Genomic DNA, 51,618 nt, shown 5'->3' with positions numbered 1-51,618 from the left:
CCCCCCCGCGCAACCACCCGCACCGTCGTCGCCGGCTCACTCGCCGTCCTGGGGCTGGACTTCCTGCTTACCGCCCTGATGTTTGGCAATTAATACGGATTTTCATCATGTCACGCGAAAAAACCGATTTCTGGGTAGGACTCTTTGTATTGCTCGGCTTTGCCGCAGTGGTATTTCTGGCCCTGCGCGCCGGTAATCTCAACAGCTTCTCCTTTGCCCCGACCTATACGCTAACGGCGGATTTCGACAACATCGGAGGCCTGAAAGCGCGCGCCCCTGTGAAAAGTGCTGGCGTGGTGGTGGGCCGTGTCAACAAAATCAGCTTTGACGACCAGACCTTCAGGGCGGTGGTGGTTCTCAATATGGAAGAAGACTACCAATTCCCCCAGGACACGTCTGCATCCATCCTGACATCAGGCCTGCTGGGTGAGCAATACATCGGACTGACCGCTGGCGGCGACGAGAAAAATTTTGCCGACGGAGGCAAAATCCGCTATACCCAGAGCGCGGTCGTTCTGGAAAACCTGATTAGCCAGTTCCTGTACAACTCTGCGGAAAATCAGGGCGCAAACTCGGACAAGTCCGGCCAACAGCCCAGTACGCCCCCGCAACACTGACATTTACACTATCGTCATCCATTCGACCTAGTCCCCCATTACTATTTGGCCTGTCCCGACAAGACAGGTGGCTTGCGAACAGACCCCTTGCCCGGCTTTACCCCAATATGAATATGCCTACCTACGCTCGATTTGCTTCTGCCCTGGCCGTCTGCGCACTGACCGCTGGTTGCGCAACGCAAGGCACCCCCGATCCCCGTGATCCCTGGGAAGGATTTAATCGCGGCGTATATAAATTCAACGATACGGTTGACCGGGCAGTATTCAAACCGGTTGCGCAGGCCTACACCTACGTCACTCCCCAACCGGTGCGCAGTTGCGTGCACAACATGTTCAGCAACGTGGGTGACCTTTGGGCAGCCACCAACAGCTTTCTACAGGGTCGCGGTCACGATTTCGTCAATACTCTGGGCCGCTTCCTGTTCAACACCACCATGGGCGTAGGCGGTTGCTTTGACGTGGCCTCGGCCAATGGCGCCCGCAAGATCCCCAATGATTTCGGCACCACGCTCGGGGTATGGGGCTTTGGTCAAGGTCCGTATCTGGTGCTGCCAATCTGGGGCGCCAGCAGCATCCGTGACGGCGTGGGCCTGATCGGCGATTGGCAAGGTACGATGTATACCTACAGCAGCCCCAGCGCCATCGACAACGTCGCCATCCGCAATTCGCTGTGGGGGCTGGACCTTGTTGACACCCGCGCCAGCTTGCTCGACACCACCGACATGGTCGATCGGGTCGCACTGGATCCCTATAGCTTTATCCGCGACGCCTACCTGCAACGCCGGGCCGCCATGGTGCGCGGCAGCGCCGTAGGCGAGGGCAATCTGCCCGATTACAGCATCGAGGATGACGGTGATGACGCCGTTCCGGCTCAGTCGGAGCCGCCCGCGCCGGCGACCGCCAAGTGATCCCTGCGACGCACGGCCCCCATTCATAAGGAGTACGCATGCGAATTTCCGCTTTTCCCCTGCTGCAACGCCTGTGTCTGGCCGCTGTCGTCGGCCTGATGGCCGCGACCGCCGCCCATGCTCAAGCCAAACCCGATGCTCATGGCGCCCCGGACAAGTTCGTGCTGGATACTGCTAACGCGGCACTGGCCGTGCTCAAGTCCGACGACAAGGTCAAGAGCGGCGATCTGGCCCATATCAACCAAGTCGTCGATACCCAGATCCTGCCCTACGTCAACTTTCGCAAGACGACGCAATTGGCAGCCGGCCGCTACTGGCGCCAAGCCACACCCGAGCAACAAACGGCATTGGCTGACGCCTTTCGTGGCACGCTGGTCCGCACCTACAGCGGCGCGTTGACAGGCGTAACACAAGCCACCACGATCAAGCTGTTGCCATTTCGCGGCGATCCTAACGCGGATGATGTGGTGGTACGCAGCCTGATCACGCAATCCAACGGCCAACCCGTCGGCGTTGACTATCGACTCGAAAAAGATCCGCAGCAAGGCTGGCGCATCTATGACATGAATGTCGAAGGCATCTGGCTGATCCAGAATTACCGCAACCAATTCGCGCAGCAAATCCAGCAATCCGGCATTGATGGGCTGATCAAGGCGCTGAACCAGCGCAACCAATAACCCCGGCCGGCGACCAGGACAAGGCCCCCACGAGGGGGCCGCCATTTATAATGGGCGATTCGTTCTTTCCCGGGCCTTCGCCTTTGCCATGTCTGCTGTCTGTCTAGAACACGTATCCAAGATTTACCCGTCGCATCAGCCCGGCTGGAAGAAGCTGCTTGGACGCCCCCCCGCGCCGGGATTTCAGGCACTGAATGACGTTAGCTTGCGCGTCGAGCCCGGCGAGTTTTTCGGGTTGCTCGGCCCCAATGGCGCAGGCAAAACCACCCTGATTTCCGTCCTGGCCGGCCTGGCGCGCGCCTCCAGTGGTCATGCCAGCGTATGCGGCTACGACGTCACCGCTGACTACAAATCGGCCCGTCGCGCCCTGGGCGTGGTGCCCCAAGAGCTGGTTTACGACCCGTTTTTCACCGTACGCGAAACACTGCGCATCCAGTCAGGCTATTTTGGCCTGCGCAACAACGACGACTGGATCGACGAGATTCTGTTCAATCTGGGCTTGGCCGACAAGGCCAACGCCAATATGCGCGCCCTTTCCGGCGGGATGAAGCGCCGGGTCCTGGTCGCCCAGGCCTTGGTGCACCGCCCGCCTGTGATCGTGCTGGACGAGCCCACTGCTGGCGTTGACGTTGATCTGCGACGCACCTTGTGGGAATTTATCTCACGCCTGAACAAGGCCGGCCACACCATCATGCTGACCACGCATTACCTCGAAGAAGCCGAGGCGTTGTGCGGGCGTATCGCCATGCTCAAAGGCGGCCGGATCGTCGCGCTGGACACCACCCAGGCGCTGTTGGCACGCGTGGGCGGCGTAGACCTTGAGGACGCTTTCGTACGCATCATGCATCAGGATTCCCCTGAGGCTCCGGAACTGGAACCCGAAGAGGCCCTCTCGTGACCCCCCCGCTTACCCCGACCACACAACCCCTGGTGCAGCCCCGCCTGGACGCCGGTTCGGGCTTTCCCACCCTGGTGCGCAAAGAATTACTGCGTTTCTGGAAGGTCGCCTTCCAGACCATCGCCGCCCCCGTGATCACCGCCTTGCTTTATCTGCTCGTGTTCGCGCACGTTCTGGAAGGCCGGGTCGTGGTGTACAACACCGTGCCGTACACGTCATTCCTCATCCCAGGGTTGATGATGATGAGCATGCTGCAAAACGCCTTTGCCAACCCTTCGTCATCGCTGATCCAGAGCCGTATCACCGGCAATTTGGTGTTCGTGCTATTGCCGCCGTTGTCACATCGCGAGATTTTTGCGGCCTACCTGCTGGCCGCCGTCGCGCGCGGTTTGGCCGTGGGTCTTTGCGTATGGCTGGTGGCTCTCTGTTTCACGCCACTGTCACTGGCACACCCCGGCTGGATCGTATTGTTCGCTGTACTGGCCTGCGGCATCATGGGCACACTAGGCATCATCGCCGGGCTATGGGCCGAAAAATTCGACCAACTCGCCGTATTTCAAAACTTCCTGATCATGCCGGCCACCTTTTTGTCCGGCGTGTTCTATTCCATTCATACCCTGCCGCCATTCTGGCAAGCGGTATCGCACTGGAACCCCATTTTTTATACGATTGATGGCTTTCGCTACGGATTTTTCTCCGTGTCGGACATGTCCCCGTGGCACAGCCTGGCAGTCGTCGCCGGGGTATTCGCCGTTCTCACGATCTGCGCGTTGCGACTGCTGGCCAGCGGCTACAAACTGAGGAATTGACGCCCATGCTGCCTACTCCCGAGCAGGTTCGCCAATATATCGCTGACGGACTGCCTTGCAATCATCTGGATGTACAAGGAGACGGTTCGCATTTCGACGCCGTCATCGTCAGCCCCTCTTTCGAGGGCAAGCGCCTGATTGCACGCCATCAAATGGTGTACGCGGCACTGGGTGACCGCATGAAAGCCGAGATCCACGCGCTCTCGATGCGCACGCTGACGCCCGAGGAATACGCCAAGGCAGGTCAATAATGGACAAACTACGCATCACCGGCGGCGCCTCCCTGCGCGGCGAAGTCATCATCTCGGGGGCCAAGAACGCAGCCTTGCCTATTTTGTGCGCGAGCCTGCTTACTGCCGATCCCGTGGTCCTGCACAACGTGCCGGATCTGAACGATACCTCCACCATGCGCCGCCTGCTGGCCCGCATGGGTGTCAAGGCCGAGCGCAATAGCGACGGCATCGTCACGCTACAGGCCGATCAGGTAGACGACCTGGAAGCCCCGTACGATCTGGTCAAGACCATGCGCGCCTCGATCCTCGTGCTCGGTCCCTTGCTGGCACGCTTTGGCGAAGCCCGCGTCAGTCTGCCGGGTGGTTGCAGCATCGGACAACGTCCAGTCGACCAGCACATCAAGGGCTTGGCGGCGCTAGGCGCCGATATCAGCATCGAACATGGCTTTGTCGTGGCCAAGGCGCCACGCCTGAAAGGTGCGTCCATTCGCACCGACATGGTCACGGTCACGGGCACCGAAAACCTCCTGATGGCAGCCGTATTGGCCGAAGGCCAGACCGTTCTCGAAAACGCGGCCCGCGAGCCCGAAATCGTTGATCTGGCCGAGTTGTTGATCAAAATGGGGGCCCGCATCCATGGCCATGGTACGGATCGCATCGTGATCGATGGCGTGGCCCGCCTGAACGGCGCCGAACACCGTGTCAGCCCTGATCGCATTGAGGCGGGCACGTTTTTGTGCGCAGTGGGTGCGGCAGGCGGCGACATCGTCGTGCGCAACGTCGCCCCCGACGCCATGGGTGCCACGTTGGACAAGCTCACCGAAGCCGGCCTCACGCTGGAAATCGGCCCCGACTGGATTCGCGGCGCCATGCAGGGACGCCCGCGCGCCGTGGGCGTCCGAACGCACGAATACCCGGGTTTTGCGACTGACATGCAGGCCCAGTTGATGGCGTTGGACACGGTCGCCGACGGCACCTCGGTCATCGTGGAAACCATCTTCGAAAACCGCTACATGCACGTGCAAGAACTTCGCCGCATGGGTGCAGAAATCGACATCGACGGCCACACTGCCGTCGTGCGCGGCGTCCCGCGCTTGTCAGGCGCCATCGTGATGGCAACCGATCTGCGCGCCTCGGCCAGCCTGGTCATCGCGGGTCTGGCCGCTGAGGGCCAAACCACCGTCGACCGTATTTACCACCTGGACCGCGGCTATGACCGCATGGAAGTCAAACTGCGCGCCCTGGGCGCCGACATCCAGCGACTGACAGGCAAGGAATCCACATGATCGCCGTCGCCAACGCGCCCATCACCCTGGCCTTGTCCAAGGGGCGTATTTTCGAAGAAACGCTACCGCTGCTGGCCGAGGCTGGCATCGACGTCCCAGAAAACCCCGAAAGCTCGCGCAAACTGATTCTGCCGACCAGCGATCCCGGCCTGCGCCTGATCATCGTTCGGGCATCCGATGTACCCACCTACGTACAGTACGGCGCGGCCGACCTGGGCATCGCAGGAAAAGACGTGCTCATCGAGCATGCGGCCCAACATCCCGGCGGTCTGTATCAGCCCATAGACCTGAACATCGCCAAATGCCGGCTATGTGTCGCAGTACGCAACGGTTTCGACTACGAAGCCGCAGTACACCAGGGCGCGCGCCTGCGCGTGGCCACCAAGTATGTGCAATCCGCCCGGGAACATTTCGCCTCGAAAGGCGTCTACGTCGATATCATCAAGCTCTATGGCTCGATGGAGTTGGCGCCGCTGGTCGGACTGGCAGACTGCATCGTCGACCTGGTGTCGTCGGGCGGCACCCTGCGTGCGAACGACTTGGCCGCCGTCGAAGACATCATGGCCATTTCGTCGCGCCTGATCGTCAATCAGGCTTCGCTCAAGACCCGTGGCGCGCGATTGCAGCCCCTGCTGGATACGTTTCAACGAGCGGCGAACGCGGGCGCCGCCGCCTAACGCGGCACGAGCGGCACGCGCCCGCTACACTATGTTTTTATGCGCTTCGGCGGCGGAGCTCTACCTTGCCGCCGCCTGCGGCCTTTTTTGTTTCACCATGACGCCATGGCTCTGATCAATCGCCTCGACTCCCGCCAGCCGGATTTTGCCGCCGCGCTGTCCAAACTGCTCGCTTTCGAAGCCACCGAAGACGAATCCATCGACCGTGCAGCCGCTGGCATCCTGGCCGACGTGCGCCACCGTGGCGACGCTGCCCTGGTGGAATACACCCAGCGGTTCGATCGCATCGCCGCCACCTCTGCGGACGCGCTGGAGATCCCCAAAGCCGACTGGCATGCCGCGTTGGCGACGCTACCGACCGCACAACGTAACGCCCTGGAAACCGCCGCTGACCGCGTCCGTGCCTATCACGAACACCAACGCAGCGAGACATGGACATACACGGACGCCGAGGGCACCCTGCTTGGCCAGCAGGTCACCCCCCTGGATCGCGTGGGCTTATATGTGCCGGGCGGCAAAGCCGCCTACCCATCGTCAGTGCTGATGAACGCCATCCCCGCCAAGGTCGCTGGTGTGCCCGAGTTGATCATGGTCACGCCCACCCCCGACGGCGTGCGTAACCCCATCGTGCTGGCCGCGGCCGCCATCGCTGGCGTCGATCGCGCGTTTGCCATCGGCGGGGCACAAGCTATCGGCGCACTGGCCTACGGCACGGCGACGGTTCCCGCCGTCGACAAAATTGTCGGCCCCGGCAACGCCTATGTGGCCGCGGCCAAGCGCCGTGTCTTTGGCACGGTGGGCATCGATATGATTGCGGGACCCAGCGAAATCCTGATCATCTGCGACGGCAAGACCCCGGCCGATTGGATCGCCATGGATCTGTTCTCCCAGTCCGAACACGACGAACTCGCCCAATCCATCTTGTTGTGTCCTGACGCCGCATTCATCGACGAGGTCGAGACGGCCATCGAACGCCTGCTGCCGACCATGCCACGCGCCGATATCCTGCGCGTCAGTCTGGCGAATCGCGGCGCGCTCGTGCTGGTGCGCGACCTGGACGAAGCCTGTGCGATTGCTAACGAGATCGCCCCCGAACACCTGGAAATTTCAACCGAACAGCCCGAACACTGGACGGCCCGTATTCGCCACGCCGGCGCCATTTTCATGGGGCGTTTCAGCTCCGAATCGCTGGGTGACTATTGTGCTGGCCCCAACCACGTACTGCCGACCTCGCGTACGGCCCGCTTTTCGTCACCGTTGGGGGTATACGACTTCCAGAAACGCTCCAGCCTGATCCAGGTATCACGGCAGGGGGCTCAGACGCTGGGTCGCATTGCCGCTGAACTCGCGCTCGGCGAAGGCCTGCACGCCCATGCGGCGAGCGCCCAATACCGGTTGGAGCCCCAACAGGACAAGCCATGACACGTCTCGCCGCGGCCGATCGCGTCGCCGCCACGGTTCGGGCTGATATCCGTGCGCTAAACGCTTATCCCGTGCCGCCCGCCTTGGCAGGCGGCATCAAGCTCGACGCCATGGAATGCCCATACGAATTACCTGAGTCGGTACGCGACGAGATCGCCCGTGCTGTGCGCGACACCGCGCTCAATCGCTATCCCGCGGGCGACACTCAGGCGCTGGCGCATGATGTCCGCCATGCCTTCGACATCCCGGCAGAGTCCAGCCTGCTGTTCGGCAATGGGTCTGACGAACTCATTCACCTGATTGTGCAGGCTTGTTGTGAGCCCGGCGACATCGTTTTGTCGCCCTGGCCGTCATTTGTCTATTTCGACATGGCGGCACGCTTTGATCACGCGCGTTTCGTCGGTGTGCCGCTGACAGCCGATCTGCAATGTGATCTACCCGCCATGTTGCAGGCTATTGACCAACATCGCCCCAAGGTCATCTTTCTGGCCTTACCCAACAACCCCACGGGCGGATTGTGGCCGGATGAAGCCGTTCGCGCCATTATCGACGCGGCCCCTGGCCTGGTGGTATTGGACGAGGCCTACCAGCCCTTTGCCGACCACACCTGGATGTCACGCCTACCCGCATTACCCCAAGCCGTGATCTTGCGCACCGTCTCCAAGATCGGCCTGGCGGGCCTGCGTTTTGGCTATTTAGCCGGCCACGCCGACTGGATTGCGCAGTTCGACAAGGTGCGTCCGCCCTACAATCTGAACGTGCTGACTCAGGCCGCGTTACGCGCTGTGCTACGCCACAAAGCGGTGCTCGATGGACAGGCCGCTCAATTATGCGTCGATCGCGCTCTGCTTGCCGCTGCACTGGCCGACTTACCCGGTGTGACCGTCTATCCGAGTGCAGGAAACTTCGTTCTTGCACGATTTTCGGGTGAACTCGACGGCAACGCTGTGCATCTTGCCCTGAAAACGCGCAAAATACTGGTAAAGAACTTCTCCAGCGCGCATCCGCTGCTGGCAAACTGCCTACGCATATCGATAGGCACGCCTGCCGAAAACACCGCGCTGTTATCCACCCTGCAAGATATTCTTTGTTCCTACTAGGCTCGCCCCTCTTGTTATGCGTACCGCCGATATCACCCGCAATACCAACGAAACGCGCATCCGCGTAGCCGTCAATCTGGACGGCACCGGCAAACAAAACCTGGATACAGGTGTGCCGTTTCTAGATCACATGCTGGATCAAATTGCCCGACATGGTCTGATTGACCTGGACATCAAGGCCGAGGGCGACCTGCACATCGACGCGCACCATACCGTCGAAGACGTCGGTATCACGCTGGGCATGGCCGTCGCGAAGGCGGTCGGCAGCAAGGCCGGCCTGCGCCGCTATGGACACGCCTACGTCCCGCTGGACGAAGCCCTCTCGCGCGTCGTAATCGACTTTTCCGGCCGCCCAGGTCTGGAATATCACATCCCATTTACCCGTGCACGCATTGGCGATTTTGACGTCGATCTGACCCGTGAATTTTTCCAGGGCTTCGTCAATCACGCCCTGGCCACACTGCATATCGACAACCTACGCGGCGTTAACGCCCACCATCAGTGCGAAACCGTCTTCAAGGCCTTTGGCCGTGCGTTGCGCATGGCGCTTGAGATCGATCCCCGCATGGGCGACGTCGTGCCCTCCACCAAGGGCGTGCTGTAGCCCCACCCATTCGCCAGGCAGATTTCAGTGACTACCATTGCCATCGTCGATTACGGAATGGGCAATTTCCATTCCGTGGCGCGTGCGCTGCGCTACGCTGCGCCCGACGCCGACATTCGTATTTGTAACCGTGCCGCCGACATCGACGCGGCCGACCGCGTCGTTTTCCCTGGCCAGGGCGCCATGGCCGACTGCATGCACACCCTGAACGAATCCGGCCTGCGCGAGGCCGTCCTGCGTGCCGCCCGCAACAAGCCCTTGTTGGGCGTTTGCGTGGGCGAACAAATGCTGTTCGACGCCAGCGAAGAGGGTGACACCCTTTGCCTGGGCTTGTTTCCAGGCACCGTACGCCGCTTTGCGGGCAGCCCCTTTGCCGATGGCATGCTGGCCAACACGGGTGACGAGCGCCTGAAAGTGCCCCACATGGGCTGGAACCAAGTCCGCCAAACGCGCTCTCACGCGTTATGGGACGGCATTCCGGATTACACACATTTCTATTTCGTACACAGCTACTATGCTGCACCGGCCGATCCCGCATTGACTATCGGCGAGACCGACTATGGTGTTACGTTTACGTGTGCCGTAGCTGCCGCCAACATTTTTGCGGTGCAGTTTCACCCCGAAAAAAGTGCGTCCCACGGTTTGCGCCTGTACCGCAATTTTGTAGACTGGCAGCCGTAACCTCCCGCACGCTCTCGGATCTGACCCTTTTTCAACCCATTTCTTACGCTCGCTATTCACCATGCTGCTGATCCCCGCCATCGATCTCAAAGACGGACGCTGCGTGCGCCTACGCCAGGGAGACCTCGACGAGGCAACGGTATTCTCTGAAGAACCCGCCACCATGGCGTCACACTGGCTCGACCTGGGCGCACGACGCCTGCATCTGGTTGATCTGAATGGCGCCGTCGCGGGTGTACCCAAAAACAACGCCTCCATCAAGGCCATCCTGCAAGCCATCGGCGACGAAATTCCGGTGCAGATCGGCGGAGGTATCCGCGACCTCGACACCATTGAGGCCTATCTGGATGCCGGTATTTCGTACGTCATCATCGGCACCGCCGCCGTGAAAAACCCGGGCTTCTTGCAAGATGCCTGCGGAGCGTTCCCAGGCCAGATCATCGTGGGGCTTGACGCGCGCGACGGCAAAATCGCCACGGACGGCTGGAGCAAGCTCACCCGTCACGACGTCCTGGACTTGGCCAAGAAGTTCGAAGACTACGGCTGCGACTCCATCATCTACACCGACATCAGCCGCGATGGCATGTTGTCAGGCGTCAACATTGATGCGACCGTCAAGCTTGCCCAACACGTGCGCGTCCCCGTCTTCGCCTCGGGCGGTATTGCCGGCATGCAGGACATCGAAGCCCTATGCGCCGTCGCCGACGAAGGCGTCGAAGGCGCGATCCTCGGCCGCAGCATCTACGAGGGTACGCTCGACTTCCAGGCTGCCCAGGACCGCGCCGACGAACTGAACCCATGAACACCCAGACGACCACGACGGCAATACCGCCCGGCGTATCAACCGGGCTGACTCGCCGCATCATCCCTTGCCTGGATGTCACGGCAGGGCGCGTCGTCAAAGGGGTCAATTTCGTCAATCTGACGGATGCGGGCGATCCTGTCGAAATCGCTCGACGTTACGACGAGCAGGGCGCGGACGAACTCACATTCCTGGACATCACCGCCACCAGTGACGGCCGCGATCTAATCCTGCCGATCATTGAGCAGGTCGCCTCGCAGGTCTTTATCCCCCTGACCGTGGGCGGCGGGGTCCGCCAAGTCTCGGACGTACAACGCCTGCTTAACGCCGGCGCCGACAAGATCAGCATCAACAGCGCCGCCGTCGCCAATCCTGAGCTGGTCCGCGCCGCAGCGAGCTACCACGGCTCGCAATGCATTGTGGTGGCCATCGACGCCCGACGCGTTTCTGCCCCAGGGGAGCCGGCACGCTGGGAGGTCTTTACCCACGGTGGCCGCAAACCCACGGGCCTGGACGCCATACAATGGGCGAGCCAGATGGCCGGATATGGAGCGGGTGAGATCCTGCTGACCAGCATGGACCGAGACGGTACCAAATCCGGCTTCGATATCGAACTCACCCGTGCGGTATCGGACGCCGTACCGGTGCCCGTGATCGCCTCGGGTGGCGTAGGCAGCCTGCAACATCTGGCCGACGGCGTCACCGCCGGACGCGCCAACGCTGTACTGGCGGCCAGCATATTCCACTTTGGCCAACACACGGTGCGCGAGTGCAAAGCCTTTATGGCAGAACAAGGCATCGCTGTCAGACTGGATTAGACTGCATTTATGAATACCGATCCCGCCTGGATGGCCGACGTCGTTTTTGACGACAACGGCCTGATTCCCGCCATCGCACAAGACGCCGAAAACGGCCAGATCTTGATGGTGGCCTGGATGAACCGCGACGCGCTGGCCGAAACCGCTGCCACCGGACGCGCGGTCTACTGGTCTCGTTCGCGCCAGCGCCTGTGGCGCAAAGGCGAAGAATCCGGGCATACCCAGACCGTGCACGACCTGCGCCTGGACTGTGATGGCGACGTCATCCTGCTCAAAGTGCACCAAGAGGGCGGCATCGCCTGCCACACCGGCCGCGCCAGTTGCTTCTTTCGCCACCTCGAAGGGCCGGCGGACAGCGCATCCTGGGTCACCGTCGACCCCGTCCTGAAAGATCCGGAACACATTTACAAATGAGCAATCCCTTGTCCGGCAATGACATGCTGGCGCGCATCGCCGACACGCTGGCCACGCGTCGCCCCGAAAACGGCGGCGATCCACAGACGTCGTACGTCGCCAAGCTGCTGGCCAAAGGCCCCGACGCTTTTCTCAAGAAAATCGGCGAGGAAGCTACTGAATTGGTCATGGCCGCCAAAGACGGCGACCCTGAACGCATCGTCAGCGAAACGGCTGATTTATGGTTTCATTGCCTCGTCACGTTGACTCACTACAATCTGCGGCCCGAAGACGTGCTGGCCGAGCTGGCACGCCGGGAAGGCCTGTCTGGCCTCGAAGAAAAAGCACGGCGCCCTGCGTCCTGAGTACGGAATCAACATGAGCCATAACTGTATTTTCTGCAAGATCGCCCGCGGCGAAATCCCCTCGAAAAAGATCTTCGAGGATGAGGAGTTCGTCGCGTTCCACGACATTAATCCGGCCGCCCCGGTACATCTACTGCTGATTCCGCGACAGCACATTGTTTCGCTGCAAGACGTCGGCCCCGACGATGCGGGCTGGTTAGGTAGAATGACAATATTGGCGTCCCGCCTGGCGGCGGAAAACGGCTGCCGACCAGGCCCCGATGGGGGTTTCCGCCTGGTTGCCAACGCCGGCGTCGACGGCGGCCAAGAAGTCTCGCATTTGCATTTCCACATTATCGGCGGTCCGCGTCCCTGGAAAGGGCGCGTGGCTCCCAACGCATAACCCCGGAGAACCGTCATCATGGGTAGCTTTAGCATTTGGCATTGGTTGATCGTTCTGGTCATCGTAGCCCTCGTATTTGGTACCAAGAAACTGCGCAACATCGGTGGGGATCTTGGCGGCGCTGTCAAAGGCTTCAAAGAAGGCATGAAAGAAGCCAAAAGCGATGAACCTGAGCAGGTCTCGCAACAAAAAGTCGCCGACGACACTATCGACGTCCAGGCCAAAGAAAAAACCAACTCCTAATCTACGTGGCGCGGGTGTGATCCCCCAGGCAACGTCTCACGACGTTGCTTGGCCGCGTTTCCCGTTATCTCTTTGTTTTTAAGCGAGCAGATGTCGCATGTTTGATGTCAGTTTCACTGAACTGATGGTGATTGGCGTCATTGCGCTGATTGTCATCGGGCCCGAACGGCTGCCTAAAGTGGCACGTACCGTTGGACACCTGCTCGGCCGCGCTCAACGCTATGTCAATGATGTAAAAAGCGACATCAAGCGCGAGGTTGAGCTCGACGAACTACGCAGTTTCAAGAAAGAAATGGATGACGCTGCCAGTAGCGTCACGAGCTCGCTGCGCGACACCGAAAACTCGATACGCACCGGATTGAATGACACCGCGCAGACCGCGACCAAAGAAATCTCCGATCTGAAAAAAGAAGTGGAATCGCCCGCCGGCGTAGCGAATCCGTCCACATCAGAATCGACGTCCGCCGGTGCAACGACCGCAGCGACGGCGTCTGTCGATGTGTCGCCTGCAGGCGCTACCGCTCCTGCCGATACGGCACCTGACGCCCCGGCCGCCCCCCCTCAACCGAAAACACCCATCACACCGTGACCCAGAACGCCAAACCCGACGAGCTGGACCAGGAACAGCCGCAAGAAACCTTCATGTCCCACCTGGTCGAGCTGCGCAGCCGACTCATGAAGGCTGTCGCGGCCGTCATCGTGGTATTCGTGGTGCTGTTTATCTACCCCGGCGCCTCGGCCATCTATGACTTGTTGGCGCAGCCCATGCTGGCCTCGTTACCCGAAGGTACGCGCATGATTGCCACCGGCGTCATCACGCCGTTCATGGTGCCCGTCAAGGTCACCCTGATGGCCGCGTTTGTCGTCGCATTACCGATCGTGCTGTACCAGGCCTGGGCCTTTGTCGCGCCTGGCCTCTATCGGCACGAAAAACGCCTGGCCATGCCCCTCATCCTATCGAGCACACTGCTCTTTATCCTGGGCATGGCATTTTGCTACTTCTTTGTCTTTCGCACGGTCTTTCACTTCATTTCGACCTTTGCGCCGCAATCCATCACGCCCGCTCCCGATATCGAAGCCTATCTCAGCTTTGTCATGACGATGTTCATGGCATTCGGCATTACCTTTGAGGTCCCGGTAGCAGTCGTCTTGCTCGTCAAGACAGGCATTGTCGAACTCGACAAACTGCGCAGTGCGCGCGGCTACGTCGTCGTTGGCGCATTCGTCATCGCCGCCGTCGTCACCCCGCCCGATGTCGTCAGCCAGTTCATGCTGGCCGTACCGCTGTGCATCCTGTACGAGGTCGGCCTGCTCTGCGCGCGGGTGGTCTCGTCAGGCAGCAAAGAGACCGATACCGAAGACACGACGGGCAATCTGACTGAACGTCCCTGACAAACGGGGTCTGGGACGCGCTTGCGCGGCCCAGAAAAGGCTCTCGCCCCGTTTACCGGGGTGGCGTCGGCCGCGTCCCAACCGTGACGGTGACAGTGCGCGATTTGCCACCGCGCACAATATCCAGCGTCGCCTTTTCTCCGGGCGGCAGTGCGGCAATCAACCGCAGCATCGTCATCGTGTCCAGTACCTGAGCATCATCGACCGTCTGCACGATATCGCCGACACGCAGCCCCGCCTTGCCCGCCGGACCATTGCGCATCACGCCGGCAATCACCACACCATGCGTATCCGCCGGCAGCCCGAAAGCGCGCGCCAAATCAGGCGTAATGTCCTGGGGCTCAATCCCCAGCCAACCACGCTGCACGGCACCAGTCTTGATGATTTCTTCCATGATCTTGCGCGCGGTATCGACCGGAATCGCAAACCCGATTCCTAAAGACCCTCCTGTTTCGGAGTAAATCGCCGCATTGATGCCCACCAGGTTGCCTTGCGTATCAATCAACGCCCCGCCTGAATTGCCCGGATTGATCGCCGCATCGGTCTGGATGAAATTTTCATAGGTATTGATGCCCAGGCCATTGCGGCCCAATGCGGACACAATCCCCTGCGTGGTGGTCTGCCCCACGCCAAACGGATTGCCGATCGCCAACACCACATCACCCACGTGCAAACTGCGATCGGTGGCAAACTTTGCGACCGGCAGCGGTCGCAGACTATCGGACAGTTTCAACACGGCCAGATCCGTCTCGGGATCGGCCCCTACAACCTTTGCCGTCCCGGCACGGCCATCGGCCAGTGCCACTTCGATCGCGTCAGCGGCCTCGACCACATGGTAGTTTGTCAGGACATAACCGTCGCCGTTGACGATGACACCCGAACCCAGGCTGGTCGATGCCTGACGCCGGCTCAGGCCCGGCACCTGCCCAAACAACTGGCGCAGCGCCGGATCGTCAGGCAACGGTACGATCGGCACATTCACGTGCTTGCTGGTAAATACGTTCACTACTGACGGCGCCGCCTGTGACACGGCATAGGCATACGAGGACAAGCCACGCTCTCTGGCAGCCGATCTGTCCATATCGCGGGGCGGCTGGGTTGCCACGCCTGGTACCGGCGCGGGCGCAGGATCGGGCGACGACAGACGCAACCAATCGGGCCGCAACGTAGTCACGACGAATAAAATGGCCAGACACACCGTGACGGCCTGAGCAAATATCAGCCAATAGCGACGCATGATCCTGACAAGGTAAGACAATGAAAACGATCGACACCCGCGAACTGGCCGCTTGGTTAGACACCACGCTGCAAGCGTCGCGATTCAAAGACTACTGTCCCAACGGCCTGCAAGTCGAAGGCAAACCGCGCGTAGGCCACATTATCACCGGAGTTACCGCATCCGAAGCATTACTGCGTATCGCGATCGAGCGCGGTGCGGACGCGGTGCTCGTGCACCACGGGTGGTTCTGGAAAAACGAGGACCCTCGCGTACGGGGCCCACGCCGCACACGCCTGGCCCTCACGCTTGCGCACGACCTCAATCTGTTTGCGTACCACTTGCCGCTGGATGCACACCCTGAGTGGGGCAACAACGCCCAGCTCGCGCGCGTCCTCGGCCTGACCCCCGAACGTGATGCCGATGGCGTACCCCTCACATGCGGTTCCGGCGATCTGATCTGGCTAGGCAACGCCCCAGCGCTCGCCACATTGGGCGACCTGGCCACGCGAGTGCACGAACGCCTCGGGCGCCAACCCCTGGTCATCGGCGATGCGGATCGGCCGCTACATCGCATCGCCTGGTGCACGGGTGGTGCACAAGGCATGCTGGCCGATGCCATTGACGCGGGCGCAGATGCCTACATCACGGGCGAAGCCTCTGAACCCACCTTTCATCTCGCGCGTGAAACCGGAACCGGTTTCATCGGCGCCGGTCATCACGCCACGGAACGCTACGGCGCGCAGGCCCTGGGAGAAGCCGTGGCAAAACAATTCGGCATCCAGGTCGAATTCGTCGACATCGACAATCCGGTATAACGCCGAATTCACGCAGTACACCGCGCATCCTTGCGCGGTGTACTGCGTGAATCCCGGCCCGCCTCGCAGGGCAGGCCACCCACGGCTTACTTTCTCAGCAAGTCGCGGATTTCGCGCAACACCACCACGTCTTCAGCGGGCGCCGCCGGCGCGGCGGGAGCAACCTCTTCGTCCTTGCGACGAGCAGAGTTGATCATCTTGACGATGATGAACACCACCAATGCCAGCAAAATAAAGTTGATAAGAATCGTGACGAAGTTGCCCCAAGCCAACACATTAGCTCCCGCGGCGCTCAAATCAGCATACGTCATGGGACCGGTATAGCCCTCGGGCATGGACAATACGAGGAATTTGTTGGAAAAATCCACCTGGCCGCCGAGGATGAAATTCACCAACGGCATGATCAAGTCTTTCACCACCGAGTCCACGATCTTGCCAAATGCCGCTCCGATAATGACGCCTACCGCCAGGTCAACTGCGTTGCCTTTCACCGCGAAATCGCGGAACTCTTGAATAAAACCAGATGCCTTGCTCATAGAATTTCTCCTTACGTTCGCCCGACACCGGGCTGGCGCTATAATAAGCGGTTGCGACACTGTTACATGTTTCACAAACAGATGCTACGTACCTGATGCTATACAGGTAACGCAAGTGCATCAACGAGGATGGGAAGATGAGTCAGGATACGCTGTTGCAGGACGAAGATGGTGCGGTTGACCCCAACCTGCCACCGGATCCATCCCGCCGCTTTTGGGTCGGTACGGCCTGTGCGGTGGGCGGTGTGGCTGGTGTAGCAACCGCCATTCCATTAGTTAGTACTTTTGCCCCATCCGAGAAAGCCCGTGCTGCGGGCGCTCCTGTCGAAGTCGACATTGGCGACTTGGCTCCGGGCCAAATGCGTACGGTCGAATGGCGTGGCAAGCCCGTGTGGCTGCTGCGTCGTGATGATGCCCAGCTCACCGGCATCAAAGAACAAGACCCCTATCTCGCGGATCCCAATTCCGAACGCCCTGGTTACACGCCCGAGTACGCCAAGAACGAATACCGTTCGCGCAAGCCCGAACTGTTCGTCTGCGTCGGCATCTGTACCCATTTGGGATGCTCGCCCACTGCCCATTTCGCACCGGGCGGCGGTGGCGGCCTACCGGCGACATGGGAGGGCGGTTTCCTGTGCCCTTGCCACGGCTCCACCTTCGATCTCGCCGGTCGCGTGTACAAAAACAAACCCGCGCCCGACAACCTCGAAGTTCCGCCGTACCAATACCTGAGCGACACCCGCATCATCGTCGGGGTTGACGAAGAAAACAAAGCCTGACGCGCGCCTCGCGCCGCGTTACCCCGACTTTAGCAAGATACGCCTCGTATAGAAGGAGCCATTCATGGCTGGCGAAAAAACCGTCGAGACAACAGGACTGCTGGGCTGGCTGGACCGGCGCTTCCCGGTGACCTCCACCTGGAAAGCGCATCTGTCCGAGTACTATGCGCCCAAGAATTTTAATTTTTGGTATTTTTTTGGGTCCCTGGCCCTGCTGGTACTGGTCCTTCAGATCGTCACCGGCATCTTCCTCGTGATGCACTACAAGCCCGATGCCGAACGCGCGTTCCAGTCGGTCGAATACATCATGCGCGAAGTCCCATGGGGCTGGCTGGTGCGCTACATGCACTCCACCGGCGCTTCGATGTTCTTTGTCGTGGTCTACCTGCACATGCTGCGTGGGCTGTTCTACGGCTCCTATCGCAAGCCGCGCGAACTGGTCTGGATCTTTGGCGTCGCCATCTTCCTGTGCCTGATGGGTGAAGCATTCTTTGGCTACCTGTTGCCCTGGGGCCAGATGTCCTACTGGGGCGCACAAGTGATTGTGAACCTGTTCTCGGCCATTCCGTTCATCGGCCCTGAGCTGTCCATCTGGATTCGCGGCGACTATGTTGTCTCCGACGCCACCCTGAACCGCTTCTTCTCGTTCCACGTCATTGCCATCCCGTTGGTACTGATAGGCCTGGTCGCGGCTCACCTGGTCGCTCTGCACGAAGTCGGCTCCAACAACCCCGATGGCATCGAAGTCAAACAGGGCCCGAAAGACCGGCACGGTCGACCGAAGGACGCCATCCCGTTCCATCCGTTCTACACCGTGCACGACATCATGGGTGTGGCGGGCTTTCTGATCATCTTCGCGGCGATTGTGTTCTTTGCCCCGGAAATGGGCGGCTACTTCCTGGAATACAACAACTTCATTCCCGCCGACCCGCTCAAGACGCCTCCGCATATTGCCCCGGTCTGGTACTTCACGCCGTTCTACTCCATGCTGCGCGCCACCACGGCCGAGTTCACCTGGGTGTTGGCCGGCGCCGCCGTACTGGGCGCGATCGCACTACTGGTCAAGAGCAACCTGAAAGGTATTCTGCGTATTGCGGTACCCGCCCTGCTGATCATCGTCGCCGTCCTCCTGCGCACCATCGACGCCAAATTCTGGGGTGTCGTTGCCATGGGTGGCGCCGTCGTCATCCTGTTCTTCCTGCCTTGGCTGGATCACTCCCCGGTCAAATCGATCCGTTACCGTCCGTCGTGGCACAAGTGGTTCTATGGCATTTTCATCGTCAACTTCCTGATACTGGGCTTTCTGGGCACGCAGCCGCCCAACGACGTGTACAACCTCATGTCGCAAATCGGGACGCTGATCTATCTGGGCTTTTTCTTCCTGATGCCCATCTGGAGCCGTCTGGGGACTTTCAAACCGGTCCCGGACCGCGTGACGTTCCATGCCCACTGACCCACGAGCCAATAACGGAATGACCATGATCAAGAAGCTGATTGGTGTAGCCGCGTTAATGTTCGCGTGTACCGGCGCGTACGCCGCCGAGGGCGGCTACCCCCTGGAAACCGCGCCCGATCGCGTGAACGACGTCGCCGCTCTGCAAAACGGTGCAAAACTGTTCGTCAACTACTGTCTTAACTGCCATAGCGCCTCGTCCATGCGCTACAACAAGCTGCAAGACATCGGCCTGACCGACGAACAAATCAAGGAAAACCTGTTGTTTACGGGCGAAAAGGTCGGCGACCTGATGCACGTTGCCATGCAGCCGGAAGACGCAAAAAAATGGTTTGGCACCGTCCCGCCAGACCTGTCCGTCATCGCCCGGGCAAAATCCGTCAACGCCGGCCCCTCGGGCGCTGACTACATTTACACCTATTTGCGCACGTTCTATCGTGACACGGCACGCGCCACGGGCTGGAACAACCTGGTGTTCCCCAACGTCGGCATGCCGCACGTCCTCTGGGAGCTCCAGGGCCCTCGCGAGCTCACTACGGTCGCCATGCACGAGGTCCAAAGCAAGGACGGCGCCCATAGCTGGGAACGCATCACGACCACCTACGACGACCAGGGTTATGCCCAGGTCAAGACCGAGCCTGTCGCCGATTTTCACGGACACGCTACACTTGAGGCTAAGTTCAAGGCCCTGGATCCCGCCAAAGCAGCCGCCTACAACAATGATGTGGCCGATTTGACCGCGTTTTTGTCGTGGATGGCCGAACCGCAGCAATTGTTCCGCAAGCAGTTGGGCGTCTGGGTACTGATGTTCCTGGGTCTGTTCCTGCTGGTAGCTTGGCGCCTGAATGCCTCCTATTGGAAGCACGTACGCTAATGATCGCCCCGCCATGTGGCGGGGCAATGCAATACACTTCGGGGCCGGCAACACAATCCCGATCGGGCTGTACGCCTGTCCCACCCTGGTAATCGGGGCCAGCGTTTGCTAGATTAGCGGCGCTGGCCTTTCGCTTTTCATACAAGGACTTACCGCCATGATGGTGCTCTATTCCGGAACCACCTGCCCCTTTTCGCAACGCTGCCGCTTTGTGCTCTTTGAAAAAGGAATGGATTTCGAAATCCGCGACATCGACCTGTACAACAAACCCGAAGACATCTCGGTCATGAACCCGTATGGCCAAGTCCCCATCTTGGTCGAACGCGATCTGGTGCTGTACGAGTCCAACATCATCAACGAGTACATCGACGAGCGCTTTCCGCACCCGCAATTGATGCCGGCCGATCCGGTCATGCGCGCACGCACGCGCCTGTTCCTGTACAACTTCGAAAAAGAGCTGTTCGTGCACGTCTCCACGCTGGAAGACCGTAGCTCGAAGCCCGACGAGAAGAAGCTGGCCACCGCGCGTCAGAGCATTCGCGACCGCCTGGCGCAACTGGCCCCGCTGCTGTTGAAAAACAAGTACATGCTCGGCGACGAATTCTCGATGCTGGACGTTGCCGTGGCGCCGTTGCTGTGGCGCCTGGATCACTACGGTATCGAACTGCCCAAGAACGCCGCGCCGCTGCAAAAGTACGCCGAACGCATCTTCTCGCGCCCGGCTTACATCGAAGCACTGACGCCGTCTGAAAAAGTGATGCGTCGCTAAGGCGGGAGGATTCTGTACGATGGGTGAAACTTCCACCAAACCGTATCTGTTGCGCGCTTTGCACGAATGGTGCACCGATAACGGCTATACGCCGTATATCACCGTACAAGTCGACGAGCATACCCGGGTGCCTATGGGACATGTACACGACGGTCAGATCACGCTGAACGTCGGTACATTGGCCACCAACCAACTGGTGCTGGGCAACGAATTCATCGAATTCCAAGCCCGTTTCAACGGCATCACGGAAAACGTCTGGGTACCCGTGGCCACCGTCAGCGCCATCTATGCGCGTGAAACCGGTGCTGGCATGGGTTTTGAAGTACAACCCTACGAGGCGCCCAGTCCCACGGGCACCCCCGTGCCGGCCGAAACCGCGCATGTCGAAGCCGGCGAACCCGCGGCCGCCTCAATCGAGACGGACAACAACGGCGACGACGACGAGCCCAAGCGCCCTCATCTGACAATCGTCAAATAAGGCGCCGGATCATCACGGCAAAGCCTCTGGGATTTGCCACGGAAACCACAGGGCGGGCAACATGCTTGCCCTGAGTTTCCTATACAATGCAAACCCTTCACCCGTCATGCCCTCGCATGGCGCCGCGTCTGCCGGTGTAGCTCAGTTGGTAGAGCAGCTCACTTGTAATGAGAAGGTCGAGGGTTCGATTCCTTTCACCGGCACCAATAAAATCAAGTTCCGCATAATTACCGCCGATGGCAAAGCTGATCTGCCAGATCACGCGCAGGCTGAACAAGTCATCACGATTTTGAAGCCTAGCCGGAAGATCGCCCCGGGCAGATTGTCCAACGTGTCGAAAGATCGACAAATATTCGACACGTTTTGAGCATATGTCGATGCCGTGTACATCAAAGATCTAACTGCTCAAACAAAGCAACGACCGCCTGACGCTCAAAATGTCTGCCAGATCATGTGCAGGCTGACCAAGGTCATCACGATCTTGAAACCCAGGCGGAAGGTCGCTTCGGGCAAGTTGTCCAACATGCGGGTGCCTATCCAGGTACCTACGACGCCGCTGGCGATCATCGCCGCGATGAGCGGGGCCCATTGTGCGTATGCAAAGCCCAACGTGCCGAAGACCACGATCTTCATGCCGTGCTGAATCACCATGCATGCGGCGTGCGTGGCCACCAGCGGTTGTTTTATTAAACCGGTACGGGCCAGCAGCGCAGCCACCAGTGGGCCGGTAGCACCCACCAGCATGGTGCAGAAACTCGAGATCGCCCCGCCCACCACGAAATAGGTCTTGCCGTGTCGCTGAGCTGTGGCGCTGGGCTTTTTACGATAGATCGACCACAGAATAAACAGTGCCAACGCCCACTTGGCCAGCGCGTCCGGAATGCTGACGACCACCGACGCTCCCAACGCGACACCAACCAGGCTACCTAACGCGAACCACAACAGCAACGGGAGCACCACATGACGGCGCTGGATGATGACGCGCCCACTGTTCGATCCCATCTGAACCACGCCATGCACGGGCAGCACACTGGTGACCGGCAAACCCACGCTTAACACTGCCAACATGGCTACGCCCCCACCTAGACCCATCGCGGCTGTCAGGGCCGATGTGAGAAAGCTGGCAATGACCAAAATAGTGGCGAAAACAGAGGTGATCTCGGACGGAACGAAGGACATTGTGTTCTCGATTGAACGAAGGGCAGCAGTGTAGCGCCAAGCTGCCGCGCGATGCGTACCACACGGTCTTGAGCAACACCGAACCGCACTGAACGACGCAACTGATGTCGTGACTAATGTTGCAACCAGCGACGCTGGACGACGCGCATATAGGCGATGCCTCCCCTACGCATCGACAGCCAGCCTAAGCATCAAAGCCATACAGGCGGGCAGGATTGTCCACCAGCACTCGCTGCCTGACTTCGGCCGATGCCCAGCGTGACAACAAATTGCACAATTCTCCGTCGTCCGGCATACGTCCTTGCTCGTAATAGTTGATGTGGGGCCAATCGGTACCCCATACCACCTGCTGGTTATTAGCATTCAGTATGGCCTGCGCAAACGGGTCGACATCGTGATAGGGCGGTCCATTGCTTGTGTTGCGGTCGGCCCCCGATATTTTTGCCCACAGCGCGCCCTCGGCCAGCTGCCGACACAGGAACTGAAAGCCTGGATCGTCGACGCCTCGACTCGTATTCATGCGCCCCATATGGTCGATGACCAGCGGTAAATTCAGTGCCTTGAGCGCCGGCATCAGTGTCGGCAGATCGGGGGCGTGTACCCAGATTTGCGCATGCCAACCGCGTTCTGCCAAGCGGGGCGCCAGTGCCTGCAACACGTCGAGCCCCACGCCATTGCGATACACCGCTGCGCCATTCAGTTGATACAGATTGGCCCGCACACCGCGCACACCCGCCTCGGTGTAACGATCCAGCTCGGCGTCGCTCATGTCCGTGCGAGGCACAATCACGCCACGCAAACGCTGCGGGTATCGGGTCAGTGCGTCAAGCACGATATCGTTGACGGTGCCAGAGGCACTGCCCGTGACAAGCACGCCGCGCTCCAGCCTCAGTTCGTCCAGGTGCGCGATGAAGGCCTCAGCCGGATATGACGGCGGGGTATAACTGCGCTCCGCATCCAGCGGAAAACGATCGAAAGGTCCGAATACGTGCGCATGCGCATCGCAGCTGCCCGGAGGCGGCCTGAAATCGAGCTTCTGGTGTTCAATTCGTGCGGGTAAACAAAGCTTAGTCAAAGCGTTTCTCAGTTAGCGGCGAGTTTGCCTTGCGCATCGAGCTGACGCGCAGTTTCCAGTTCAGCTTGCAGTATTTTTTGCCATTCGGCGGGGGTCGTTTCCAGAGCAACGCTGCCCGTGTTGTGCAAGCGTTCACGCACAGCATCGGCCTGCAAAGCCTTGTTTAGTGCTGCGTTCAACTGCTGCACAATGGCGTCAGGTGTACCCGCCGGCGCCATCAGGCCGCACTGCGTCATGGAGGTCAAGCCAGCGAGCCCGGCTTCGGCGAGCGTCGGAACGTCTGGCAGGAAGCGATCGCGCTCGGCGGACAACACCGCAAGGCCGCGCAACTTACCCGCCTTGATATTGGCATAAGAGCTCGTCACCTGATCGATGATGGCGTCGATCTGCGCGCCCAGCAATGCCGCAATCGCCGGCGCCGAGCCTTTGAATGGCACCGCCGTAAAGCGACAACCCGCCGCCTCTTCCAGCTTGAGCAGGGCGATGTGGTTGGTCGTGCCCAGACCTGAATGCCCGAGCGTGACGGCGCCCTCGCTGCGCCGCGCTTCGTCGAGCAATTGCGCCATTGTCTGGAAGCGGCCCCTGGGATTGACGGCTACCACCTGAGAGGCCGAACCCAGTCCGCCCACGGCAGCAAAGCTCTTCAACGTGTAATGGGTATCGACCATGAACGGCGCCACGGTAATCGCGTTCGGCGTCGTCACCAGCAGGGTGTAGCCATCGGGCGCCGCCCGGGCCACCTGGCTAGCGCCGATCACCCCGCCCGCACCCGGCTTGTTCTCGATCACGACGGACATACCCAGCGCGGTGCCCAGCTCGGGCGCCACCGCGCGGGCCACCGTATCCAGGTTGCCACCGGGCGAAAACGGCACCACCAGCACAATGGGTTTGCCCTTCTGCAACGTCTGCGCGTGCACGCGCGTCGTGACGGCCCCCAGAATTGGCGCCATGCCGGCGATCGCGCAGAATTTTCTTCTGTCCATGCTACGTCTCCTTATTCGGTATTTTCTTTATCAGGTTGGAGCACGCTCCGCTGGCCCTCGAGCCGGCTGGCTCTTTTTTAGGATAAATAGTCGGACCGCCCAGCGGTAGTTGCCGATGGCGCAAGAGGTATTCATCATTCGTGAAGCATGCGGCGACGTCACGACATATCAGGACCACCCCAGGCGACATGTCAGTGCAGCGGCCGATTCGCGCAGCAACGCGATCCAGGCCGGCAGCTTGGCCGCATCGAAGCGGAAATCGGGCACCGTAAGCGTCAAATTCCCCCGGACCTGTCCCTGGTTGTCAAAAAAGGGTACGGAGACACCATGCGCCTCGGGTGCGCGTTCGGCATAACTGACCGCATAGCCCTGCTGCCGTATCTGTGCCAGCGCGGCGCTCAACTCGTCGGCGCTCAATGGCCGGCCATTGAGCGGTGAAGGCTCGGCGCGACGAATAACTTCGTCGATTTCCTGCGGAGAAAGAAACGCCAGCAGGGAACGCGCGGTAGCTCCCCAACTGAGCGGCTGCAAACGGTTGAGCTGAATGGTGTAGCGCAAAGGGTGCGCAGGTGAGGCTGACAGCGAGAAGTACATCTGTAGCTCGCCGCGATCAAGCAGCGTCAGCAAGACCGTTTCGTCGGTACGGTCACGTACGTCGCGCAAGATGGGTTCGGCCAACTGGTTCAGCGGCATTTCCGACGCCAATTTCCCCGCCAGCCGGTACAGCGCCAGACCGGGCTGATACAGGCCGTCGGTGTCTTGCATCACGAAATTCAGCGGCTTGCACAGACCCAACAAGCGATGCATGGTGGCCTTGGGTAAATTCAGCGCCTTGGCCAGGTCATTGAGACCCCAACGCTCTTGTTCGGCAAAACAACTCAACAGACGCAGCGTGCGATTGACGGTACCGCTGTCGCCACTGCGCGCGAACGCCGCGGGCGAGTCCGATGATGGAATGACCCTCTTGTCGGTCTTGGGCGAATGGGATACCATGGTTTCACTCATCGATATATAGTTCCGATTAACGGAACTATAACACTCAATTCCCCACCATGCAATCCCGCTTATTGGTGCCTATGACAGCCTCAATTTCCCGCGCGCTTGGCCAGTTCATCCATGACGGCAGATTCGACGACCTACCTCGAGACGTCGTCGATTTGGCCAAGGCCTGCCTGCTCGATTCGCTGGCCACCGCGTATGCGGCACGCAGCCTGCCGGTCCCTGGCATTGCCCGTCGCTTCGCCGGACAAAACGCAGGCGGGGCGGTCATCATCGCCGGAGGCCAGCGCGTACCCGCCGTCGATGCTGCGTTCATCAACGCCACGTTGGTCAACGGCTGCACGCACGATGATTTCTTGTACAAATCGCACCCCGGCGCAGTGGTGATTCCAGCGGCTCTGGCGATTGCCGATGAACGCGCGTCCTCGGGCAAAGAGGTCCTGACGGCGATCGTGCTGGGCTACGACTTGGTCGCGCGCGCCTATCTGGGCGGCCCTGATATGCTGCCGGCATTTCGGGCGACGGGCGTGGCCGGGGCCATCGGCGCGGCCGGCGCGGCCGCCAGACTGCTGGGCCTGACCGCCACGCAAGCCGCGCATGCACTGGGTTGCGCCGCGATGTTCGCATCGGGATTTGGCGAAGGCTTTCGGTCGGGTACGACGGAAGTAAAACTGAACGTGGGTTGGGCCTCCCGCAGCGGTGTCTCAGCAGCCCAATTGGCACAGGCCGGCGCCACCGCGTCGCCCAGCATATTCGAAGGCGAATCAGGCTATTACCAGGCCTATGCGCGAACGGCGCAGCAGGCGGGTGCGTCCATTGAACAATTGGGCAAACGGTTTCTGATCGAAGACACCGTCTACAAAGAACGCCCAGTCTGCATATTTGTGCAAACGCCGGTACATCTGGCCCATCAGTTGGCGGTTCAACATCAACTTGATGCTCATCGCATTACGCGCGTTACCGTGCGTGCCCCGATGCTGACATTGACCAATCCCGGTTACCAGAACGTAGCGCCTTATGCATCGCCCCTGAAGGCGCGCATCAGCGCCCGCTTCACCGTGGCCGCGGCCCTGCTAGGTCGACCCATCGACACTTACGCCTACTACGACCAGACAGACGACAGTCAGGTCCTTGGTCTGGCCGACAAAATCCATTTGCTTGATCCCTCGCCTGACCAGCAAGGCCGGGTCGATGTCGAAGTGACCTGCAATGACCTCACCTATCGCGCGTCGGGCCTGGAAATGGATACCTTGCGTCCGACAACAGACAAGGTTATTGCCAAATTCCGGCGGCTGACGACTGACCTGGCATCCGAAAAATCCGAACGCCTGCTGCAAACCGTGTTGAGCCTGCAGGATCTGCCACATATCGATGAGCTGACTTCACAGTTGGAGACCCTGTGACGTCGGCTTTGCTTGTCGATGATTCCCTCCCCACAACTACCACGACAGGAATGAATCATGAATCCTATCCGCATCCTTTCAGCAAGCTTGGCGGCCATCGCATGTGCCGCGGCCACTGGGGCTCATGCCGCGTATCCCGATAAACCGATTGTGCTAGTGGTGCCCTTTGCACCGGGCGGATCGACAACCGTGGTCGCGCGCGCGGTCGCCGAACGCGCCCAGCAATTGCTGGGCCAGCCCATCATCGTGGAAAACAAACCCGGTGCGGGCAGTGTGGTGGGCAGTAACTTCGTGGCCAAGGCCGCGCCCGATGGCTACACCTTGCTCGTCGGGCAAACCGGCTTTGCCGTCAACGAATCGCTCAGAAAAGACCTACCCTACGATACGCTCAAAGACTTCACGCCCATCGCACTGCTGGCCGACCACCCCGGCGTTTTCCTGGCGCAAGCCCAAAAACCCTACGATACGTTCGAGCAATTCATTGCCTACGCTAAAGCCAATCCGGGCAAAGTGACGTACTCATCGGCCGGCGTCGGCAGTTGGCCCCATCTGTCCATGGCCATGTTCGCCAATGATGCCAATCTGTCCTTGGTCCACGTGCCCTATCAGGGAACGGGCCCTGCGAAAGCCGATCTGGTAGCGGGCCGAGTTGACGTCAAGATCGAGGCCTATGCGACGTCGCGCGCCATGGTGGAAGACGGTCGCCTGAAAGTCCTGGCGGTCACCAGTACGGAGCGCGCCGCCGAGTTGCCCGACAAACCTACCATCGCCGAATCTGGTTATCCCGATTACGAAACATCGTATTGGATAGGTGTTCTCGGGCCCGCGGGGTTGCCGGCCGACATCGTATCCAAACTGCAGCAAGCCTTTACGACGGCGGCAAAAGATCCGAAGGTAATCGCCCAGATGGAACAACAAAGTATCGTGCCACGCGGACTGCCGGCCGCCGATCTGGATGTGCTGCTCAAAAAAGAAATCACCAAATGGCAAAAGGTCATCGAGGCCAGCAACATGGAAAAGCAATAAGGAATCCGATTCATGCGTGCTCGCCTCGACACTGCTGCCAGCAACACCTGCTTGGCCTATCAGCTGGATGATTTTTCCGACGGTTGGCTCAACGCACCGCACGTCATGCTGCTGCATGGTATCGCCGAATCGGCAGCGGCATTCAATGGCTGGGTGCCGCATCTGGCTCGCCAGTACCGCGTCATCCGACCGGATTTACGAGGGCACGGCCAATCCGCCGCACTGCAAGCACACGAAACGCTTTCGGTGGCCAGTTTGGCCGACGACGTTCAGCAACTGGCCACCGAGTTGCGCCTTGAACGCGTCCATGTCGTGGGTGCCAAGTTGGGTGCTCAGGTCGCGCTGGAGCTCGCCCAGCGCCAAGTGCCATGGATGGCCTCGCTGACGTTGGCCGGTGTGCTGATTTCCCCAGCGGCTGCATTGAGCAAGTGGTTGGGACAATGGAATCAACTGCTCGACGAAGAGGGAGTCGAGGGCTGGGCACGCGCCACTATGCCGGGCCGCATGGGTGGTGCACTGCCTTCCGAGGGACTGGCGTGGTGGACACAATACATGGCCAACACCTCGGCCATAACCGTCAGGGCCTGCTTCCAACTGATCGCGGCGTCGCAAGAACCGAGAGCACTCGAACAGATACGGTGTCCCACCCAAGTCATCGCGCCGGTACAACCCGGACCATCCAGCCAGTTCAATCAACAACCGTCGCTCGACGAAATCCGTAGATGGCTCGCGCGCGTACCCGACGCAAAGCTGGTCGAGCTGTCCGCCGATTCATATCACATTGCCGCCACGCATCCAGATACCTGCGCGACGTTGACGGCCCGCTTTATCAAGGAGCAAACATCATGATGGGATGGCGAGGACGCATCGGCTTTCTGGTGCCACCCGGCAACCCGACTGTCGAACCTGAAATGATGCAATTGACGCCAGCAGGCGTGTCGCTGCACTTCACCCGCATGGTCGCGCATGGCAACACGGGCGCGCACGAAGGGCAAGAAGAACGCAACCGTGCGCAGATCGCTCATCTGGACGAAAACGCCGCCTTGCTGGCCATGGTCAAGCCCGGCGTCATGGTGATGGCGCACACCGCGACCAGCTATACGTTGGGCAAGGACGGCGAAGCCACCCTGATCGATCGCATGCAGCGCGAACACCGCATCCCGTTCATCACGGCATTCGGCAGTGTCGTGGCCGCCCTGGCGCACCTGGGAGTACGACGCGTCGCTTACGCTACACCGTACAACGAACAAGTCACGGCCCTGGGCAAGGCTCATCTGGAAGCACACGGGCTGCAGGTCGTCGCGCACGGCATACTGCCCGGCGTGAAAAATATCTACGACGAAACTCCCGAGCGCGCCTACCAGTTGGCGCGTCAGACCGACTGCGCCGACGCACAGGCCGTGTTTCTAAGTGGCGTCGGCATGCCCACGATTGCCGTGCTCGACAAACTGGAACAGGATCTGGGCAAGCCGGTGATATCGAGCGCGGCGGCCATGATGTGGAACGCGCTTCGTACTATCGGTGTGTGCGAACCGCTGCAACATGGCTCTTGCCTGCTGACAGGTATTGCACCGACCGGCACACAGGAAATCAAATCATGATTCGATATTTATCAGAAGACGACGTCCGCCAACTACTGACCATGCAGGACGCCATGGAGCAAGTCGAACGTGCGTTCACGGCACACGCGCAAGGCCAGGCGTTCGACGTGCCGCGCGTGCGTACGCGACAACCTGGCGGTCACTTGCATATTCTGCAAGCCGCGGCGCCTGAACTCAATTTCATCGGCTACAAGGCGTATTACATCCAGCCCGATAAATCGCGAACCTCGCTGCTGCACTTGATCAACATGAACCAGGGTAATCTCGAGGCCATCATCCAGTCCGACTGGCTGGGACAAATACGGACTGGCGCAGCCACCGCCATAGCGTTACGCGCGCTGGCTCGCCAGGACTCCCGCGTACTGGGACTGTTCGGATCGGGACGCCATGCGCAGACACAGCTCGAAGCCGCTTGCGCGGCCCACGCACTAAAGGAAGTCAAGGTTTTCGGACGTGATATGCAGCGCGTGCATGCGTTCTGCACCAAAATGGCGAAAGCGACCGGTGTCAACGTCCGGCCCGCACAGTCGCGCGAAGAGACCGTTAACGGCTCGGACATCATCCTGACGATCACACGCAGTAGCGAGCCCTTGTTCGACGGACACTGGCTTGAGCCCGGTCAATGCGTGGTAGCTGTTGGGTCCAATGCACTCGACCGCCGCGAAATAGATACCCAGACCGTACGACGCGCCGACCTGATCGTGGCCGATTCGGTACAAGTCGCGCAGCATGAATCAGGCGACCTATTGAGCGCCTACGAAAACGGTTTGATCTATTGGGAGAACCTGGCCAGCTTGGGGCAGGTGTTGACCGGCCTGCGTCCCGGCAGGACGCGCGACGATCAGATCATCCTGTTCGAGTCACATGGCATGGCGTTGCAGGATATCTATGCCGGCGCGCGCATTCTTGAACTGGCGCGCAACCGCGGCATGGGCCAAGACCTGCCCATCGGCGCCCGATAACGCCAACAGGTCCGCACATGCATCATTTCGATTGCGCCGTCATCGGTGCCGGCGTCGTGGGTCTGGCGATCGCGCGCGAGCTCGCGCTGGCGGGCCGTGAAGTCGTCATTCTCGAGGCCGAGCAGACGTTCGGCACCCAGACCAGCGCGCGTAATTCCGAAGTCATCCATGCCGGCATATCGTACCCGGCGACTTCGCTAAAAGCCCGGCTATGCGTACAGGGCAAGAATGCTCTGTACCAATACTGCGCCGAACGCGGCATCGGCCACGCGCGCGTTGGCAAACTCATCGTTGCCACCGAGACGGGTGACCTCGCCGGCCTGCAAGACTATGTCAAACGCGCGCGAGATGCCGGCGTTGGCGACTTGCGCATGATCGACCAGCACGAACTGGCCGACCTGGAACCAGAAGTTCTCGCGTCCGGCGCAGTTCTCTCGCCGTCGACAGGCATCGTCGACAGCCATGGCCTGATGCTGGCGTTGCTGGGTGACGCGGAAAATGCCGGCGCAATGCTGATCGCCAACAGCCCGGTACTGGGCGGCGAAATCACATCCGACGGCATCGTACTGCGCCTAGGCGGTGCGCAACAAACGGAAATCCAGTGCGCGCACGTCGTCAACAGTGCGGGCCTGTACGCCGCACGGGTCGCAGCCAGCTTGAAGAACCTGGACAAACGTCACGTGCCGCGCATCCACTATGCACGAGGTCGCTACTACACGATGAGTGGAGCGTCGCCGTTCCGTCACCTGGTTTATCCCGTGACTCGGGAAGCCACCATGCGCGTACATGTGACACTGGATCTGGCAGGACAGTGCCGATTCGGCCCGGATCTGGAATGGATAGACGAGGTCGACTACCATTTTGGCGACGAGCGCGAAGCGCTATTCTATGCGGGTATCCGGCGCTATTACCCGAACCTTCGTGACGGGACATTGCAACCCGGCTATACCGGCATCCGGCCGCGACTTGCCGGGCCAGACGCACCGCTGCATTCCGGCGCCGAGGATTTCCGCATCGAAGACGCCAGCCATCACGGTGCCCAAGGATTGGTAAACCTCTTCGGCATCGAATCTCCCGGACTCACTTCCGCGCTGGCGTTGGGGGCATATGTGCGAGATCAGGTGACGCTAGCATAATAGTGTTCTAGATCATTGAAAGCTGCGTCGCGCCTGCGTGACTGACCGCCCCCACTAAAATTGAAACTAAATGTATTTCTATTTAGAGAAAACCAACTCGTAAACATGGGTATCCACGACACAAGGCCGAGCAGGAACGCGTTGGCGTCTACAATGGGCCGTTATCTAGAAAGACTGGGCTCTGACCCTGACCCACTATGTCTATCGCTCAACCGACTTACGAAAAGGCTTATTCTGACCAGCGCTTTTGGCGCAAGGCGACGCGTCATGCGTCAGCCGCAGGCCGACAAGCCCTGGAAAAAGCCCTGTGGCTGTACTACTCCGTAAAAAATCCCGACACACCCAAGTGGGCGCGCCGGGTCATCTACGGTGCGCTGGGCTATTTTGTGTTGCCGCTGGATGCCATCCCGGACTTGGCGCCGCTAGTGGGCTACACCGATGACCTGAGCATCATGACAGCGGCGCTCGCCACGGTGGCGTACTACATCAATGACGACGTCAAACAACAGGCTAGCGACAAGCTGCAAAACTGGTTTGGAACGTCAGAAAACACCGACGCAACGCCTACCAATCGTTAATGGTGCCTCGTGCCGCCGCAATGACGGCCCCCCAGACATCTCCTGCCTGGCAAGCTCACTGGTTGGCCGAGACCATACGCCTGCGCGAAGAGCATTGGGGTCCCCTCGAGGATGCCGACGCCATACGCCAGGCACGCAATGGGCCTGACACCCTCCAAGGCCGCATTGTGCAGCGCGCCCATTTGCTGGGCCACCGTGAGGGTCTCACCGAACTGATCGTGCGCTGGCGCCAAGGCGCCTTCATCAGTTTGTTGCTGTTACTGCTAATTGCCGTACTGGCCGGCGTAGGCTCGGCAGCAGGCGCCTTGGGCGACGGGGCACGCCCCGTCAATGTGCTGTGGGCCATCGGGGCGCTGTTGGGGCTGCATCTGCTGACGTTTGTACTGTGGCTGGCCTCCTTTCTGGTGCGACCGAGCCACGCCACCGGTCTGGGAAGCTTGTGGCTATGGGCGACGCGCAAATTTGCACGCGGGCCCGATGCCGCCCTGGTCCCGCAAGCCCTGATGAATCTGTTGGCACGCGCGGGGGCCTTGCGCTGGCTGTTCGGCGGGATCAGCCACTCGCTGTGGCTGGCCGGCCTGCTCGCCGCCCTCGTTACCCTGCTGGTCATGCTGTCGACCGCCAGTTACCGCTTCGTCTGGGCGACCACGTTATTGCAACCGGACACGTTCGTTTTTCTGACGCGCGCACTCGGTTGGCTGCCCGCGCAATTCGGTTTCGCTATTCCCGCCGAGGAGATCGTGCGCGCCAGCGACAATAGCCAGCCCCTGCCCGCTATCGCGCAAGCACAATGGTCTGTCTGGTTGATCGGCGTCATCGCAATATATGGTGTGTTGCCCCGGCTTCTCGTCTGGTTGCTTTGCCTGATACAAACCGTCCGTGCGCAGCGCCGCTTGCAAATCGATCCGGCCTTGCCGGGCTACGCCGCGTTGCGCGACCGCCTACTGCCCGTCGTGCAATCCAGCGGCATCGACCGCCCCGTCGACCCGCTGCATCAGCCACACGTCAATGCGGGCCGACTGATTGACCAGGGCGCCCTGGATCAACTAAACAATCAGCCGCTATTGGTCGGTCTGGAATTGCCTGGCGATCTGGCATGGCCACCCACCGATCTCCCGGACGGCGTGTACGACGGCGGCAACCTGGACTCGCGCCAACAACGCAATCGTTTACTGGATGCACTGGCGCTGGCTACGACGCCGCGGTTGCTGATTGCGTGTGACGCCCGGCAAACGCCTGATCGCGGAACATTGGGCCTCATCGCCGCCCTGGCCGACAAGGCCGGGCAAGCACGCGTCTGGCTCTGCGCGGGCAGCGATCCGGCTCCGTCGCCCGAGCGCCTTCAAACCTGGCAAGACCGCTTGACCGCCGCGGGCATGGCGGCGACAGACATTTTGCGCGACGCCGACCAACCCCTGCGCTGGCTGGAGACGGGCCATGGCTGACTCGATGCTGAAAATCGCCGTCGTCGGGCACACCAATACCGGCAAGACATCCTTGCTGCGCACCCTGACACGCAATAGCGGCTTTGGCGACGTAGCCGACAGCCCGGGAACCACACGCCATGTCGAAGGCGCGCGCCTGAAACTAGACGGCAAGCCCGTGCTCGAATGGTTCGATACGCCCGGCATGGAAGACAGCATTGCCTTGCTGGAATACCTGGAGCGACTCGATGATCCGGCGTCTCGCCGGGACGGGCCCGGCCGTATTCGGCGCTTTTTGGACTCTCCGGAAGCGCATCGACGCTATGAGCAGGAAGCACGGGTGCTCACCAAAATGCTGGACTGCGATGCGGCCCTTTATGTCATTGACGCCCGCGACCCGGTGCTCAGTAAACATCGTGACGAATTGGCGTTGCTGGCCGCCTGCGGCCGCCCCTTGCTGCCAGTATTGAATTTCGTCAATGCACCGGCGCATCGTGCCGATGAATGGCGCGATGCCATGGCACGCTTGGGATTACATGCGGCGCTGGAGTTCGACACCATCGCGCCCCCGCTCGATGGTGAACGTCAGCTATATGGCAAATTAGCCGTCCTGCTGGATCGTCATGCAGAGACCTTGCGCCGCCTTTCCGACGCGTTGGCACGCCAACGCAACGAGCGCAATCAGGCCGCCTGGCAGTTAGTCGCTAATCTGTTGGTGGATGTGGCGGCGCTGCGCCTGGCGAGCCCGGCCGATGACGACGCCTTGCAAACGCACGCCGCCACCCTACGCGAGCAGGTCCGCAATCGCGAACAAGCCTGCGTGGATGCCTTGCTGGCGCTGTACAACTTTCGCCGCGACGATTACGCCGAGGATGACCTGCCGCTGACGGATACGCGCTGGGGAATGGACCTGTTTCACCCTCAAGCCCTGAAAGACATGGGAATTAAACTTGGCACCGGCATGGCCGCGGGCGCTATGGCGGGCGCCGCCGTCGATATGCTCAGTGCGGGACTCAGCCTGGGCACCGGCATGCTGATCGGCGCGACCGCCGGCGGCCTGTGGCAAGGCGCAGAGCGCTTGGGCGGACGCATCCTGGGAAAACTGCGCGGCTATCGTGAAATCACGGTGGACGATGCGGTGCTGCGTCTTTTAGCGTTGCGACAACGTCAGTTGATTGACGCACTGGAGCACCGGGGTCATGCCGCGCGTGACCCCGTGCGCCTGAACCAGCCCGCCGACCAAGCCTGGCGCTCCGGCCGGCTACCCGACGCACTAAAAGAAGCCCGCAGCCGCCCCGAATGGTCCGCCCTCGGCAAAGGGCACGAGGACGACGAACGCCGCAAGCGCGTCGTGGCCGATCTGGCCCGTGCCCTGGCAACGCCAGACAGCACATCTTAAGCGCCGTACAAACAGTGTTTTTCACTGATCGCAACCACGTACTAACCCCAAGCTCAAACGGTTGACGCTTAAAGCATTGCATCTATAAGATTCGACATGCCTTGGCACACCTATCCTGGGCCAGGAAACAGAATCACCTGAGGTCAGGTCTATCGTGAGCTCGCCGTCCGATGCAGTGATCGCCGTTAATGTTGCGCCCCCCTTTGCGCACGCCGTCGTCCGCCGCCTACCGCGCGCCCTCACATCGTAGTTAGCAAGACGCCGAGCCCCCGGCCTGAATCAACCTATAGGGGCGGGGGCCCTCACTTCTGTCGCGCAATCCGCGCACAACACGGAGCACAAAGGGCTATGCTTATCAAACCACTTCTCAAGCATTCGGCGCTGGCGCTGGCCATTTGCGCCGCAACACTGGCCGGCACGGTACAGGCCAAAACCCTACGATGGGCCTATCAGGGCGATGCGACCTCGATGGATCCCATGGCCTTGAACGAAACCTTCACGCTCGGTTTTCAAGGCAACATCTACGAGACCCTCGCGGGCTACGACGGAGACATGAAGCTGGTTCCGCTACTGGCGGAGAGCTGGGAAAACCCCGAGCCGACGAAATGGATCTTCAAGCTGCGCAAAAACGTCAAGTTCCATGACGGCTCCCCCTTTACCGCCGACGATGTGATCTTCTCCTGGAAACGCAGCCAGACCCCCGGCTCGGACATGAAGGCCTATGGTTCCAAAGCCTCCGAGATCAAAAAGATCGATGACCACACCATCGAAGTCATCACCCCGACACCCAATCCGATTCTGCCGCGCGAGTGGACCTTTCTCTACATCATGAGCAAATCGTGGTCCGAGAAAAACAAGACCACCGAGGCGACCAACGTCAAGGGTGATAACCAGGGCAACTACGCCAATCTGCATGCCAACGGCACCGGGCCCTTCATGCTGACGGAGCGTCAGCCCGACGTGAAAACTGTCCTCAAACGCTACGATGGCTATTGGGACAAAAACATCAAGACCAACGTCGACGAAGTCATCTTCCAGCCCATCACGCAAGAAGCCACGCGCGTCGCGGCATTGATCTCGGGTGAGATGGACATCGTGCAGCCAGTGCCGGTGCAGGACTGGAAACGCCTGGAAGACGCTCCCGGCGTCAAACCGCTGACCGAACCGGAAGCGCGTACGGTCTTCATCGGGATGGATCAACACCGCGACGAACTCCTGTACTCCAGCGTCAAGGGCAAAAATCCCTTTAAAGACGCGCGTGTCCGCGAGGCCGTCGTCCTGGCGGTAGACATCGAAGCCATCAATAAGAAAATCATGCGTGGTGCCGCCAAGCCCCTGGGTTCGCTCGTCGCCACGGCGGTCAACGGCTATGACGACTCGTACGGCGCGCCGTACAAGCCTGATCCCGAAAAGGCCAAAAAACTGATGGCCGAAGCCGGCTATGCGGACGGCTTCAGTGTCACGCTGGATTGCCCCAACGACCGCTATGTCAACGATGAAAAAATTTGCCAAGCCGTTGCCGGCATGCTGGCACGTATCGGGATCAAGATCAATCTGCTCGCGCAGACGAAATCAAAGTATTTTGGCAAGATCCTGCTGCAGGCCGGCAACGACACCAGCATGTATATGCTCGGTTGGACACCGAGCTCGACCGATGCCCACAACGTCCTGTTGAACCTGACCTCGTGCCGCGACGCCAAGACCGCGGCCGGCCAGTTCAACTTGGGCGGCTATTGCAATCCCAAGGTCGATGAGCTCACCGCCAAGATCGGCGTGGAAACCGATCAGGCCAAACGCGATGCCATGATCAAAGAAGCCTTTGAGATCGTGCGCAAAGACTATGGCTACCTGCCGCTGCATCAACAGCCCATGTCCTGGGGTATCAAGGACAAACTGGAAGTCGTGCAACGTCCTGACGATGTACTGGACTTGCGCAACGTCGTAATGCCTTAAAACGCCAGCCCCGGCGAGGATCGCGGACGGAGCCATCCGCCCGCGATCCCCGTATCCTGCCTATCCGGTTGCTCTCACGGAAGCCTTCCATGCTTGCTTTTATCGGGAAACGCTTACTGCAATCGCTCCTGGTCATGCTGACCGTTGCGCTGATTGCGTTTGCCATGTTCCGCTACGTCGGGGATCCCATCGTCAGCATGGTGGGACAAGACACCACTGAAGCCCAGCGCGCCGAGCTACGCGAAAGCTTGGGGCTAAACGATCCATTCATCGTGCAATATGCGCGCTTTGTCGTCAATGCCGCACAGGGCAATTTCGGGATTTCCTATCGCCAGCGACAACCGGTCAGCGATCTGATCGAACAACGTCTGCCGGCGACCCTGGAGTTGTCATTCGTCTCGGCTCTGATGGCGCTCGCCTTTGGCATTCCCATGGGCATCTACACCGCATTGCGACGCCATGGGGTGCTGTCGCGCGCTTTTATGGCGCTATCGCTCGCAGGTATCTCATTACCCACTTTTTTGATTGGCATCCTGCTCATCCTGGTGTTCAGCGTGCAGTTGCGCTGGCTACCCAGTTTCGGACGCGGCGAGGTCATTTCCATCGGCGGATGGACCACCGGCTTGCTCACGCCATCCGGACTGGCCGCGCTGATTCTGCCATCCATCACGCTCGCGCTGTTTCAGATGACGCTGATCATGCGACTGGTACGCGCGGAAATGCTGGAGATCATGCGCGCTGACTTTATCAAGTTTGCCCGCGCGCGCGGCTTGCCTCAGCGGTTGATCAATTTTCGCCATGCGCTCAAGAACACCCTGGTGCCCGTCATCACCATCACGGGTTTGCAATTAGGCTCCATCATCGCCTTTTCAATCATCACCGAAACGGTGTTTCAGTGGCCTGGCATGGGCTTGCTGTTCATTCAAGCGATCGGCACCGTTGATATTCCGGTGATGTCCGCCTACCTGGTGCTCACTGCGTTCTTCTTTGTCTTGATCAATCTCATTGTCGACATCTTGTATGTCGTTGTCGACCCGCGCCTGCGCGTGCAAAGCAAGTGAAGGAACATCCATGATTGCCCGCCTGGCTCCTCTGTTTACCCGCGCGGCAGACAGCGACCTTTGGTATAGCTTCAAGCGCACACCCAGCGCCGTGATATCGGCCATCGTCACGCTGGCCATCGTCGTGGGCGCCCTGTGCTCCCCCCTCATCGCGCCGCACAATCCCTTCGACCTGGCATCGCTGAACATCATGGATGCCAATACCCCGCCTGTCTGGCATCCTGACGGCAGCGCAGACTTCGTACTGGGCACGGATGACCAGGGCCGCGACATTCTGTCAGCCATCTTATATGGATCGCGAGTCTCACTCTTTGTCGGCTTTGCGTCGGTACTGTTTTCAATGGTGTTGGGCGTGTCGCTGGGGCTCATTAGCGGCTACATCGGTGGTCGCGTCGACAGCATCATCATGCGTATCGCGGATGTGCAGTTATCGTTTCCGGCGATTTTGATCGCACTGCTGATCGATGGCGTCGCGCGTGGCCTCTTGCCACGCGACATGCATGATCAACTGGCCCTGTATGTGTTGATCTTCGCCATTGGTATCTCGGGTTGGGTGCAATATGCGCGCACCGTGCGCGGCTCGACCATGATCGAGCGCAACAAGGAATACGTGCAAGCGGCCAAACTGATAGGCATTGGTCCTTTAACGATTTTGCGCCGGCATATCTTGCCCAATGTCATGGGACCCGTCCTCGTGATCGCCACCATCCATCTGGCGATCGCCATCATTACCGAGGCCACGTTGTCATTCTTGGGAGTCGGCGTACCGTCCACCTCGCCCTCGTTGGGCACCCTGATCCGCATCGGCAACAGTTACCTGTTTTCGGGCATGTGGTGGATTTCTATCTTCCCGGGGATTGCCCTGGTCGCTCTGGTGCTGTCGGTCAACCTGCTCGGTGACTGGCTACGCGACGCACTCAATCCCAAGCTGCGCTGAAGGACTGTCATGGCATTACTCGATATAGCCAACATGCGAATCGAATTCGCCAGCCGGCGTGGCACGCTGGTGGCAGTGGAGGGCGTCTCGCTCAAGCTGGATCGCGGTGAGATTCTGGGTGTGGTCGGCGAATCGGGCGCCGGCAAATCCACCATCGGCAACGCGGTGATCGGTTTGCTCGAATTCCCAGGCCGCTTGGCGGATGGGGAAATCCATCTCGATGCCCAGCGTATCGACAACTTGCCTGAGCCCGACAAACGCAAAGTCCGCGGGCGCCGCATCGGGATGATCTTCCAGGATCCGCTGACCTCGCTCGATCCGCTGCAAACCGTGGAAAGCCAGTTGGTGGAAACCATGCTGGTGCATCTGGATCTCAGCCATGCCCAGGCTCAACAGCGCGCCGTTGAACTACTCGAACAAGTCGGCATCGACCAGCCCGATTTGCGGGTCAAACAATATCCTCATCAGTTCTCTGGCGGCATGCGCCAGCGTGTGGTGATTGCGCTGGCGCTCTGCTGCGAACCCGAAATCATCATTGCCGACGAGCCCACCACTGCACTGGATGTCTCGATCCAGGCGCAAATCCTGGATCTGCTGCGCAAGCTGTGTAGAGAAAAACAAGTCGGCATGATCATCATCACACACGATATGGGGGTGATCGCCGATATCACCGATCGCGTGGCCGTGCTCTATCGCGGCAAACTGGTCGAGCAAGGTCCCACCGCCAAGATTTTGGGCAATCCCGACCACGCCTACACACGTAGCCTGATTTCCGCCGTTCCGCGGCCGGATATCAAACTGCATCGCTTTCCGCTGGTCACCTATATCGAGGACGTCAGGACACCCACCAAGCCCATGGATATCGCGACACACTGGCTGGGGCAGCGCCGTGATTTCGGTGAGAACGCCGGCGGCCCCCTGGTGCAAGTGCAGGATATTGGCATGCGCTTTATCCTGAAGAACGCCTTTCTGGCGCGCAATCGGCGCACGCTGGATGCCGTCAAACACGTCAATCTCTCGATCTCGCAGGGCGAAGTCTTTGGCCTGGTGGGTGAATCGGGCTCGGGCAAATCGACCATGGCGCGCTTGATCAGCGGCCTGTACACACCCAGTAGCGGGTCAGTAGTATTCAATGGCACCAATCTCACCACCCTGAAAGACGACAAGCGTATGAACGCCTTTCGTCGTCAAATTCAGATGGTGTTCCAGGATCCCTTTTCATCGCTCAATCCCCGCATGCGGGTGTTGGACATCGTTGCCGAGCCTATCCGCTTTCATAAGCTGGCCGACAGCGAGGACCAGACGCGCGGCATTGTGTCCGACTTGCTCGACGTAGTCGGGCTGGGCGCGGCCGCCGCTCGCCGCTATCCCCATGAGTTTTCAGGGGGGCAGCGCCAACGTATCTGCATCGCCCGTGCGCTCGCGACTCGACCGCGTTTTTTGATCTGTGACGAGCCCACGTCGGCATTGGACGTGTCTATCCAGGCGCAGATTCTGAATCTGCTGAAAGACCTGCAAGAGCAGTTGGGCCTGACCATGCTGTTCATCAGCCACGATCTGCCCGTCATACGACAGATGTGTGATCGCGTCGGGGTAATGCGCCACGGCGAATTGCTGGAAGTCGGCGAGACGGAAACGCTCTTCAATACCCCACAACACGAATACACCCAACACTTGCTGGGCCTCATGCCACAACTGCAGCTGATGTCACGCAAAGGACTCGAGATCGAGTCGACCGCAGTTTAAGGTGATTGATGTCTTTCGGTTGATGTTTCAGTCGGCGTCTGGCGGTTAGTCTCGCAGTTGATTCCTGCGGTTGACGTCTTGCGCGTGGCCGCTTGCGCCTGATGCCTCACCCGCTGCGTCATACGAGGCGCGACGGTGGCATCCGCCTACCAACGACCGGACGCGCCGCCCCCGCCACTGCGACCGCCGCCGCCGCCAAACCCGCCACCAAATCCGCCTCCGCGACGCCCTCCGCCGAAACCGCCACGGCCACCGCCAAATCCCCCGCCAAACCCACCTCCACCACCACCGCCGCGGCCGAGCCATTTTCGAATGAGCGTCTTGATCCCTAACACGCCCAGCAACCCGCTCAGGGCAAAGCCAGCGATGCCGCCGACAATGACGGCCGTCATTGTCCCAAACATCATCCAGGCGATCACCGCCGCACCCACGCCAGCAAATAGCGACGATGCGCCGAGTATCAAGACAATAAGCCCCATTGCCAGGGGCAAGACCGCATCGGTGCCCAACTCATTGAGGAAGTCGGACTGCGCGCCATCGGACCGTTTAGCAGGGGGGGGCAGGGCCTCGCCATCAATCAGTTTCTGGATCGCCGTCACACCGGCTTCGACACCGCCGGCATAGTCACCTTCCCGGAAGCGCGGCACGATTTGCTCGCGAATGATGCGACCCGACAGCGCATCGGTAATCGCGCCTTCCAGGCCATAGCCGACTTCGATACGCAAGGTGTGATCGTCTTTGGCCACGATCAACAACACGCCGTCATCGGTCCCTTTGCGTCCCAGTTTCCAGGCGTCAAAGACACGCGTCGCAAACTGCTCAATCGTGTCCGGTCCCGTCGTGGGAACGATCAACACGGCAACCTGCGCGCCTTTGCGTTGCTCCAATGCCGCCAGTTGTTGCTCCAGCGCCTGGCGGCGAGCCGCGTCCAATGTGCCCGTCATGTCGGTAACACGTGCCTGCAACGTCGGCACGGCGCTGATCGCGTCGCTCGGCGTTGCGGCCGGCGGCGTTGCAGTCGGTGTAGCGCTCGGTGTTGTTGTTGGCGTCGTCGTCGTTGCAGAGCCCGTCTTCGTCCCTGCGCCTGTCGTCGCACTGGGCGNCGACGGCCACGGCATGACGACAGACGGCACCGAATCACGCTGCACCGGCGTGGGCAGGGGCTGCGCCCCCACTGGCACGCTGGCCAGCATGCCGCACATCGCCACGCCTCCCAGCCACTGACCGATACGAGCGACTGACAACCGCATCAACGACAACGACATTTTCCGCGTGACGATACGCAACGACACCGAGCTCGTTATCACGGGCTTACTGCGCAGGCGCGGGCGTCGGGGCCGGCGCAGGTGTAGGAGCGGGTGCGGAATTCGACGCATCGTTGCTGAAGCGAATTTCTGGTGGGCGCGAAATCGTTGCCTCGTTTTCGACGCCGAAATTGGCCTTGGGCGCATAACCCAGTACCTTGGCCGTGATCACAGCGGGGAACTGGCGCACCAGCACGTTGTAGGCCTGTACCGACTGCACGTAGCGGCCGCGCGCGACAGAAATGCGGTTTTCCGTTCCCTCGAGTTGGGTCTGCAAATCGCGGAACAAGCCATCGGCCTTGAGCTGTGGATAGTTTTCCGACACGGCAATCAGGCGCGACAACGCAGAACTCAACTGGCTTTGCGCCTGTTGAAAGCGCTCCAGCATCGCCGGGTCTTCCAATTGATCCGCCGTGATCTGTATGGTGCCTACTTTGCTGCGCGCCTCGGTAACCTGGGTCAGGACCTCACGCTCGTGTGTCATATAGGCATCGACCGACTTGACCAACTGCGGTACCAGATCGGCGCGCCGCTGGTATTGGTTCAACACTTCGGACCAGGCGGCCTTGACCTGCTCATCTGCAGCCTGAATGCTGTTGTAACCGCAGCCCGATAACAAGGCGGCAACCAGCGCCAGCCAAGAAAGCCCCAACCAACGGGATATTGTCATTGTGTCCTCGTTCCTTTTCTATAAACACGACAAAACGGCACAAACAGCGGCGGCGCGCCACCATGCAGTCCATTCAACGCCGTCATTACAGCAGGTCAGGTCCACTTTGCCCAGCACACTGTGTAACGCCCCCTATCGCTTGTTACTTGGCGTAGCGTGGCCTTGAGCTACAATGCTTGTCGTGTGCTTAGCCAATCAGCGCACATTCGTTGGCGTATCCCTGCCACGCTTGGCCCCACCCTAACGCGGGGCCATTCCTTTATCTCCTCACCCGTATGCCTTGATTGGAGTCTCTCAACTTGAGCGACAGGCTGCCGCTGGAGTTGTTTTGACTGCCACTGTTTCTTTTGCCGACCTCGGGCTGGCCGATCCCCTTTTGCGCGCCATTGCCGAGACCGGCTATACCGCGCCCACCCCCATTCAGGCGCAAGCGATCCCCCAAGTCCTCAAGGGCGGTGATCTGCTGGCCGCCGCGCAGACCGGTACCGGCAAGACCGCCGGTTTTACGCTGCCCATCCTGCATCTGTTGATGCAAAATACGCCCGCGCTGAAAAAGCCGGGCCGGCCGCGCTGCCTGATCATGACCCCCACGCGTGAACTCACCGCCCAGGTCGCCGAATCAGTGCAAACCTACGGCAAGCACACGCCCCTGACGTCGATGGTGATGTTCGGCGGGGTCAACATCAACCCGCAGATCAGTGCACTCAGAAAACCAGTAGACATTCTGGTGGCCACGCCTGGCCGTTTGCTGGATCATTGCGGGCAAAAAACCGTCGATCTGTCTGGCGTCGAGATTCTGGTGTTGGACGAAGCCGATCGCATGCTGGATATGGGCTTTATCCGCGACATCCGCAAAGTGCTGGCCTTGCTGCCCAAACAGCGCCAGAACCTGCTGTTCTCGGCCACCTTCTCGGACGAGATCCGCAGCCTGGCGCGCGGCGTGCTGAATAACCCGGGCGAAGTCTCGGTCACCCCGCGCAACACGGCCACCGAACTGGTCACGCAGACCGTTCACCTGATCGAACAGCACAACAAACGCGACTTGATCAGCCACATCATCCGTGAAAGCGGCTGGCACCAGGTCCTGGTATTCACCCGCACCAAACACGGCGCCAACCGGTTGGCCGAAAAGCTCGTGAAAGACGGCCTGACCGCCGCCGCGATCCACGGCAACAAGAGCCAGGCCGCACGCACCCGTGCCCTGGCCGGCTTCAAGGACGGCAAGGTCGCCGTGCTGGTCGCGACCGATATCGCCGCACGCGGCCTGGATATCGACCAATTGCCCCAAGTCGTGAACTTTGAGCTGCCCAACGTCCCCGAAGACTACGTGCACCGCATTGGCCGTACCGGCCGTGCCGGCGCAACAGGCGCGGCTGTCTCGTTGGTCGACAGCAGCGAAATCAAGCTCCTCAAGGGCATTGAGCGCGTGATCGGCAAAACCATCGAGCGTCGGCCTGTCGAAGGCTGGACACCGCCGGCCGGCAACAGTGCCGCGACCTACGAGCGCGGTGAACGCGACGAAGACAACCGTCAGCCTCGTCGCCAGGGCGCGCCCCGAGGCGGCAATCGCAATGGTGGCGGCAACGCAGAGCACCGTCCAAGCCGCCCCGGCCAAGGACCGCGCCAAACGCCTGCCGCTCGTGGCGACCGCCCGGCCAATGGTCATCGGCCGGATCGTGGGCAGGCGCAATCGCCTCGCAGCGCCGAGGGTAACGGCCGTCCGTCAGGTCGTCCCGCAGGCGCCGGTCGTCCTGCAGGATCAAATCGTCCTGCGGGCGCTCCCCGCGCGGCGCTGCTGGGCAAGTAATATTCGTACTCCGTTCCACTCACCCGCGGCATCCTGCCTATAAGCGACCATCATGACGCTCTCGACCTGGCTGACCTTTTTTGTGGCTGCATGGGCCATTTCATTCTCGCCGGGCGCGGGCGCCATTTCAGCCATGACCTCGGGGCTAAAGTACGGCTTTGCCCGCGGGTACTGGAACACACTGGGCTTGATCATCGGGATCATGGCCCAGTTCCTGATCGTCGCGGTGGGCTTGGGCGCCGTGCTGGCCACCTCCGAAATCGCGTTTTCCGTCGTGAAGTATTTCGGAGTGGCCTACCTGATCTATCTGGGTGTGCGCCAGTTCCGCACGGATGCCTCGCCAGTCGCAGTCGATACCGGCAACCCGGCCGACTTTTCGATACGCGAACTGGTCATGCGCGGCATTCTGATCAATCTGCTGAATCCCAAAGGTACCGTATTCCTACTGGCCGTGGTGCCTCAGTTCGTGAACCCCGCCGCACCGCTGACACTGCAATACCTGACGTTGGCTGGCACGCTGGTGCTTACCGACACTGTCGCCATGGGGATCTATACCTTGCTGGCGGCCAAGGTATTGCGTTTGCTGCGCAGCGCCCACCACATCCGCTGGATGAACCGCATTTTTGGCTCTCTATTCATTTTGGCGGGCACGTTCCTGGCCACTTTTCGTCGTTAACCGTAACGAAGCCTTTATCACGGGGCCGGCGAGCGGCGTACGATTTGCGTCAGTAAAATTGCATCAACCATGAATATTTCCCAAGAAGTCGCCCGGCGACGTACCTTCGCCATCATTTCCCACCCGGACGCCGGCAAAACCACGCTGACCGAAAAGCTACTGTTGTTCGCAGGTGCCATTCAGATCGCGGGTAGCGTCAAGGCACGCAAAGCGTCGCGCCACGCCTCATCTGACTGGATGGAGATCGAAAAACAACGCGGGATTTCAGTCGCCTCCTCGGTCATGCAGATGGAATACCGCGATTGCGTCATCAATCTGCTGGACACCCCGGGTCACCAGGACTTCTCCGAAGACACTTATCGCGTGCTGACAGCGGTCGATGCCGCCCTGATGGTCATTGACGCGGCAAATGGGGTCGAACCGCAAACCATTCGCCTGCTGCAGGTCTGTCGCGCACGCAATACGCCCATCATTACGTTTATCAACAAGATGGACCGCGAAGTCCGCGAGCCCCTCGAACTGCTCTCCGAAATCGAGGGGCACCTGGGCATGGACGCCGTGCCCTTCTCGTGGCCAGTGGGCATGGGCAAGGCCTTTGGCGGCGTATTCGATATCCGCCGCGACCGCATGCGCGTTTTCCGTCCCGGCCAAGAACGTCGATCCGACGACAACGATTTCATCAACGGCTTGTCCAACCCCGAAATCACCAAGCGATTCGGCTCGGCATTCGAGCAAGCCAACGGCGAAATCGAGCTCATCCAGGAAGCCGCCCCCGCCTTCGACCGCGAGGCCTTTTTGGCGGGCAAACAAACACCGGTATTTTTCGGTTCGGCGATTAACAACTTTGGCGTCCAGGAAGTCCTCGACGCTCTGGTAGAACAAGCCCCAGCGCCGGGCGCGCGCCAGGCGCTGGAGCGTCTGGTCGAGCCCGAAGAGCCCAAATTCACCGGCGTCGTATTCAAGGTGCAGGCCAACATGGATCCTGCCCACCGTGACCGCGTGGCCTTCGTGCGTGTCAGTTCCGGGCGATTTGAGCGCGGCATGCGCCTGAAAGTCGTGCGCACGAACAAAGAGATGCGCCCGAACAACGTCGTGTCATTCCTGTCCCAGCGTCGCGAGCTGCTGGACGAAGCCTACGCGGGCGACGTGATCGGTATTCCCAACCACGGCGTACTGCACTTGGGCGATGTGCTCACCGAGGGCGAGAGCCTACAGTTTACAGGCCTGCCATTCTTTGCTCCCGAACTCTTTCAGGCCGTCGAAGTCAAAGATCCTTTGCGCATCAAACAATTGCGTATCGGCCTGACACAGCTGGGCGAAGAGGGCGCGATTCAAGTCTTTCGCCCGGAGTCAGGGGGCACGCTCCTGTTGGGCGCAATTGGGCAACTGCAATTCGAAGTCGTCGCGCACCGCCTCAAGACCGAATACGGCGTCGAGGCCCGGATGATGCCGTCGCGCTACAACATGGCGCGCTGGATTACGTCCGAGAATCCACGGGCGCTGCGCAAGTTCATGGATGCCAACGCAGCACACATCGCCTATGATGTCGTAGATGCGGCGGCTTTTTTGATTAGTTCGCCTGCGCAGTTGCGCGTGGCCGAAGACCTGTATCCGGATGTAAAGTTCCACGCCATGCGCGAGCACGGCGGCCAGGTTTTCGGGAGCCACGCCTAATCTGGGCGGGTCGCCGCAAAAATGAGGGTAGCAATGTCTTGGCGAGTATTATTCGCGACGCTTCTGCTGGCAGTGGGTGCCGCGGCATGGGCAGGAATCCAACTGGGTGATTGGCTGGTGGCGCACGCACCCAAGGCCTCCGCTGCGCCAGGACAAGAAGCCTTGGCCTCTCAAGAACCCATCCTGGACGCCGACGGCCGTCCCTATGTGGCACAGCCGCCTCAGCCCCGGGTTGATGGCAGCCTGGGCGTGCCTGACAAACCCGGTGGAAAAAGCTGGGAGATCTCGACCGTGTCCTTGTTCGAGACCACGACCGACCCCTCCGTACAAATTTCGCGCGACAACATCAGCGTCGACGAAGCGCGCGAATTAGCGGCAGCCTCTCGGGTACCGCTACCGTCTGGTGCATCGGATGTCACGACTCTGGATCTGCAGGCGCTGCCGCCCACGACCACCGTGCCACCGCCTCCTGGCCAACAAGACTACGCCGTGACAGCAGCCAACACCGCACCCGGTGCCACGCCCCAGGGCGGCGCAGTCGCAGGCAACTGGCAAGCCGCGCTCAAGCGCGAATTGGCGCAATGCGCCAATGAGGGTTTTTTCCAGCGCCCCACCTGCTCGTGGAACGCGCGTAACAAATACTGTGGCCCGAATCGCGGATGGGGCACCATCGCGGAATGCCCGCCACGCCAGTAACGCGTCCAACACAGTTCGCTGGCATACCGTGAGCTGATTCACGATAAAACAACGGATACGACCGCCACTGAAAATGGGCCGTCCCGCACGGGGCAGCCCATTTTTTTTGCAGATTTTTATCAGAAACGGAATAAAGTGAATGCTGGAGCGTCTCTAGTGAGTTGTTCCCGTTTTCCTACACTGAAAGGCACGCCATGCACACTCGAATCGCCGCAACTCTGTTCGTTTCCTGCGCCGCCCTGTTCTCAATCAGCGCCCACGCCCAGGACGTCAAAACCCAGGATGGCATGCTGGTCGACAACGCCGGCATGACGCTCTATACCTTCGACAAGGACGCTGACGGCAAGAGCGCCTGCTATGACCAGTGCGCCAAAGCCTGGCCGCCCGTGACGGCCTCCGCCGATGCCCAAACAAAGGGCGACCTAAGCATCATCACCCGCGACGACGGTACCAAACAGTGGGCCTACAAGGGCAAGCCCTTGTATTTGTTCGTCAAAGACAGCAAGCCGGGAGACAAGACCGGCGACAACGTCAAGGACGTCTGGCACATCGTCAAGCCCTGAGCAGTCACAGCGCCAACGCGTCCCCCAGTCAGGCCTCCCGACGCTGAAACGTCGCTCCTGGCCGCTAACCGGGACACACTGCATCCGGCCAATGCATAGAGCCCGTACATACCGGGAGGTATAAACGGGCTCTTTATCGCGCAACGTGCAGCGCGCTGACAGTTATCAGCTATCCACTTCCATCTGGCTTTGCAGATAGTTTTGCAGGCCGACTTTATCGATCAACTCGATCTGGGTTTCCAGATAGTCGATGTGCTCTTCGGTATCGTCCAAAATGTCCTGGAACAGGTCCCGCGACACGTAGTCGCGCACCGATTCGCAATAGGCCATCGCTTCTTTCACGGTAGCTTGAGCGCCTTGCTCGACCTTCAGGTCACAGGCCAGCAACTCGGGCACGTTTTCACCAATCAGCAACTTGTGCAGATCTTGCAGATTAGGCAGTCCGTCCAGCATCAAGATGCGATCGATCAAGCGATCGGCATGCTTCATTTCGCCGATGGATTCTTCATATTCGTGCTTGCCCAGCTTGTTCAGGCCCCAATGCCTCAAGATACGGGCATGCAGAAAATACTGATTGATGGCCGTTAGCTCGTTGGTCAGTTGCTTGTTCAGAAACTGGATGACGGTTTTATCGCCTTTCATGATGAACTCCTTACGATCCCCGGGGCGCGGCGCCCGCGCCCCTGCATACGCCTAATCGCGTAGCAACGACCGCAGGCTAACACTGCGCACGGGCATACCGCTAGGGCCGCGCCGCATTTGATGAATAGCTTTGCAAGCGCGATCTGAAAGCGACAACAAAATGAGAATGAGTATGCGTTTTGGATGGCCCCCAGACCCGGTAACGCCATGCATAGCGTTGCAGCAAGTCAATAGGGAAAATCTACCCGGAAAAACCCGCATCAGTGGCTAAATTGCACCGATACGCACGCGTAAATTGACCGTCTGCGCGTCAACATTGTGATGTTGTGAAATAGCAACATCCATGCAGGACGAAGCAGGGCGCCGATTTGATGACACCCAATAGAGGCGGTTTTGTAAAGCGTCTAGGTGACGCTCAAGCCGCAGCGACCAGGCGAATAGGGAAGCTATTCGCGGCAGAACCCGCGCCACCGACCACGGGTGCCGAGGTATTGACCTCCACCGTGACCGATTGCGTCTGGCACACGCTGGAACAGCGCCCACCTGGCAAATATTCCTGAGCCGTCTCCGCACAACAGCCACAACACGACGCGACGCCCAATTCGAACTGCAAATCGGACAACGTCGTGGCACCCGCGTCTACGGCGGCGTGAACTTGGCGTTCAGTGACAGCGTTGCATATGCAAATGTACATGAGAATAATTATCGTGACTTATTCCCGCAAAAGCAAGTCGCGCCTCTACCACGTCCACCACCGCCTCACCGAGCGGCGTGAGCTTTGCGTACGGAGGCCGGCGCAATGCGCAGCACCTCGCGGTACTTGGCCACAGTGCGGCGCGCGATCACGATGCCCTGATCGGCCAGGCGCTGCGTAATCTGGCTATCGGACAGTGGCTTGATCCGGTCTTCGTCGGCCACCATTTGGCGAATCACGGCTTGCACCGCCGTCGCCGAGGTCGCGTCACCCCCCTCGGTGGCCACCCCTGCCCCGAAGAAATGCTTAAGTTCCAGCGTGCCAAACGGCGTCAACATGAATTTCTGCGTCGTCGCTCGGGAAATGGTGGATTCGTGTAGGCCCAATTCGTTCGCGATGTCTTTCAGAATCAGCGGTCGCATCGCCGCAGGGCCTTCGCTGAAAAATGCCGTCTGATGCGCCACGATGGCCTGCGACACACGCAGAATCGTGTCAAAACGCTGCTCCACGTTGCGTATCATCCAGCGGGCCTGTTGCAATTGCGCATGCAATCCCGCATGGCTGGCCTCACGCTGATTGCCCAGCAACTGGGCATATAGCGTATTGACCTGCAAGCGCGGCACGGCGGCACTATTGAGCACCACCTGCCATCCCCGGCTCGTCTTACGCACGATCACGTCGGGGATGGCGTAATCGGCGGCAGGCACCGTCCAAGCTCGACCGGGACGGGGGTCTAGCCTGCGAATCAACGCATGGGCCGCGCGGGCCGTCGCCTCGTCACAATGCAACGCGTCACGCAATCGTGCCACGTTGCCGACGGCCAACAGCGACAAATGATCGGCACACAATCGGCGGGCACAGGCCAGCACCGTCGGATCGGCCGCTTCGCGCAACCGCTCCAAATCAGGGTTGCGTAATTGCAACACCAGGCATTCCGCCATATCGCGCGCGCCGATGCCCGACGGATCAAACGATTGCAACAGCGCCAACGCCGCCTGCAACTCATCCAAATCCGCCTCGGCCTCGGGCGGCAGCCAAGTCAGAATCTCGTCAAGCGACGAATCCAAATAGCCATTCTCGTCGAGCTCGTCGATCAACAACATGACCAGTGCCGCGTCCCGACGGGCTGCGCGTGTCAACCCTAATTGCGAGAGTAAGTGCTCACGCAGTGTGTCGCTGCGCGCCGTGTCCGGACCATCGGTTCGATCATCGGGATACACGCCGCCAGAGCCAGGCATCTCTTCGGCGCGGGGCTCCGAGTCGCGCAAAGACTCGTCATCCATCGTCGTTTCGCGCTCTGCGGGCGCATCGGGTTCGGCCTCTACGTGGTCCTCATTGCGCTCCAGCATCGGGTTGTCGGCCAAGGCTTGAGAGATTTCAGTTTGCAAATCCAGCGTAGAAAGCTGCAACAATCGAATGGATTGCTGCAGTTGGGGGGTCAACGTCAACTGTTGACCAGTACGGAGTTCTAACGCGGGCCGAGTCATAGGTACAATATTTTGCATGATGAATGCCACCTCACCTGAACGCATCCGCCAAGATAGCCGTCTGATCGGCCAAACCCTGCTGAAATTAGCGCTGCCTCGCCTGATAATTCGGGCAGGCGTGCTGGTGGTCGCCGCCATCATATGGCTGTTAGTGGCTTTATGGCTGCTAAATTTCGGACGTGACCTCTCCTTTGAAGGACTGCAAGCCTTTGGCCCGCAAGTCATTGAGGTCCTGACCCGCGTCAATCCTTACCTATGGTGGGGAATCGTCGTCATCTGGACGCTGATCGTATTTTTCGCCGTGCGAGCCTGGGTGACCGGAGATATCGCCGCGACACGCGCCAAACCCATCGAAGCCACCGATCTGTCCGCGCTGACCAGCCAGCTATCGGACGAGGTCACCAACGTGCTGCGTTGGGTATGGGGCAGCCGTGAAGAGCCTTTTACGCTGGGCGATCTGCGTCAAGCCTCGATCGAAGTCCGCCATAGCCGTATCGACAAAATAGACCTGGTTCGTCAGCAAAGCCGTATTCTCGATACCTCGACACCGCCCCAATCATCCGCGCGCACACCGCCCGTTGGCAGTCCCGCGCCCACCGCCGAGCCGAAACCTGTCGTAGTGCCTCCCGATCCCCGCTCGACCGGCGGCCGCATCGAACCCAATTTGTAATTCTGCCTCCCCAGAAAAATCGCCTCCGGTTTGTGTGAACCGG

At 60.1% G+C, this 51,618-nt stretch carries 57 protein-coding genes, 1 tRNA gene and 1 pseudogene; 47 read left to right on the top strand and 12 right to left on the bottom strand.

Features of this window, described 5'->3' with window-relative positions; genetic code table 11:
- The 21 genes and pseudogenes from ACNAZS_RS06410 to tatC all read left to right on the top strand — a co-directional run.
- Positions 1 to 93 (top strand): annotated as a pseudogene (locus ACNAZS_RS06410) (ABC transporter permease); the annotation flags it as partial.
- 14 nt (positions 94 to 107) lie between these two features.
- A complete protein-coding gene (gene mlaD / locus ACNAZS_RS06405) occupies positions 108 to 617 on the top strand; it encodes an outer membrane lipid asymmetry maintenance protein MlaD (protein WP_415787380.1) in 510 nt (169 codons plus the stop codon).
- A 107-nt stretch (positions 618 to 724) separates the two neighbouring features.
- Positions 725 to 1,525 carry an MlaA family lipoprotein gene (locus ACNAZS_RS06400; RefSeq protein ID WP_415787378.1) on the top strand — a complete coding sequence of 267 codons (801 nt, stop codon included), beginning with the start codon at positions 725 to 727 and terminating at the stop codon, positions 1,523 to 1,525.
- Positions 1,526 to 1,563: 38 nt separating this feature from the next.
- Positions 1,564 to 2,202, top strand: a complete 639-nt coding sequence (locus tag ACNAZS_RS06395; protein ID WP_415787376.1) for an MlaC/ttg2D family ABC transporter substrate-binding protein — start codon at positions 1,564 to 1,566, stop codon at positions 2,200 to 2,202.
- 88 nt (positions 2,203 to 2,290) lie between these two features.
- Positions 2,291 to 3,100, top strand: coding sequence for an ABC transporter ATP-binding protein (locus ACNAZS_RS06390; protein ID WP_415787374.1), 810 nt, complete (start codon positions 2,291 to 2,293; stop codon positions 3,098 to 3,100).
- Positions 3,097 to 3,909, top strand: a complete 813-nt coding sequence (locus tag ACNAZS_RS06385; protein WP_415787372.1) for an ABC transporter permease — start codon at positions 3,097 to 3,099, stop codon at positions 3,907 to 3,909. Before ACNAZS_RS06390 ends, ACNAZS_RS06385 begins: the two co-directional genes overlap by 4 nt.
- 5 nt (positions 3,910 to 3,914) lie before the next feature.
- A complete protein-coding gene (locus ACNAZS_RS06380; protein WP_415787370.1) occupies positions 3,915 to 4,160 on the top strand; it encodes a BolA family protein in 246 nt (81 codons plus the stop codon).
- On the top strand, positions 4,160 to 5,428 hold the full coding sequence (gene murA / locus ACNAZS_RS06375; protein ID WP_415787368.1) for a UDP-N-acetylglucosamine 1-carboxyvinyltransferase: 1,269 nt from the start codon (positions 4,160 to 4,162) through the stop codon (positions 5,426 to 5,428). The genes ACNAZS_RS06380 and murA overlap by 1 nt, the downstream gene beginning before the upstream one ends.
- Complete coding sequence (gene hisG, locus ACNAZS_RS06370) at positions 5,425 to 6,105, top strand: ATP phosphoribosyltransferase (RefSeq protein ID WP_415787366.1); 681 nt, start codon at positions 5,425 to 5,427, stop codon at positions 6,103 to 6,105. Before murA ends, hisG begins: the two co-directional genes overlap by 4 nt.
- Positions 6,106 to 6,210: 105 nt before the next feature.
- Positions 6,211 to 7,527 (top strand): histidinol dehydrogenase, encoded by a 1,317-nt coding sequence (gene hisD, locus ACNAZS_RS06365; RefSeq protein ID WP_415787364.1) that lies wholly within the window; start codon positions 6,211 to 6,213, stop codon positions 7,525 to 7,527.
- Positions 7,524 to 8,627: a histidinol-phosphate transaminase gene (gene hisC / locus ACNAZS_RS06360; protein ID WP_415787362.1), complete on the top strand. Its 1,104-nt coding sequence runs from the start codon at positions 7,524 to 7,526 to the stop codon at positions 8,625 to 8,627. Before hisD ends, hisC begins: the two co-directional genes overlap by 4 nt.
- Positions 8,628 to 8,643: 16 nt before the next feature.
- A complete protein-coding gene (gene hisB / locus ACNAZS_RS06355) occupies positions 8,644 to 9,231 on the top strand; it encodes an imidazoleglycerol-phosphate dehydratase HisB (protein WP_415787360.1) in 588 nt (195 codons plus the stop codon).
- Between the two features lie 27 nt (positions 9,232 to 9,258).
- On the top strand, positions 9,259 to 9,912 hold the full coding sequence (gene hisH / locus ACNAZS_RS06350) for an imidazole glycerol phosphate synthase subunit HisH (RefSeq protein WP_415787358.1): 654 nt from the start codon (positions 9,259 to 9,261) through the stop codon (positions 9,910 to 9,912).
- Positions 9,913 to 9,973: 61 nt separating this feature from the next.
- Entirely contained in the window at positions 9,974 to 10,714 is a 741-nt protein-coding gene (hisA, locus tag ACNAZS_RS06345) for a 1-(5-phosphoribosyl)-5-[(5-phosphoribosylamino)methylideneamino]imidazole-4-carboxamide isomerase (protein WP_415787356.1), read from the top strand.
- Entirely contained in the window at positions 10,711 to 11,532 is an 822-nt protein-coding gene (gene hisF / locus ACNAZS_RS06340) for an imidazole glycerol phosphate synthase subunit HisF (RefSeq protein ID WP_415787353.1), read from the top strand. The genes hisA and hisF overlap by 4 nt, the downstream gene beginning before the upstream one ends.
- 9 nt (positions 11,533 to 11,541) lie before the next feature.
- Positions 11,542 to 11,946: a phosphoribosyl-AMP cyclohydrolase gene (hisI, locus tag ACNAZS_RS06335; protein ID WP_415787351.1), complete on the top strand. Its 405-nt coding sequence runs from the start codon at positions 11,542 to 11,544 to the stop codon at positions 11,944 to 11,946.
- The gene (locus tag ACNAZS_RS06330; protein WP_415787349.1) at positions 11,943 to 12,290 is read left to right on the top strand and encodes a phosphoribosyl-ATP diphosphatase; all 348 of its coding nucleotides are present in this window, start codon (positions 11,943 to 11,945) and stop codon (positions 12,288 to 12,290) included. Before hisI ends, ACNAZS_RS06330 begins: the two co-directional genes overlap by 4 nt.
- A 13-nt stretch (positions 12,291 to 12,303) precedes the next feature.
- Entirely contained in the window at positions 12,304 to 12,672 is a 369-nt protein-coding gene (locus tag ACNAZS_RS06325) for a histidine triad nucleotide-binding protein (RefSeq protein ID WP_415787347.1), read from the top strand.
- Positions 12,673 to 12,690: 18 nt separating this feature from the next.
- On the top strand, positions 12,691 to 12,915 hold the full coding sequence (gene tatA / locus ACNAZS_RS06320; protein WP_415787345.1) for a Sec-independent protein translocase subunit TatA: 225 nt from the start codon (positions 12,691 to 12,693) through the stop codon (positions 12,913 to 12,915).
- Between the two features lie 97 nt (positions 12,916 to 13,012).
- Positions 13,013 to 13,504, top strand: a complete 492-nt coding sequence (gene tatB, locus ACNAZS_RS06315; protein ID WP_415787343.1) for a Sec-independent protein translocase protein TatB — start codon at positions 13,013 to 13,015, stop codon at positions 13,502 to 13,504.
- 53 nt (positions 13,505 to 13,557) lie between these two features.
- A complete protein-coding gene (gene tatC, locus ACNAZS_RS06310) occupies positions 13,558 to 14,307 on the top strand; it encodes a twin-arginine translocase subunit TatC (protein WP_415788836.1) in 750 nt (249 codons plus the stop codon).
- 52 nt (positions 14,308 to 14,359) lie between these two features.
- Here the strand turns inward: tatC and ACNAZS_RS06305 are convergent, their stop codons facing one another.
- Complete coding sequence (locus tag ACNAZS_RS06305) at positions 14,360 to 15,544, bottom strand: trypsin-like peptidase domain-containing protein (protein ID WP_415787341.1); 1,185 nt, start codon at positions 15,542 to 15,544, stop codon at positions 14,360 to 14,362.
- A gap of 20 nt (positions 15,545 to 15,564) precedes the next feature.
- Here ACNAZS_RS06305 and ACNAZS_RS06300 point away from each other — a divergent pair, with 20 nt between their 5' ends.
- On the top strand, positions 15,565 to 16,341 hold the full coding sequence (locus ACNAZS_RS06300) for a Nif3-like dinuclear metal center hexameric protein (RefSeq protein WP_415787340.1): 777 nt from the start codon (positions 15,565 to 15,567) through the stop codon (positions 16,339 to 16,341).
- Positions 16,342 to 16,427: 86 nt separating this feature from the next.
- Here ACNAZS_RS06300 and mscL read toward each other — a convergent pair whose 3' ends face one another.
- The gene (gene mscL / locus ACNAZS_RS06295) at positions 16,428 to 16,877 is read right to left on the bottom strand and encodes a large conductance mechanosensitive channel protein MscL (protein WP_415787338.1); all 450 of its coding nucleotides are present in this window, start codon (positions 16,875 to 16,877) and stop codon (positions 16,428 to 16,430) included.
- 137 nt (positions 16,878 to 17,014) lie between these two features.
- Here mscL and petA point away from each other — a divergent pair, with 137 nt between their 5' ends.
- The 6 genes from petA (at position 17,015) to ACNAZS_RS06265 (ending at position 21,436) form a co-directional block, all read left to right on the top strand.
- Positions 17,015 to 17,656, top strand: coding sequence for a ubiquinol-cytochrome c reductase iron-sulfur subunit (gene petA / locus ACNAZS_RS06290; protein WP_415787336.1), 642 nt, complete (start codon positions 17,015 to 17,017; stop codon positions 17,654 to 17,656).
- A gap of 64 nt (positions 17,657 to 17,720) precedes the next feature.
- On the top strand, positions 17,721 to 19,109 hold the full coding sequence (locus tag ACNAZS_RS06285) for a cytochrome b (protein WP_415787334.1): 1,389 nt from the start codon (positions 17,721 to 17,723) through the stop codon (positions 19,107 to 19,109).
- A gap of 19 nt (positions 19,110 to 19,128) precedes the next feature.
- A complete protein-coding gene (locus tag ACNAZS_RS06280) occupies positions 19,129 to 19,983 on the top strand; it encodes a cytochrome c1 (protein WP_415788834.1) in 855 nt (284 codons plus the stop codon).
- A 157-nt stretch (positions 19,984 to 20,140) separates the two neighbouring features.
- Complete coding sequence (locus ACNAZS_RS06275) at positions 20,141 to 20,752, top strand: glutathione S-transferase N-terminal domain-containing protein (protein ID WP_415787332.1); 612 nt, start codon at positions 20,141 to 20,143, stop codon at positions 20,750 to 20,752.
- 19 nt (positions 20,753 to 20,771) lie between these two features.
- Positions 20,772 to 21,230 carry a ClpXP protease specificity-enhancing factor gene (locus ACNAZS_RS06270; RefSeq protein WP_415787330.1) on the top strand — a complete coding sequence of 153 codons (459 nt, stop codon included), beginning with the start codon at positions 20,772 to 20,774 and terminating at the stop codon, positions 21,228 to 21,230.
- A 130-nt stretch (positions 21,231 to 21,360) separates the two neighbouring features.
- Positions 21,361 to 21,436 (top strand) — tRNA-Thr (locus ACNAZS_RS06265).
- Positions 21,437 to 21,662: 226 nt separating this feature from the next.
- On the opposite strand, the gene ACNAZS_RS06260 is transcribed toward ACNAZS_RS06265, so the two are convergent.
- The 4 genes from ACNAZS_RS06260 to ACNAZS_RS06245 form a co-directional block, all read right to left on the bottom strand.
- Positions 21,663 to 22,409, bottom strand: coding sequence for a sulfite exporter TauE/SafE family protein (locus ACNAZS_RS06260; protein WP_415787328.1), 747 nt, complete (start codon positions 22,407 to 22,409; stop codon positions 21,663 to 21,665).
- 184 nt (positions 22,410 to 22,593) lie between these two features.
- On the bottom strand, positions 22,594 to 23,484 hold the full coding sequence (locus tag ACNAZS_RS06255) for an amidohydrolase family protein (protein WP_415787326.1): 891 nt from the start codon (positions 23,482 to 23,484) through the stop codon (positions 22,594 to 22,596).
- 8 nt (positions 23,485 to 23,492) lie between these two features.
- Positions 23,493 to 24,467 carry a tripartite tricarboxylate transporter substrate binding protein gene (locus ACNAZS_RS06250; RefSeq protein WP_415787324.1) on the bottom strand — a complete coding sequence of 325 codons (975 nt, stop codon included), beginning with the start codon at positions 24,465 to 24,467 and terminating at the stop codon, positions 23,493 to 23,495.
- 168 nt (positions 24,468 to 24,635) lie between these two features.
- Entirely contained in the window at positions 24,636 to 25,472 is an 837-nt protein-coding gene (locus ACNAZS_RS06245; RefSeq protein WP_415787322.1) for an IclR family transcriptional regulator, read from the bottom strand.
- A 71-nt stretch (positions 25,473 to 25,543) separates the two neighbouring features.
- Here ACNAZS_RS06245 and ACNAZS_RS06240 point away from each other — a divergent pair, with 71 nt between their 5' ends.
- From ACNAZS_RS06240 to ACNAZS_RS06180, 13 genes are all read left to right on the top strand, one after another.
- Entirely contained in the window at positions 25,544 to 26,869 is a 1,326-nt protein-coding gene (locus ACNAZS_RS06240; RefSeq protein ID WP_415787320.1) for an MmgE/PrpD family protein, read from the top strand.
- A 57-nt stretch (positions 26,870 to 26,926) separates the two neighbouring features.
- On the top strand, positions 26,927 to 27,895 hold the full coding sequence (locus ACNAZS_RS06235; protein WP_415787318.1) for a Bug family tripartite tricarboxylate transporter substrate binding protein: 969 nt from the start codon (positions 26,927 to 26,929) through the stop codon (positions 27,893 to 27,895).
- A gap of 12 nt (positions 27,896 to 27,907) precedes the next feature.
- Complete coding sequence (locus ACNAZS_RS06230; protein WP_415787316.1) at positions 27,908 to 28,744, top strand: alpha/beta fold hydrolase; 837 nt, start codon at positions 27,908 to 27,910, stop codon at positions 28,742 to 28,744.
- Positions 28,741 to 29,496: a maleate cis-trans isomerase family protein gene (locus tag ACNAZS_RS06225; protein ID WP_415787314.1), complete on the top strand. Its 756-nt coding sequence runs from the start codon at positions 28,741 to 28,743 to the stop codon at positions 29,494 to 29,496. Before ACNAZS_RS06230 ends, ACNAZS_RS06225 begins: the two co-directional genes overlap by 4 nt.
- Positions 29,493 to 30,458, top strand: coding sequence for an ornithine cyclodeaminase family protein (locus ACNAZS_RS06220; RefSeq protein WP_415787312.1), 966 nt, complete (start codon positions 29,493 to 29,495; stop codon positions 30,456 to 30,458). Before ACNAZS_RS06225 ends, ACNAZS_RS06220 begins: the two co-directional genes overlap by 4 nt.
- A gap of 17 nt (positions 30,459 to 30,475) precedes the next feature.
- Positions 30,476 to 31,594, top strand: a complete 1,119-nt coding sequence (locus ACNAZS_RS06215; protein WP_415787310.1) for an NAD(P)/FAD-dependent oxidoreductase — start codon at positions 30,476 to 30,478, stop codon at positions 31,592 to 31,594.
- Between the two features lie 197 nt (positions 31,595 to 31,791).
- Positions 31,792 to 32,172 carry a YkvA family protein gene (locus ACNAZS_RS06210; protein ID WP_415787308.1) on the top strand — a complete coding sequence of 127 codons (381 nt, stop codon included), beginning with the start codon at positions 31,792 to 31,794 and terminating at the stop codon, positions 32,170 to 32,172.
- A gap of 20 nt (positions 32,173 to 32,192) precedes the next feature.
- Positions 32,193 to 33,617: a DUF2868 domain-containing protein gene (locus ACNAZS_RS06205; protein WP_415787306.1), complete on the top strand. Its 1,425-nt coding sequence runs from the start codon at positions 32,193 to 32,195 to the stop codon at positions 33,615 to 33,617.
- On the top strand, positions 33,610 to 34,995 hold the full coding sequence (locus tag ACNAZS_RS06200) for a GTPase/DUF3482 domain-containing protein (protein WP_415787304.1): 1,386 nt from the start codon (positions 33,610 to 33,612) through the stop codon (positions 34,993 to 34,995). The genes ACNAZS_RS06205 and ACNAZS_RS06200 overlap by 8 nt, the downstream gene beginning before the upstream one ends.
- 348 nt (positions 34,996 to 35,343) lie before the next feature.
- Positions 35,344 to 36,948 (top strand): ABC transporter substrate-binding protein, encoded by a 1,605-nt coding sequence (locus ACNAZS_RS06195; protein ID WP_415787302.1) that lies wholly within the window; start codon positions 35,344 to 35,346, stop codon positions 36,946 to 36,948.
- Between the two features lie 89 nt (positions 36,949 to 37,037).
- Positions 37,038 to 38,009, top strand: coding sequence for an ABC transporter permease (locus tag ACNAZS_RS06190; protein WP_415787300.1), 972 nt, complete (start codon positions 37,038 to 37,040; stop codon positions 38,007 to 38,009).
- Between the two features lie 10 nt (positions 38,010 to 38,019).
- Complete coding sequence (locus ACNAZS_RS06185) at positions 38,020 to 38,946, top strand: ABC transporter permease (protein ID WP_415787298.1); 927 nt, start codon at positions 38,020 to 38,022, stop codon at positions 38,944 to 38,946.
- 9 nt (positions 38,947 to 38,955) lie between these two features.
- Positions 38,956 to 40,692, top strand: coding sequence for a dipeptide ABC transporter ATP-binding protein (locus ACNAZS_RS06180; RefSeq protein ID WP_415787296.1), 1,737 nt, complete (start codon positions 38,956 to 38,958; stop codon positions 40,690 to 40,692).
- Between the two features lie 146 nt (positions 40,693 to 40,838).
- Here ACNAZS_RS06180 and ACNAZS_RS06175 read toward each other — a convergent pair whose 3' ends face one another.
- From ACNAZS_RS06175 to ACNAZS_RS06165, 3 genes are all read right to left on the bottom strand, one after another.
- Positions 40,839 to 41,636 (bottom strand): TPM domain-containing protein, encoded by a 798-nt coding sequence (locus tag ACNAZS_RS06175; protein ID WP_415787294.1) that lies wholly within the window; start codon positions 41,634 to 41,636, stop codon positions 40,839 to 40,841.
- Between the two features lie 159 nt (positions 41,637 to 41,795).
- Positions 41,796 to 41,999 (bottom strand): hypothetical protein (locus tag ACNAZS_RS06170; RefSeq protein WP_415787292.1); only part of this gene is annotated, 204 nt, incomplete at its 3' end.
- Between the two features lie 4 nt (positions 42,000 to 42,003).
- The gene (locus ACNAZS_RS06165; RefSeq protein ID WP_415787290.1) at positions 42,004 to 42,666 is read right to left on the bottom strand and encodes a LemA family protein; all 663 of its coding nucleotides are present in this window, start codon (positions 42,664 to 42,666) and stop codon (positions 42,004 to 42,006) included.
- 328 nt (positions 42,667 to 42,994) lie between these two features.
- Between ACNAZS_RS06165 and ACNAZS_RS06160 the strand changes: the two genes are divergently transcribed.
- From ACNAZS_RS06160 to ACNAZS_RS06140, 5 genes are all read left to right on the top strand, one after another.
- Positions 42,995 to 44,473, top strand: a complete 1,479-nt coding sequence (locus ACNAZS_RS06160) for a DEAD/DEAH box helicase (protein ID WP_415787288.1) — start codon at positions 42,995 to 42,997, stop codon at positions 44,471 to 44,473.
- A gap of 52 nt (positions 44,474 to 44,525) precedes the next feature.
- Positions 44,526 to 45,149: a LysE family transporter gene (locus tag ACNAZS_RS06155; RefSeq protein WP_415787286.1), complete on the top strand. Its 624-nt coding sequence runs from the start codon at positions 44,526 to 44,528 to the stop codon at positions 45,147 to 45,149.
- A gap of 69 nt (positions 45,150 to 45,218) precedes the next feature.
- The gene (locus tag ACNAZS_RS06150; RefSeq protein WP_415787284.1) at positions 45,219 to 46,823 is read left to right on the top strand and encodes a peptide chain release factor 3; all 1,605 of its coding nucleotides are present in this window, start codon (positions 45,219 to 45,221) and stop codon (positions 46,821 to 46,823) included.
- Between the two features lie 21 nt (positions 46,824 to 46,844).
- A complete protein-coding gene (locus tag ACNAZS_RS06145; protein ID WP_415787282.1) occupies positions 46,845 to 47,519 on the top strand; it encodes a hypothetical protein in 675 nt (224 codons plus the stop codon).
- 194 nt (positions 47,520 to 47,713) lie between these two features.
- On the top strand, positions 47,714 to 48,082 hold the full coding sequence (locus ACNAZS_RS06140) for a COG4315 family predicted lipoprotein (protein ID WP_415787280.1): 369 nt from the start codon (positions 47,714 to 47,716) through the stop codon (positions 48,080 to 48,082).
- Between the two features lie 165 nt (positions 48,083 to 48,247).
- Here the strand turns inward: ACNAZS_RS06140 and bfr are convergent, their stop codons facing one another.
- The 3 genes from bfr to rpoN form a co-directional block, all read right to left on the bottom strand.
- Positions 48,248 to 48,724 (bottom strand): bacterioferritin, encoded by a 477-nt coding sequence (gene bfr / locus ACNAZS_RS06135; protein WP_415787278.1) that lies wholly within the window; start codon positions 48,722 to 48,724, stop codon positions 48,248 to 48,250.
- 415 nt (positions 48,725 to 49,139) lie between these two features.
- Entirely contained in the window at positions 49,140 to 49,418 is a 279-nt protein-coding gene (locus tag ACNAZS_RS06130) for a (2Fe-2S)-binding protein (protein WP_415787276.1), read from the bottom strand.
- A gap of 65 nt (positions 49,419 to 49,483) precedes the next feature.
- Complete coding sequence (gene rpoN / locus ACNAZS_RS06125) at positions 49,484 to 50,905, bottom strand: RNA polymerase factor sigma-54 (RefSeq protein ID WP_460475474.1); 1,422 nt, start codon at positions 50,903 to 50,905, stop codon at positions 49,484 to 49,486.
- A 16-nt stretch (positions 50,906 to 50,921) separates the two neighbouring features.
- On the opposite strand from rpoN, the gene ACNAZS_RS06120 reads away from it, so the two are divergent.
- Positions 50,922 to 51,575: a hypothetical protein gene (locus tag ACNAZS_RS06120; protein WP_415787272.1), complete on the top strand. Its 654-nt coding sequence runs from the start codon at positions 50,922 to 50,924 to the stop codon at positions 51,573 to 51,575.
- The last annotated feature ends 43 nt before the right edge of the window (positions 51,576 to 51,618 follow it).

Source organism: Bordetella tumulicola, from assembly GCF_965138755.1.
Lineage (GTDB): Bacteria > Pseudomonadota > Gammaproteobacteria > Burkholderiales > Burkholderiaceae_B > Bordetella_A > Bordetella_A tumulicola.
Note: the sequence above shows the minus strand (reverse complement) of the source record. Positions and strands in the feature narration are given on the sequence as shown.

Bases quoted from the DNA above. Each gene is read 5' to 3' on its own strand.
- mlaD (WP_415787380.1), top strand. From the start codon at position 108: ATGTCACGCGAAAAAACCGATTTCTGGGTAGGACTCTTTGTATTGCTC.
- ACNAZS_RS06400 (WP_415787378.1), top strand. From the start codon at position 725: ATGAATATGCCTACCTACGCTCGATTTGCTTCTGCCCTGGCCGTCTGC.
- ACNAZS_RS06395 (WP_415787376.1), top strand. From the start codon at position 1,564: ATGCGAATTTCCGCTTTTCCCCTGCTGCAACGCCTGTGTCTGGCCGCT.
- ACNAZS_RS06390 (WP_415787374.1), top strand. From the start codon at position 2,291: ATGTCTGCTGTCTGTCTAGAACACGTATCCAAGATTTACCCGTCGCAT.
- ACNAZS_RS06380 (WP_415787370.1), top strand. From the start codon at position 3,915: ATGCTGCCTACTCCCGAGCAGGTTCGCCAATATATCGCTGACGGACTG.
- murA (WP_415787368.1), top strand. From the start codon at position 4,160: ATGGACAAACTACGCATCACCGGCGGCGCCTCCCTGCGCGGCGAAGTC.
- hisG (WP_415787366.1), top strand. From the start codon at position 5,425: ATGATCGCCGTCGCCAACGCGCCCATCACCCTGGCCTTGTCCAAGGGG.
- hisD (WP_415787364.1), top strand. From the start codon at position 6,211: ATGGCTCTGATCAATCGCCTCGACTCCCGCCAGCCGGATTTTGCCGCC.
- hisC (WP_415787362.1), top strand. From the start codon at position 7,524: ATGACACGTCTCGCCGCGGCCGATCGCGTCGCCGCCACGGTTCGGGCT.
- hisB (WP_415787360.1), top strand. From the start codon at position 8,644: ATGCGTACCGCCGATATCACCCGCAATACCAACGAAACGCGCATCCGC.
- hisA (WP_415787356.1), top strand. From the start codon at position 9,974: ATGCTGCTGATCCCCGCCATCGATCTCAAAGACGGACGCTGCGTGCGC.
- hisF (WP_415787353.1), top strand. From the start codon at position 10,711: ATGAACACCCAGACGACCACGACGGCAATACCGCCCGGCGTATCAACC.
- hisI (WP_415787351.1), top strand. From the start codon at position 11,542: ATGAATACCGATCCCGCCTGGATGGCCGACGTCGTTTTTGACGACAAC.
- ACNAZS_RS06330 (WP_415787349.1), top strand. From the start codon at position 11,943: ATGAGCAATCCCTTGTCCGGCAATGACATGCTGGCGCGCATCGCCGAC.
- ACNAZS_RS06325 (WP_415787347.1), top strand. From the start codon at position 12,304: ATGAGCCATAACTGTATTTTCTGCAAGATCGCCCGCGGCGAAATCCCC.
- tatA (WP_415787345.1), top strand. From the start codon at position 12,691: ATGGGTAGCTTTAGCATTTGGCATTGGTTGATCGTTCTGGTCATCGTA.
- tatB (WP_415787343.1), top strand. From the start codon at position 13,013: ATGTTTGATGTCAGTTTCACTGAACTGATGGTGATTGGCGTCATTGCG.
- tatC (WP_415788836.1), top strand. From the start codon at position 13,558: ATGTCCCACCTGGTCGAGCTGCGCAGCCGACTCATGAAGGCTGTCGCG.
- ACNAZS_RS06305 (WP_415787341.1), bottom strand. From the start codon at position 15,544: ATGCGTCGCTATTGGCTGATATTTGCTCAGGCCGTCACGGTGTGTCTG.
- ACNAZS_RS06300 (WP_415787340.1), top strand. From the start codon at position 15,565: ATGAAAACGATCGACACCCGCGAACTGGCCGCTTGGTTAGACACCACG.
- mscL (WP_415787338.1), bottom strand. From the start codon at position 16,877: ATGAGCAAGGCATCTGGTTTTATTCAAGAGTTCCGCGATTTCGCGGTG.
- petA (WP_415787336.1), top strand. From the start codon at position 17,015: ATGAGTCAGGATACGCTGTTGCAGGACGAAGATGGTGCGGTTGACCCC.
- ACNAZS_RS06285 (WP_415787334.1), top strand. From the start codon at position 17,721: ATGGCTGGCGAAAAAACCGTCGAGACAACAGGACTGCTGGGCTGGCTG.
- ACNAZS_RS06280 (WP_415788834.1), top strand. From the start codon at position 19,129: ATGACCATGATCAAGAAGCTGATTGGTGTAGCCGCGTTAATGTTCGCG.
- ACNAZS_RS06275 (WP_415787332.1), top strand. From the start codon at position 20,141: ATGATGGTGCTCTATTCCGGAACCACCTGCCCCTTTTCGCAACGCTGC.
- ACNAZS_RS06270 (WP_415787330.1), top strand. From the start codon at position 20,772: ATGGGTGAAACTTCCACCAAACCGTATCTGTTGCGCGCTTTGCACGAA.
- ACNAZS_RS06260 (WP_415787328.1), bottom strand. From the start codon at position 22,409: ATGTCCTTCGTTCCGTCCGAGATCACCTCTGTTTTCGCCACTATTTTG.
- ACNAZS_RS06250 (WP_415787324.1), bottom strand. From the start codon at position 24,467: ATGGACAGAAGAAAATTCTGCGCGATCGCCGGCATGGCGCCAATTCTG.
- ACNAZS_RS06245 (WP_415787322.1), bottom strand. From the start codon at position 25,472: ATGAGTGAAACCATGGTATCCCATTCGCCCAAGACCGACAAGAGGGTC.
- ACNAZS_RS06240 (WP_415787320.1), top strand. From the start codon at position 25,544: ATGACAGCCTCAATTTCCCGCGCGCTTGGCCAGTTCATCCATGACGGC.
- ACNAZS_RS06235 (WP_415787318.1), top strand. From the start codon at position 26,927: ATGAATCCTATCCGCATCCTTTCAGCAAGCTTGGCGGCCATCGCATGT.
- ACNAZS_RS06230 (WP_415787316.1), top strand. From the start codon at position 27,908: ATGCGTGCTCGCCTCGACACTGCTGCCAGCAACACCTGCTTGGCCTAT.
- ACNAZS_RS06225 (WP_415787314.1), top strand. From the start codon at position 28,741: ATGATGGGATGGCGAGGACGCATCGGCTTTCTGGTGCCACCCGGCAAC.
- ACNAZS_RS06220 (WP_415787312.1), top strand. From the start codon at position 29,493: ATGATTCGATATTTATCAGAAGACGACGTCCGCCAACTACTGACCATG.
- ACNAZS_RS06215 (WP_415787310.1), top strand. From the start codon at position 30,476: ATGCATCATTTCGATTGCGCCGTCATCGGTGCCGGCGTCGTGGGTCTG.
- ACNAZS_RS06210 (WP_415787308.1), top strand. From the start codon at position 31,792: ATGTCTATCGCTCAACCGACTTACGAAAAGGCTTATTCTGACCAGCGC.
- ACNAZS_RS06205 (WP_415787306.1), top strand. From the start codon at position 32,193: ATGACGGCCCCCCAGACATCTCCTGCCTGGCAAGCTCACTGGTTGGCC.
- ACNAZS_RS06200 (WP_415787304.1), top strand. From the start codon at position 33,610: ATGGCTGACTCGATGCTGAAAATCGCCGTCGTCGGGCACACCAATACC.
- ACNAZS_RS06195 (WP_415787302.1), top strand. From the start codon at position 35,344: ATGCTTATCAAACCACTTCTCAAGCATTCGGCGCTGGCGCTGGCCATT.
- ACNAZS_RS06190 (WP_415787300.1), top strand. From the start codon at position 37,038: ATGCTTGCTTTTATCGGGAAACGCTTACTGCAATCGCTCCTGGTCATG.
- ACNAZS_RS06185 (WP_415787298.1), top strand. From the start codon at position 38,020: ATGATTGCCCGCCTGGCTCCTCTGTTTACCCGCGCGGCAGACAGCGAC.
- ACNAZS_RS06180 (WP_415787296.1), top strand. From the start codon at position 38,956: ATGGCATTACTCGATATAGCCAACATGCGAATCGAATTCGCCAGCCGG.
- ACNAZS_RS06175 (WP_415787294.1), bottom strand. From the start codon at position 41,636: ATGACGGGCACATTGGACGCGGCTCGCCGCCAGGCGCTGGAGCAACAA.
- ACNAZS_RS06165 (WP_415787290.1), bottom strand. From the start codon at position 42,666: ATGACAATATCCCGTTGGTTGGGGCTTTCTTGGCTGGCGCTGGTTGCC.
- ACNAZS_RS06155 (WP_415787286.1), top strand. From the start codon at position 44,526: ATGACGCTCTCGACCTGGCTGACCTTTTTTGTGGCTGCATGGGCCATT.
- ACNAZS_RS06150 (WP_415787284.1), top strand. From the start codon at position 45,219: ATGAATATTTCCCAAGAAGTCGCCCGGCGACGTACCTTCGCCATCATT.
- ACNAZS_RS06145 (WP_415787282.1), top strand. From the start codon at position 46,845: ATGAGGGTAGCAATGTCTTGGCGAGTATTATTCGCGACGCTTCTGCTG.
- ACNAZS_RS06140 (WP_415787280.1), top strand. From the start codon at position 47,714: ATGCACACTCGAATCGCCGCAACTCTGTTCGTTTCCTGCGCCGCCCTG.
- bfr (WP_415787278.1), bottom strand. From the start codon at position 48,724: ATGAAAGGCGATAAAACCGTCATCCAGTTTCTGAACAAGCAACTGACC.
- ACNAZS_RS06130 (WP_415787276.1), bottom strand. From the start codon at position 49,418: ATGTACATTTGCATATGCAACGCTGTCACTGAACGCCAAGTTCACGCC.
- rpoN (WP_460475474.1), bottom strand. From the start codon at position 50,905: ATGACTCGGCCCGCGTTAGAACTCCGTACTGGTCAACAGTTGACGTTG.
- ACNAZS_RS06120 (WP_415787272.1), top strand. From the start codon at position 50,922: ATGATGAATGCCACCTCACCTGAACGCATCCGCCAAGATAGCCGTCTG.